Consider the following 52,057-nt stretch of genomic DNA (forward strand, 5'->3'; position numbering starts at 1 on the left):
CGATGCTGCCCGATCAGACTCGGCACTGCGCTCGAATGAAGCCTCGCCGTCACCGTGCTGTGCGCTTGAACTCATCGGGACGTGGCACCCTTCTGCCGATGCACGTTCGTTCTCGAAAGCAGACGCCGCCCGCCATCGCGCGCCGCGCGATAAATTCGATAGCAACCAATTGTAATCATTACATATTCCGACACAAAGAATACTACAATTGCCGCGTCAGCCGGTTACGACCTTCGCGAGCAGGCTATGAAAATGCATACCGGCTTTATCGCGCCAATCAAGAACTGATCTCGTTATCCGGACCAGGCGTTGGATGAAGGCCTTTCACGCGACGCGGCCTTCCGGTCGCCGTCATGGAGATTCCGCCTTCGCGTAGACAAGCTGCGGCGCTTTCGCTTGCCCGCAATCCCCCCGCTGTGATTACTTCCCCCGCCCGGGTGCGGATGCTATCAGGGCCGTCGGTGCACAGGCAGTCGCCCATCGTGCATTGCTCAAACGTTCCACTGCGTGAGCTTGTGTCTTCACCGTCATCGTCGTGGTCCTGAGCGGCCTGGCCTCAGCCCTGAATTCGCGTTTATGAACAACTCTCCCATCGGCCAAAACGAAAGCGTCGACTATCGTCCCGATATCGATGGACTCCGAGCGATTGCAGTCGTTTCGGTCGTCGCGTTCCACGCGTTTCCCGGCCTCGCGCCGGGCGGGTATGTCGGAGTCGACATCTTTTTCGTGATCTCCGGCTTTCTGATCTCCTCGATCATCATGAAAGGTCTGGATCAGAACAGCTTCAGCTTCGCCGACTTCTATGCCCGGCGCATATTGCGGATTTTCCCTGCGCTGATCGTGGTCCTGGGATCGTGCCTGATCTTCGGCTGGTTCACGCTGGTGCCTCACAAATATCAGCAACTCGGTCAGGAGATCGAGGCCGGCACGACCTTCGTGGCAAACATCCTGTTCTGGCGGCAATCGGGATATTTCGACACCGCAGCAGAGGCGAAGCCGCTGCTGCATCTGTGGTCGCTGGGCGTTGAAGAGCAATTTTATATCGTTTGGCCGCTGGTACTTTACCTGTGCGCTCGCGCGCGCATGAAGCAGTTGCCGGTCATCGTCGCCATCATGGTCGTTTCATTCGCGGCGAATTGCTACGCGGTCAGGATCGAGGCGGCCGACGCCTTCTACCTGCCGCACGCCCGATTTTGGGAGCTACTGGCCGGGGCAGTTCTCGCCTGGTTCAAACTTTCGGGCGCGACACGGGTCAAATCCGCCATCGACCAGTCCTTTCAGGCTCGCACCGGCCGCACGATCTCGCTCGCCGACCTGGAATCCGTCATTGGATTATGCCTGATCGCGATTGCTCTCTACCGTCTGAACAAGGACAGTCTCTTTCCCGGCTGGCGCGCATTATTGCCGGTGGGAGGTGCGTTCCTGCTGATTTCGGCCGGCCAGCAGGCGTGGCTCAACCGAAATGTCCTTTCAAATCGCGCGATCGTCTTCATCGGTCTGATCAGCTATCCGCTTTATCTTTGGCACTGGCCCGTCCTGTATTTCATCCGAACGAACGTGCTCGTTCCCTCCACGGCCCAACTTGTCGGCGCCATGGCATTGAGCGTTCTTCTTGCATGGCTCACGTATGTCGTCGTTGAGCTTCCGCTCAGGCGCAGCAAATCTCGCTGGCGTTCCCTCAGCCTATCGGCGACGGCGACTGCCGCAATCATGGCAGCGGTGCTCGGCGCCGGCTTTGCAGCCAATATCACCAACGGGCTTCCGCAACGAAACCTGGACAACGTTGCGAGCGTGCTGCAGTACCGGAAATACAACTACTGGATCGACTACAGGAACGACCACTGCCTGCTGTTCGGCAAGGAGCAGATTTTCTCGCCGATTTGTGTCGAGGCAGACAAGATCGCTGCCGGCGCTCCGGTGCTGGCCATCTGGGGCGACTCCCATGGCGCCCATCTTTACCGCGGGATCAAGGACAACCCGGCAAGCGACAGGTTCGCCATCGCTCAATTCACGTCGAGTTCCTGTCCGCCCGTCTTTGATTTCGACAAGGTTGGCGTTCCGCTCTGCCGTCCGATCAACGACTCGATCCGAAAGGAATTTGGGGAGATCAAACCCAAAGTCGTCGTGCTAGCTCATGACTGGCCGCAATCGGAGAAAGAGGACGCGCTCGACCGACTTGCCGGGACGGTGGAAATCCTGAGGAACATGGGGGTTGAAAGAATTGTCCTGATAGGCCCGGTGCCGCATTGGGAGGGAACGCTGCCCGATGTGCTGTCACGCTATGTCGGTGAGCACCATTCGGCGACGTTGCCCGGCCGCATGACCTTCGGAGTGGTCCACCACATGGAGGATATCGATCGCGATATGGCCGGGCGGGCCGCCACCCTCGGGATCGAGTACATTTCGCCAATCAAGCAGCTGTGCAATACGGATGGTTGCCTGACCATGGTGCCGGACGCACCCGATATTCCAATGGCGTGGGATGCCGCGCACTTCACCCGCGAAGGTTCGCGCTATTTCGTCAATCTCGTTGCCGAGAAGCTGTTTGCCCTGCCCCGGCTTGGCAGCACCGCACCGGCAAATACGCTGACCCGCTAGGTCGAGCTATCCGCGGTCTCGGCTCTGGCAAGCATCGCCTTCGCTTTCTCGAGCTGTTGCTCCAACACGTCGCGGTGCTCGGCCTGAACGCCGGCCGCGACCCTGCGCGCCCATCGCTCGGGCAGGAATTCGTTGAGCAGGATCATTGTCCATCGCAGGGCATAGAGCGGCAGGCAGACGCGCAGTCGCACGTCGAAACCGCGTTCTGCGCCGAACAGGCCGACCATGCCCTGGCGGAATTGCCGCGCAAGATCGGGCGACAAATTCATGCCGGGATGCAACATGAAATCGCATGTCAGCTTCACCGGGTCATCCCAGCCGAAATATTCGAAATCCAGGAACACGAGACGCCCATCCGGCCGCTGCAATGCGTTGTGAAAACCGAAATCGGACGGACTAAGGCAACGGGCGGACGAATCGAGCGGTGCGTCGAAATCCACATGCTCTCCACGGCACAGTTCCTTCGCACGCTCCACCGTACGAACGGCAGTTCCGGCAAATCGGACGGCGAGAAAAGCATCGAGATGTGCGTGCGAAGCCGCGGCGTCCTTCAGCACCGCAAACCGCCGCTCCACCTGCGCAACAATATCTGCGGGACTGAAGCAGGCCTCGGACGCGGTCGGCATCATGGCAGCGGTTTGGTGGCCGGAAAGCTTAAGCAGTTCGCCCACGAATGCTATCGCCGCCTCGACCGTGGACGCATTTGCCACGGGGGACTGTCCGTCGATCCAGTCATACAGTGCGAACCCTGACATGGGATCAGAGGCCAGCGGCGCCGGTACCTGCGTCGCACCGGCCTGTCGCATGAACTGAAGGGCCCTGAACTCCGTAGCCAGCCGGTCGCGCGGATCGGATGCTTGCCGGGGATATTGCTTGAGCGCAAAGCGCGCGCCGTCGACCGCGGTGATCCGGAACAATCGGTTGTTGCCGCCGGCTCGCACCGGCTCGATCGATCGTATCGGAGCCCCGATCAGATCGACCGCGATCCGCGTGGTCTCGTCGAGTATGTTGGCCGCGGCGGCTTCCGGTTCGCCAAGGACATGCCGCGTGATATCAGCCCAGGTCGCCTTGGCGATGATCGCACCGCTGCCGACGGGCGCGTTCCCAGACGTGAACAGAACCCGGCTGACGTCGCCTGGAAATGCCGGATCTACGAACACTTCCTCGAGGTCGTCTATGAAAACGGTGCAACCGAGCATCCCGATGCGCGCGATCTTCTCGGCGCGCGTGTCTGCGAAGAAGACGTTTGGGCGCACGAGTCCGCTGCGGTCCTGCTCGAAGAAGCCCCGCGCCTCCATCCAGCGCAAGGCGCCCTCGCGCAGGTCGGCTCGCGTCTCGTCATAGTTCGCAAATCGGGTCTTGTGGCTGACGATGAACAGGCTGAGTCCGCGCCGATGAGCCGCCTCGAAGAACTCCATCACGCCGGGAAACGGTACGGCCTCGTGCATGCGCGGCCCGTAGACCTCACCTTGCAGGACCTGCCACTTGATTTCGCCGTGATCGAGCTTGCGGACCGAGTCGCGCAGCTGCTTCTTGGTGCCCTCGAAATCGGCGGCAACCCAGCCTCGCCCGCGCGCGGCCTCTACGAAAACCGCGTCGTAATTCGCGATAGTGTTGTCGAAATCGACTCCGATCCGCACGAAACCCGCCTACTTCAGCTGTGACCCACCCGGGGCGCTCCGAGGCCCGACTCGGCTGGACGCCGGCCGTATCGCGTCAACCAGGCCACCGATCGTCCCCGCAGAAAATATGTCATGTCGACCTCTCCGAGGGCGGCATTTATCCGGGAATAAGGTTCGACGAGCACTTTGTCGATTCCTAAGTTTCAGCCGTTCCAGGCCGTTTTTGCAGAGCCCCGTTCGCAGTTTCCGGCGCCGGCCACGCCAGGCGGGACGTCCGGCAAACGGAGCGGAGGCCCATTCCGGTTTCTTCGCGTAGGGCCCTTCCAGTCGGCTTGCGATATCAGCTATAATTCGGCGCAGCACGCGGGAGTTGTTTTGCATGATCGACACGGCGTTCGTTTCGGCCGAAGAGCAGTCGTTAACCAACCGGTTCATCGACGAGGGGTTCATCACGACCCCGGCGGATGACCGCGCCGGGCTTGATCGGATTCAGCGGCGGGCCGCGGAACTCGCGGCGGATTTCCTGCGCCTGCCCCATTCCAACGATCCGCAGGATCTACTGGACAACATTCATACGCGGGTCAGCGTCGCCGAGCTCAACGCACTCCGAATGCACGTGATCACCGGTCTCAATGCGGAGCCGTGGCTGCGCCCGACCTATTTCCGCCTGGCGCGCTCGACGATCGAGACCATCGTCGGCAACGAGCTCTGCATGCAGCGCCGGGTCAATCTCAGCATCCAGCTCCCCGGCGACGACTCCTCCCTGCTCGCCACACATTCCGACGTCTGGTCGGGCGACTCGCCGTTCGAGGTCGTGGTATGGGTGCCCCTGGTCAATGTCCACCGGACCAAAGCGATGTACCTGCTGTCGCCGTCCCTGAACGGCGAGATGCAGGACCGGATGGCGAGCCTGCGCAGCGCTGAGGAGCTGTACAAGACGATCAAGCCGCACGCGACCTTCATCGAGATCCCCTACGGTCACGTGATGCTGTTCAACCAGACCCTGATGCACGGCAATCGCGTCAACGAGGAATCCAGCACGCGCTGGAGCATGAACTGCCGCTTCAAGAGCATCATGTCGCCCTACGCGGACAAGCGCTTCGGCGAGTTCTTCGAACCGATCCTGCTGCGCCCGGCGACACGGGTCGGAATGCAATACAAGCTGCCGGGAGGCTTCCATGGCTGAGCAAGCCGGCCATCGCGGCTATATCGGCGCCCGGCCGCTGAACGGCAGCCGCACTCCGCAGCACGTCCAGAACATCGTGATCCGCGACTACGCGAAGCGGAAGAACCTGCAATATCTGCTCAGCGCCACCGAGCATATCATGCCCGGCAGCTACATGGTGCTCGAGGACATCCTGGACGAGTTGCCGCGGCTGCGCGGCCTGATCCTCTACAGCATCTTCATGCTGCCGCCCGACGAAGCGCGGCGACGGGAGATCTACGACCGCGTGCTGCGCGAGGGCTGCGACCTGCACGCAGCCGTCGAGGAGATCACGCTTTCGTCGCGGGACGGCATTCAGGCCGTCGAGGACATCCTGCTGGTCAACAAATTCGCGACCATCCTCTGACAATGTCGCGAACAGCCTGTGGCGACCATGGCTTCATCTTCTTCGAGTGAAACGACCGAGCTGCGCCGGACGACGTCGCTACGCGCGCAGAATCCGGAAGTCTACTATTCCAATGACGCCATCGTCACTGCGGACGACGCGACGATCAGCGAGCTGAAACGCATCGCCGCAGGCAATCCGCGTTTGCGCAGCCGGCTATGCACGCATCCGGATCCATCGTCCGGCCTTCATGAGATGCTGATCGTGCATCATCGCGAGGCCTATGTTCGACCCCACATGCACCTGGGCAAGCCGGAGTCGTTTTATGTAATGGAAGGAACCGCGCAGGCGGTAATCTTCGAAGACGATGGCCGCATTCGCGACGTGTTCGAGATGGCGCCCTACGGACAAGGCTCCCTCTGCTACTACCGGATGCCCGAAAAGGTGTTCCATTCGCTTCTGATCACCTCGGAATGGCTGGTGTTTCACGAAACCACCGCTGGCCCGTTCGATCCGTCTCGCACGGCCTTTCCCGACTGGGCCCCTGATGGCAGCGATGCCTCAGAGGTCCACGAATACGTGGCGAGGATCGCCATGCTTGCCGCCGGGCATCGAGCCGGGCAAGGCAAGGTTCTGCGAGCGTGAGCGTCTTTGCCGGTTTCGATGATTTTCGCATGAAGACTGCCTCGAAAGCAGCAGCTCACCGTTCCTGGAGACGGCCAGGCATTGCCTATGTCTACCTGGCAATGGCACTGGCGATCGCCGCGAGCGTGCCTGCGCTGTTCGCGCGCCAGGTCTTCGGCGACGACTGGACCGTCTACTACATCTATTGGACCCAAGGCGCAGTCGGTCTTGCGCGCCTGCTATGGGAGGCAGCCCATGCCGGCTTTGCCATCCCCATGACCGTGTCTGTTGCGCTTTTGCCCGACATGCCCGATCTCGCCGCGCGGCTCGCCGGACTGGGTTGCCATATCGTGAACGGCATATTGCTTTACGCCGTTCTCTCACGATCACCGCATACAAGGCGGATCAGGGACCTCGTCACGGCGCTGTTCCTGCTCAGCCCATTCTATGCAATTCGCCTGACGCAAAACGCGGTCTATGACTTCTTTCTCCTGTTCTATTTGCTGTCCTACGAGTTGAGCTACTCGAAGGTCCGGGCGCTCCGATGGACGGCGCCGTTCAGCCTGCTCTTCGCATTGTCCCTCGAGACACTGATCGCCCTCGAGCCGCTCCGCATCGTGCTGGCGCGGTCCCCGACCGAACGTTGGACGCAGACGCTCGCACGTCTTGTTCCGTTCTGGCTGGCCATCGCGGTCATGATCGTGCTGCGGCTGACAATTCTGGGAAAGAGCGGTCACTACGCCGGGCAGTATGGTTTCACGCCTGACATTGCCGTCATCAGCCAGGCACTGGCTACCCATCTGCTGGCCTTCCCGCGCGGCCTCGCCTACGCATACTCCCAAGGCTTCAAGCTTCTCGGCCGCCCCGTTTCGACCATGCTGACATTCGCAGCGATCGCCGTATTCGTCCTGTTCTCATCAGGCGCACTGCGGACGTCCTGGATGCTCAAGAGCCGCGCCTCGACCGGAAGCCTGCTGCTTTTGCTGCTGTTGGGAGCCGCAATGGCCGTCCTCGGCGCCATTCCCTACGCGCTTGCCGGGCTCTATGGCGACATGGGACGGGGCGAATCGAGACTGCTCTTTCCATCGCAATTCGGCATGTTGATCCTGATGGCCGCCATCATGCAGATGATTCCGACACCCCGTCTTCGTACGGCGGCCGCTGGTGGCGTGATCACAATTTTCGCACTTTCGTTGGTGCACGATTCCAAATGGCTGCTGTACGACGGGCTGGTCACCGGTGACATGCAGCGGCAAGTCCGTGCAGCCTTGCTGGCGGATCCCGAGCCCAAGGTCGTGAAGCTCCTGATCTCGGACAGTTACGGCATTCCATTCCGCGCGCGGTGCCTTGCGGCAAATGACATGAATGTCGCACAAGCGACGCTGCGTGACGAAGGTCGAGGACGATCGTTTGTCTACACCGACTTTTGCGGGGATCTTACTTCAGGGGCCGCCTCGCGCGGCCGCTGCTCGATTTCCTACCTCGAATTCTTTCCTTGCCCACAACGCCAGGAGACCTGGCGTTATCGCGCCGCGCCCGCGATTCCGCCGCTCAATGACATGAGCTTGTTCGAGATCCTGAGGGAGGTCCTCGAGGATGCTCCTTCAGCCACCGGAGGCCGTGGGGAGCTCATGCAATTGAAGGATGGCGAGCCGACGCCCCTGGCGAGAGCGGAGTATCGGCCGCCGTGCCAACGGCCTGGCGTCCGTGGGGCGGCTTGGCTCCTAGCCCTGCCGTCACCCGCATGCGATGAAGCATCTCCGGGAGTTCAGTAGAACGTCCAGATCGAACCTGGACCCGGGCCCGGCAACTTAAGAATTGTGACGCAGCCTGCGGCGCTATATAGGCTTCAGCGACGCCGCGTGTGTTTTGGCGCCGATGTTCGCCCGTCATTCCGCAAAGAGCCCGAACAGTGACCGACTCTTGCCGCCTCAGCCCTTCGACCGATCCGTGGCCGGTCATTGACCTCTCGAGCGAATTCGGTCGGCGCGCGACAGCCACAGGGGCGCAGCATGGCTGAGGACAAGCTTTTCAACTATTACGAACGTCAAAACATCCTGCCGACGTTCGCGAATTTCAAGTCACCCGGCGAACTCGATGCCTATGCCCGTGCGCGCCGCGAGCTGTTTTCGGACAAGCTGGTGTTGCCGCCACGCCTGTTCCGTGACGCCGAGGTCCTCGAGTTCGGTCCGGATTCCGGCGAGAACGCCCTGGTGTTTGCCGGCTGGGGCGCAAACATGACGCTCGCCGAACCGAACCGGCAGGCCCACGCGCGGATTCAGGCCTATTTCTCGCATTTCGGGCAGACCGCCCGCCTTCGCGAGCTGGCATCGTCAGATGTCGAAGGATTTGGGAGCGATCGCCGCTTCGACGTGGTCGATGCCGAAGGCTTCATCTACACGATCCAGCCGAGCGCGACCTGGCTTCGCATTTTCCATCGCCTGCTCAATCCGGACGGATATGCCATCGTTTCGTATTACGAGCGCTACGGCGGCTTCTTCGAACTCGCGCTCAAGGCCATCCATGCGGCCGGCAAGGCCCTGTCGGAACGTCCAGCGCTGGAAACGGCGAAGCTGCTGTACGAGGCGAAATGGAACAGCATTCCGCACACCCGCAGCTTCGAATCCTGGCTGATGGACGTGCTCGAAAATCCCTTCGTCCGACGCCGGTATTTCCTCGATGCCGTGGAATTGTGCACGTCGGCGCATGAACTGGGGTTCGACATCCATTCGGCATGGCCGTCGTACCACGACAATGTTGACGTCTACTGGCACAGGAAGGTCCTGTCCTCCGACGAAAAGCTGCGTCGCTCCGTGCGCCATCTCGAGCGGAGCCGACTGAGCTTCCTCGGCGGACGAAAGCTCTATCTAGTCGGCAAGTCCGACGCGGTGAGCACGATCACGACCTTGATCGAAGGTCTGCTCGTCGACGTCGACAGGCTGATCGACGACCCCTTCGGAGACAGCCTTCCCCGTGTGATCTCGAGCCTCGCCGAATTGCGCGACACAGCGCGCGCGACCGAGATCTTCGCTGACGAAGCTGCCGACATCGCAGCAATCAACGCGACGCTCGACAGTTTCCATCGCATCTTCAGCGCGATCGGACAGCGCGATTTTTCCGCGGTCACGGCCCTCACCCGAACTGAAGCGGCGTTCATCAACACCTGGGGACAGCCGACGCACTTCCTCGTCGTTCGCAAGCGTTTCGAGGAAGAGTAGCAAGTGCGTCCTGGCATTGGCATCATCGGGACCGGCATGGTCGGCCAGATGTGCCATCTTGCCAATTTCGTTGCCAATCCCGCTTGCCGCGTGGTCGCGATCGCCGATCTCCGACCGGATCTCGCTGCCGCGGCGGCGCAAAAATTCGGCGTCACACGAGTCTACGCCACACACCGGGAACTGCTTGCCGACAACGAAATATCCGGCGTGGTCGTGGTGACGAAACGCCGGGCCACGGGCCCGATCGTCCTGGATGCGCTGAACGCCGGACGGCACGTGCTGTCGGAGAAGCCGATGGCCTACACGACGGCCCAGGCAAGCACGCTCGTCGCGGCTGCCCGGCGGCAGAGCCTTGTCTACAGCATCGGCTACATGAAGCGCCACGACGCCGGCGTGGCGCGCGCGCTGGCCGAGCTGGCGCGCATTCGAAGCGAAGGGACGCTCGGACGCATGATCGGCGCGCGAGGCTGGTGCTTCGCCGGTAACACCGGCGGATCGCGCGAGACCTTCGTCATGACCGGCGAAACCCGGCCCGACGGGCTCGAGCTCTGGCAGGACGGTCCGGACTGGATGCCGATCGCGAGGCGGCCGGGCTACGACAACTTTCTGAACGTCTTCAGCCACATCATCAATCTGGCGCGCCATATGCTCGGGCCTTCGCCCGCTGTCGCCGAAAGCAGTGTCGAAGTCTCCGGCGCCGCGCGCCTCACTCTCGACTTCGACGGCGTCGGCTGCGTGCTGGAACTTGCAAATGGATCGGAGGGCGCCTGGCGCGAAGGACTGACGATCAACTTCGAGCGCGGCGCCGTGACCATCGAACTGCCGGCTCCCTTTGCCGGGGAAGAGGCGCAGATCATCCTCGACTGCGATGGTCGTCTCACCCGGCTGCCGCGCGAAAAGAGTTGGGCCTTTCGACGTCAGGCCGATGCATTCGTCTCCGATATCATCGAACGAAAGGCTCCCCTGGCGTCCGGCGAGGATTCGATCGTCGACATTGCACTGGCAGAGGCGGTCTGGAAGCGGCAGGTCACTGGCTAGGCTTCGCGCCTTCGATCGGCAGGATGCCGGCGATCGGCCCAACGTCGATCGTGACCTGCGCGAGTTGATCCAGGAACTGCGATACATCGCAGCGCGCAAGCAGCCGGCAGGCGTAATATCTCCGAGCCAGCACCATGTTCGGCGCGGCGGCGGGGCCAGGCTGCAATGAGATCGTCGCCTGCCGTCCCGACGGATCGAAATGGCGGAACGCGCTTCCGGGCGCCGTGCGCGCCTCTTCCATTTCCCGGAGGATCGACGGCCTCTCCGCACGCAGCGCGAAACCGAAGAAGGGCTGATTGCCCCAAGCGAGCCGGAGGATGCCGCTGACCTCGGCGAGACCGAACGGCACGTGTCGCGACGGGAAATCGACGAAGCCGTCGTCGAGCGCGAAGACCGTCGCAGCCGGCTGGGTCCGGCTGGCGAGAGCGCGCGCCAGGGCCTCCTGCTTCAGTGTCCTCGCCTGCATGAAAATGTAGCCGTTCCACAGCATGCCGATCGACAGCATCGTTCCCAATCCGAACACGACTGCAAAGGCGAGGCCGGGACGGGTCCAACGTTCGGCCGCCCGCTTGAAGGCGAGCAGCGTCAGCGCCGACGGTAGGCCGAACATCAGGAGATGACGGCTCTCATAGAAATGCGATGTCGCAGGCCTCAGGCCGGCGATGAGATAGGGGAGCGACAATGCCAGGAACAGAATTACGGCGAGCGCGAGCGGCAGGGCGTTCAAGCTCCGACAGCCGGTCGGCTCTGTGTCGGAGCGAAGCAGCATCAACGCGATGCCGACGAGGACCGCGGCAAGGATGAAGAGCTTTGGGCTGTCGACCGCCGCGTGAAGGGTGTTGACGACGACGTCGGTGTAGCCGGTGGCAAAAAAGACCCTCCACCCCTGCACCAATTCGCCCAGGTTCGGTAAATGGGCGTTGTAGTGCTGCGCATATACGCCGCTACGCTTGAACCAGACATTGAGCGCGCCCCAATAGACCAGAGGCAGCACGACCAGTTCGGGATAAGCCACGGCGCAGCGCCAGGCCGCGCGCCATGTGCGGCGAACGAAGCCCTGCCCCGCGTCACAGGCCCGCCAAAAGGCAACGAAGAGACCGAACATCAGGAAGGCGTAGAGCACGATCGTCGAGTTCAATGCGAAGCTCAGCAGGAACACGAGCGCACACATCACGCGGAGCAGCAGGGATCGCAAGCCGCCGGCGCCATAGGCGAGACTGAGCAGCCACGCGCCGACGAACGACAGCCCAAAGCTCAGGACGTAGACCGCGTTCGCCTTGCCCGCCCAGAGCTGGTAGCCGGGATAGGTCCAGACGATCAATGCAACGCCGACGGCCTCGGCGCGGTCGAGCAGATTGAGCCGCGTGGCCGTCAGCACCAGGCATGTCGCGCCGAAGAGAATTCCGGCGATCGCCATCGATACCATCGCGACAACCGGAGCGCCCGTCCAATTCGCGAAGGTGTCGTAGCTGTAGAAAATCGGATGGCCGGCACCGGACAGCAGGAAATCGATGTCGATGACGAAATCAGGACGCGGCTTGAGCACCAGCCAGTCGTCCATGAAGAGACCGTCGTTCAGCAGCATAGGCGCGTGCGCAGCCAGCAACACCACGAGGAGGATTGCTATCGGGCGCAACAGCAAGGATTTGCCCGGACGGTGGAGGAAGGTCATCGGGCGTAGATTTCGCACGCTTGCCAGAGCCCCGCAAGGGAGCGAAGCCGGCCTCCCTTGACCGGAAAAATCCGACCACCTATAGACTTTTCAGTCTGGATCGGCCTGAGAGGCAACCGGGGCGATTTTCCGCAAATGAACATGCTTCCGGGTCCCACGCAGATCGCTGCGATTTGTCTCAGTGCCGCGCTTCCGCTGCTTTTGATGTGCTATGCGCGGATCATTCGCGGATCTGGCCGTCGCTTTCGGCTGGGATGCGTGAGCGTGGTCGTTCTCTTTGTCATCGCCTGCATCGCGATTCCGGGTCAACGAAATCTTGACGACGTGCTCGGCGGTCTCTTCCTGCTGGCGACGGCAATCATGCTTTGCTACGTTCTGTTCAGCCTGCTGGCCTGGGGTTTCACGCTGACGCTGCTCACGTCACTGGTCCAGGCCGGGCGCCCCCTCACCTCGGAGCAATGGGCCGCGGCCTACATGCAGGGCGGCGACATCGGGACCTTCGCGCACAATCGACTGAAGCTCCTGACCGGTTCGGGACTGGTGATGACGACCGATGACAAGCTGGCGCCGACGGCCAAGGGGTTGGCGGTGACTTATCTCGTCAAGCTGGTTCGCTTGTCGACCGGCCTTGGGTGAATTTTCGATGTCCTTTGCTGTCGGGTTCATCGCCGCCATCGCCTTCGCCCTGCTGGCACCAGTCCTGCAATTCATGGCCCGCGCTTTCGCGTGGTCGATTGCGCCGGTGATCCTGCTCGCAATCGGTGCAATCGTCTCACATGGTTTCGGCGTCGTACTCGGCGTTTTGATCGTCCCGCAATTCCGGTATTGGGACGCCGCCTCGATTTTCGCGTTTTGCGTCATGGGCTATGTTTTCGCCTTTGGGGCGGTGTACAAGTCGGTTTCGCTGGAGATCCTGCTGAGCCTCGTCGACCGGCCGGAGCGGACCGCCCCGCTATCCGAGGTCGTCGAACGCCAGGTTCCACATCTGTTCCAGGGACGAGCTAAGATTCTTGTCGATGGCGGGCTGGTCGAACAGGTCGACTCGCGCTTTGCCGCGACTGCGGCCGGCCGGAACATGGCAGGCCGCATCGGTCGTTTGCGCCGATTCTTCGGCATTGGAGACACGGGCCTCTACGACTTTATCGATTAGTTGCCTTGAGGACACGCCCCCGCCCAATTGTGACAGTTCCGCAGACCGGTGTGTCGGCGCGATGTTGTTCGGTCGGCGCGGATGACTTAGAGTTGCATCCGGTTTCAACCGTACAGAGTGGCCGGAAACGGCAGTATCCGATGACATCTCCCAAGGCCGCCAAAAAGCTGACCATCGTCATTCCGGCATTGAACGAGCAGGACAAGATCGCCGACACCATCGACGGCGTCTTGCCGCTGGCCCGCGAGCTGCTCGACGATTTCGAGATCTTCCTGATCGACGATGGCAGCGATGACGCGACCGGCGCGATCATGGACGACTACGCGACCAGGGATTCGCGGATCATCGTGCGGCATCACGCGGAACGGCGCGGCGTCGGCGCTGGCTTCAAATACGCGCTGTCCCATGCGAAGTTCGATGCCATCACGCTGATCCCCGGCGATCACGCCTTTCAGGACGAAGGCATCGCCAGGATGTTCAAGGCGGCGGGCGCCGCCGACATTGTGATCACCTACCGCGACAATCAATCGGACCGTTCCGTCAATCGCTCGATCCAGTCGCATTCGCTGCGGTTCATCCTCAATTGCCTGTTCGGCTTCTGGTTGTCCGACTACCACAGCATGATCATCTACCCCGTGAAATGGCTGCGCCAGATCGCGGTGGACGTCGACGGCTACGGCTACCAGATCTGCTCCCTGATCTCGCTGCTCCAGCTCGGCCTCACCCACGTCCAGGTGCCCGTGAGCCTGAATGCGGAGCTGAAGGGATCATCGCGCGCGCTGCGTCCGCACACCTATCTGCAGCTCGGCCAGACCATCCTTTCGCTGCTTCGCCGCGTGCCGATCCGCAACATTGATCTCAGCCAGGTGCCTTCGGACGCCGGGCGGACCGCTGCTCGCTGAGCGGCGGTCGAAGACCGCGCGCGCGACCATCGGGTCGCGACAGGTCTGTCTCAGGCCTTGAGGGCCTATCTCCGGGATTCAAGACGCGAGACCTTGTCCAGCCCGCCAGCAACTAATCTAACTATTTGATTTCGCTGGCAGGAGTGGCAGGGCTCGAACCTGCGACCCCCGGTTTTGGAGACCGGTGCTCTACCAATTGAGCTACACTCCTACGAACCTGCGTTGCCGCGGCTCAGGGCCGCTTTCAAGCACAGGGGGCGACCGGATTGCAAGGGAGAAGCGCACCGGCGCCGCTTGTTCACACCGCGACTTCTGGGCGAAGGTTGGTCTCCAACGACAAGAACAACCCGGGAGCCCCCATGACCGCCCAAGCTGCCACGACAGCCCCCTCCACAGCCCAGACTCCGCCTTTGCCGGAAGCCCGCCCCGAAACGCTCGGGCTGTCGCGTCCCCGCCTCCAGGCCATGTCGGACGCTTTCAAGCGCGAAATCGACAAGGGAACCGTTCCCGGCGTCACCGTGCTGGTGGCGCGGCGGGGCCAGGTCGGCTGGTTCGAGGCGCTCGGCAGGCAGAACCCGGCGGCCCCGGCACCGATGGCGCAAGATTCGATCTTCCGGATCTTCTCGATGACCAAGCCGATCGTCTCGGTTGGCATCATGGCGCTGGTCGAGGACGGTTACCTCCTCCTGAACGACCCTGTGGCCAAATTCATCCCGGAGTTCGGCGATCAAAAGGTCGGCGTGGTCAGCGGCGGCAAGCTGGAACTGGTTCCGCCCAAGCGGGCGATGACGGTGCAGGACCTGCTCCGCCACACCTCGGGCCTCACCTATGAGCACCAGGGCGATGGCCCCGTGCACAAGATCTACCAGGACTCGCGGGTACGCAGCCGCAAGATCACCAATGCCGAGCACGCCGCGATGGTGGCGAGCTTCCCGCTGGTCTGCCATCCCGGTGACGAGTTCAACTACAGCCGCTCCACCGATATCCTCGGCCGCATCATCGAGGTCGCCAGCGGCAAATCACTCGGCGCGTTCCTGACCGAGCGCGTGCTTGCCCCGCTCCGAATGGCCGAGACCGGCTTTGCCACGAGCGAGGCCAATGCCGGTCGGCTGGCCGAGCCGTTCGCGGCCGATCCCTGGACCGGCGACAAGGTCGCGCTGTTCAACATGCTCGAGCAGCCTGTGATGGAGTCCGGCGGCGGCGGTCTCGTCTCGACCACGATGGACTATGCCCGCTTCGCGCTGATGCTGCGCAATGGCGGCACGCTCGACGGCAACAGGATCATCGGCCGCAAGACGCTGGAGCTGATGGCCTCCGATCACCTCGGGCCGCACGTCGTGACCAACGGCACGCTGCTGTCGCCCGGGCACGGCTTCGGCCTCGGCTTCGCCGTGCGCCGCGAGGCCGGCATCGCGCCCTTCCCCGGCAGCGTCGGCCAGTATTTCTGGAGCGGCATTGCCGGAACGTTCTTCTGGATCGATCCGAAGGAGGATCTGTTCGCGGTGTTCATGAGCCAGGGCCCGGGCCAGCGCGACTACACGCGGACGCTGGTGCGGGATCTGGTCTACGCGGCGGTTGAGTAGCCTTTTCAGGCACGCGCCAACACGGCAGGCTCCGCAACAGACGGCGCGGAGCCAACCTGGCCTTGTGCCATGGAGACGACGATTTGCGCCGCCTCGCGCAGCGAGGTGGCAAACAGATCGGCCTTCGCCGTCTCACGCAGCTCGTCGATGTTTGCGACGTCCTCCGCCCAGCATCCAACCATGATGGACGCATGCGGCAGCTTGCGGCGAAGCCGGCGCACCGCGTAGCGCAGATGCGCCGGGCTCGTGATGCCGACATAGCCCAGACAGACCAAGGCCACGCCTGACGTCTCGAGACGGAAGATGCTGGCGGTGGACAAGGCCTCCGGTCCTTCGACACGGCTGCCGACGCCATGCGCGCGGCACAGCTGCGCGAGCATGATCGCACCGGCCTCGTCGAGCATGGTACGGCCGCCAATGCAGAGCACGGCATTTTCGCCGCGAAATGGCTCCGCAAGTTTGGCTGCATCGAGCACGGGGATGTCCGGTCGGTCACTGGCCGGGGCGACGGTTTCGACGGCATCGGCTGCTTCGGCATCCTCGGTGCGCTCACTCCCGACGGGACGGCCGTCATCCAGGTCGGAGAGATCGTCGACAAATTCAACCACGGTATCGCGGATGCGTGCGAGCCGGATCTGGTCCAGGGCAGCGCGGTCGAGGTCCGATTGGGCCAGTTGCATACCCTTGAGCGCGACTTCATCGTAATAGGCCGCGAGCGACCGCTCCTTGAGAAATTGCTCGGCCTTTTCGGCCGCTTCGGTCGGGTCCCCGGCCAGCATGCGCTGATAAAAGATCTCCGGAGGCGACAGCGCCGGGCGATCGCCGAACATGACGTCCAGAAAGGACAGCCTTTCGACGTGGCGGCCCAGGACGACCAGACAGACGGTGAGCGGCGTGGCGAGGACCAGCCCGATCGGTCCCCACAGCGCCGTCCAGAACGTTGCCGAGACGACGACAGCCACGGGCGAAAGCCCCGTGGTGTGACCGTACAACAGAGGTTCGACGACCTGCCCGACCAGCGGTTCGATGACGAAGAAAAGCGCCGCCGTCCAGGCCAACATCCACCAGCCCGGATCGACCGCCACCGCGAGCGCAAGTGGAAACGCCGCAGCTATGATCGAGCCGATATAAGGCACAAAGCGAAGCACGGCCGCGAGAATGCCCCACAGCGCTGCGCTGGGAATCCCGATCAGCCACAGGCCGGTTCCAATCAACACGCCGAAACCCGTATTAAGCATGAGCTGATTGAGGAAAAGCCGGCTCAAGCGAGCCGCTGCGTCGTCGAGTGCCGCGGTCGTCCGTTGCAGATCGTGTGAGCCGGCTAGCCTGATCAGGCGGTTTCGAAGATCTTCGCGCTGAATCAGGATGAAGATCACGAAGATGACGATGATGCCTGTCGTCGCCAGCGGCGACACCAGGGGCGCGATCAGCGAGCGCAGGCTCTCCAGCGCGCCGGGATCAGGCTGCAGCACCTCCACTGGGACGGGCTTGACGCCGGGGTGAGCCGGCGTGCCGGAGGTCAGCGGGTTGGCCGGCGCGACCGACTTGGGCTTGTCCAGCTCCTTGCCCAGGTCCTGAAGCATCTCGGCGGCACGCTCGAGCGTGGAACTGCCCCCTGCGACGCCGCGCACCGACTGGATCTTGGACAGAATCGTGACTTGGTACTTCGGCAGATCGCCAGCCAAGCCGTTCAGCTGCGTGGCGATCACGCTTCCCAAGGCGAAAATGATGGCGAAGGCAAACAGCACGACACCGACGACAGCCAGCGCACGCGGGGCATGGAGACGCTGCACCAACCTGACGGGTGCTGCAAGAACGAAGCTCAGCAGAATGGCGAGCGCGACAGGAACGAAGATTTCCCGCCCGAGATAGAGCCCCGCGACGATAATGACGCTCAGGATCGCCGCGCCCACCGTGACAACCATTGCGGAGACGTCGTCGGCGGATTGCGGCTTGATCACCGTGGGGATCATCTGTCTCGCTTTTCGCCCTCGCCCACCCTACCGGTTGACGATGAATGCGAGGGCTAACGAGCCGGAAAGTGGTTGGTTCCTCGCCGGATCGGCTCGGCCAACCGTCTTCCCTCCTGCGCGAGGCCCTCAGCTGATCGTCGCGCCGCCGTCGATCACCATGGTCTGGCCGGTCATGAAGTCCCCGGCCGCGGATCCCAGGAACACGGCGGCACCGGCGATCTCGTCGGGAATGCCGATGCGCAACAGCGGTGAGCGCGCGGTCGACGCCTTCAAATTCTCCGGATTGTCCCACAGCGCTTTCGCAAAATCGGTCTTGATCAGGCCGGGCGCGATGCAGTTCACGCGGATGTTGTGCTTGCCGTATTCGCAGGCGAGGTTGCGCGCGAGCTGCATGTCGGCGGCCTTCGAGATTGCGTAGGCGCCGAGGATGGTCGAGCCCTTGAGACCGCCGATCGAGGACACGATGATGACCGAGCCATCCTTGCGCTCGATCATCTGCGGCACCACCATCGAGATCAGCCAGTTGTTGGCGACGATGTTGTTGTCCAGGATCTTCCTGAACTGATCGTCGGAGATGCCCGCGAGCGGACCGTAATACGGGTTCGAGGCGGCGTTGCAGACTAGCACGTCGATCTTGCCGAAGGCGCGGTTGCTTTCGTCGACCAAATTTTGCAGATTTTCCTTGGACGAGATGTTGGCGGCGACCGCGACCGCCGTGCCCTTGCCGAACTTGCCGTTGATGCCCTTGGCGACTTCCTCGCAGACGTCGGCCTTGCGCGAGGAGATCACGACCTTGGCGCCGTGCTCGGCCATGCGCTCGGCGATCGCAAGCCCGATGCCGCGCGTCGATCCGGTGATGACGGCGACTTTCCCCTTCATGTCGAACAAGGTCATGTTTCTCTCCCAGAGTGCGTTATGATTGGTTCGAAGCTTACGCCGCGTCCGCGCGAGCGGATAATGACTTAGGCAAGTTTTGGCCTCAGGCGAGCTTCTTGACTTCCGGACCCGCCAGCTGATGCATTGCCGCGTGCGCATCGTCCGCGATCCACGGCTGCTGGTTCACCATCGGCAGCCGCCAGACCGTGCGCTCGGGGCTTGCGAAATGATCGAGCCGCGTGATCGAGCAATTGTCGATGTCGAACGACAGCGCCTTCTCCAGCTGCCCCTCGAGCGCGAGCCCGAGCGCCGCCTTGATGGTGCCGCCATGGGCGACCGCGATCACGTCCTGGCCGGCTGCCTCGGCATTGATCCGCTCGATGGTGCGGCGCGTGCGGTTGTAGAGGTCCATGAAGCTTTCCCCGCCGGGCGCGGGCTCGTTGATGTCGGCGAACCAGCTCGAGCCGACGGGGCGGCTTGCGATGAACTGGGCGCGGTTCATGCCCTGCCAGCGCCCGAGGTTCTGCTCGGCAAGGTCTGCTTCCCACTTCATCGACGCAGGCCGGGGAAAGCCGGCCGCCCAGATCGCTTCGGCGGTCTGATGCGTACGCATCAGATTGCTCGAATACCAGACTGCCTTGCGTGGCAGCACCTTGGCAACAGCATTGAACACGTAGGTGTCGCTGGTGTCGCAGGCGAGATCGCTCTGGCCGTAGATGTTGCCGCCGTCGTTGCGCACCGGCGCGTGACGGACCCACCACCAGCGTGTCGTGACCACATTGGGCTTGTCTGCGCCTGCCATCGAACCCCTTCCATCCCGTGTGATGTCGCTGTACGTCAGGTGTGAACGTGTCTCAAGACACTTTACCGTTTGAAATCTTGTTTGAAATTCCGTCGCGCGGCAAGCGTCGCGCGAGGCACAAAAGGGAGAAACGCATGGGCCGCCTGCAAGGCAAATCCGTCATCATCACCGGCGCCGGCAGCGGCATCGGTCGCGCCGCCGCCCTGCTGTTCACCCGGGAAGGCGCCAAGCTGATCGCGGTCGATCGCACCGAGGCGGTGAAGGAGACCGTCGACGAGGTGAAGAAGGCCGGCGGCGTCGCGGAAGCCATGATGGCGGACGCGGGCTCCGAACAGGACGTCATCGCCGTGATCGACAGGGCGGTGCAGGCGCACGGCCGCCTCGACGTGATCTGGGCGAATGCCGGCGTCAGCGGCGGTCTCGTCCCGCTCGGCGAGCAGACCGTGGAGCAGTGGCAGGAGGTTTTGCGGATCAATCTGATCGGACCGTTCCTCGCGGTGAAGCATGCCATGCCGCACATGGTGAAGCAGCAGTCCGGCGCGATCGTGCTCACCGCGTCCGTCGCCGGTCTCAAGGCCGGCGCCAGCGGTCATCCCTATGCCGCGAGCAAGGCCGGCGTCATCAGCCTGGTGCAGACCACGGCGTATTCGCTCACCGGCACCGGCGTGCGCATCAACGCGGTCTGCCCGGGCCTGATCGAGACCGGCATGACCAAGCCGATCTTCGACCGCGCCAAGGAGCGCGGCACCTCCGACAAGATCGGCCAGCTCAATCCGCTCAAGCGCCCCGGCCAACCGCACGAACTCGCCGCGATGGGATTGTTCCTGGCCAGCGACGAAGCCTCGTATGTGAACGGCCAGGCGTTCCCGGTGGACGGCGGCCTGACGGCGTCGATGCCGTATACGGGCAAGCCGGTTTAGCACACAGTGTCGTCACGGCCTTCGCCGGGACGACGGCGGAGAGATAGCGAGCCGGCTGCATCAACCTCGTCATTGCGAGCAATGATGGAGTGTGGGGGACGCCGTCGCTTTTCTCATTTCGTATTTTCAATTGCAGACACGCCTTCGCATCCTCGCGGCCTGTTCGCCCGAGCTTTGCTTCGTCGCCTTCCCCCCAAATGAAAGAGGGCGCAGGGAAGACCGGGTGCCGGCTGGCACCCGCGGTCCACTGTGCGAAGGTTGCGCTACAAGAAGCTGCACAGCGGCATACAGGTGTAGCCAGGACATCCCGGCCTTCCCTGCGCAGTGGGTTTACGGCTTATGTCGTGATCTCCCCGGGGAGCGTTGCGCTATTGCCCCCGTCGCCTTGCAGATGGCTGACGCGTGCGTCCGGTTGGACGACATGCATCACCACAAGACTTGGCGCACAGACCCCGGGCGCCAGGACCACACGATTTTGCCGTACGCCGATCACACCGGTCGTGTGCGCGAGGCGCCTTGCTCACGGTTGCCCGCCCTGCAAAACCCTTCGCGCCGATGTCATCTGCGTCCACCGCCGCCCGGCCCGCGTTCGTGACGATCGCGATACGCCCCTCTTCCTTGGGCCGGGTTGAGGCGACACATACGCCCTTTCCGAATTTCGGTAAAGTGGAATATTTTTCGCCGTGAGCGTTGACCGATCCATGGCGTGTTTTGCCCGTCGGGCAACGCAAGGGATTGTAGCCCGGATGAGCGAAGCGACATCCGGGATTCGCGGCACGAGCGGTCCCGGGTATCGCTCCGCTCACCCGGGCTACTGGTCTCTGGGCCTATGTTGATTTGCCCGCCCGGCCCTCACGTTGGTATGGTTCCTGCAAGCACTGGGCCTCCATCCCCTGACAGAACGAGACAATGCAGAGCTCAAGACCCGACCGGATTCGAAAACTCCTCGCCGACCTCGTCGCCTTCGACACCGTCAGCGATCGCACCAACCTGCCGCTGATTGCACACATCGAGAGCTATCTCGCCGGGTTCGGCATCAAGGGCGAGCGCTTTGTGGACGCAACCGGGCAAAAGGCTTCGCTGTGGGTCACGATCGGCCCCGCGGACCGCCCGGGCCTGGTGCTGTCGGGCCATACCGACGTCGTACCTGTGGTGGGTCAGGACTGGAGCCACGATCCGTTCAAGCTGGTCGAGCGCGACGGCAAGCTCTACGGCCGCGGCACCACCGACATGAAGGGCTTTGTCGCGGTGTGCCTTGCCATGGTGCCGGAAATGGTCGAGGCCAAGCTCACGACGCCGATCCATCTCGCCATCTCCTATGACGAGGAGATCGGCTGCGTCGGCGTTCGGCCGATGCTCGGCGAGGTCGCGAAAAAACGGATCAAACCGCTCGGCGCCTTCATCGGCGAGCCGACCGAGATGAAGGTCATCATCGGCCACAAGGGCAAGCACGGCGTGCGCGCGACCTTTCACGGGCTCGCCCGCCACTCCTCGATTGCGCCCGACGGCGTCAACGCGATCGAATACGCGGCCGAGCTGATCGTCGAGATCCGCCACCGCGCCGTGGCGCTTGCGGCCATGCGCGCAACCGACAGCCTCTACGACGTTCCGCACTCGACGCTGCTCACCAGCATCGTGCATGGCGGCGCCGCACTGAACATCGTGCCCGATACCTGCACGGTGGATTTCGAATGCCGCGGCATCGGCATCACCGAGTCGCGGGAGGTGACGGATGCGATCGTCGCCTGGGCGAAGGCCGAGCTGGAGCCGGCGATGAAGGCGAGAAGCCCCGAGTGCGGCATCGATTTCGAGGAAATCCTCGACTACCCCGCGCTCGACACCGCGGCCGATGCCACGATCGTCACGCTGGCCAAGAGCCTTGCCGGACGCAACGACCACGCCAAGGTCGCCTTCGGCACCGAGGCGAGCCTGTTTGCCAGCATGGCCGATGTGCCATCAGTGGTGATCGGCCCGGGCTCGATCGCGCAGGCGCATACGCCGGATGAGTTCGTGGAGATGGCGGAGCTGGAGAAATGCGCGGGGTTTGTGGAGAGGCTGATTGCGCATTGTGTGAAGGGTTAGTTGGCAACCGGTAAGCCCATGGCAGTGAAAGTCCGACCGCAACTAAGATCACTCTTCAGTCCGGACGCTGATCCGATTGAACAATTCATGCCGGACGGACCGTTCGGGATTTTGGTCATGGCGATGATTGGACCTGCGGACAGCTTGGGTGAAGAGTCGTTCGACTTCATGCTCTGCACTCCCGATTGGTTCGCTTCGCATATGAAGAGCAACATCGTCGAAGGAAGGCACTACCTCTTCGTCAAGGATTTCAACTACGAGCAACTAAAAACTTTTATCGAAGACTATTGCGCCAAATGCTCGGCGAACTCATGGTCTGAGGTTGCCGAGAGGCTGGCTCGCCTCGGGAAATGGGAGTTTGAGGACTACACGGAATACAAGCCGCCCCCAGCAGCGTGGTGAAGGAGGCGCGGCAGGGTGTGAGCATCCGCAGTGTCTGAACGGGCGGCTGTCCCGGGTATCGCTGAGCTCACCCGGGCTACGACGTTAAACCGCGCCCGCCTTTTGCGCGTATTCCCATGACGCCTTCGACAGCGGCACGGTGCGCTTGGCTGATTCCAGCGCCTTGGCGTTCGCCGCGGTGCCGTCACGGACGCGGCCGGCGATGCCTTGGGTGATGCCGGCGAGGCGGAACAGATTGTAGGCGAAGTACCAGTTCAGATCGGGCACCGTCATCTTGGTAACGTTGCAATAGATCTGCGCCGCTTCTTCCACGCTCGGAATGTTGAGCGTCTTGAGGTCGGCACCGTCGAGGCCCGGCATGACCCACTGCATCAGCAGATAGGTGAAGTCGGCCATGGGATCGCCGAGCGTCGACAGCTCCCAGTCCAGCACGGCCAGCACGCGCGGTTCCGTCGGATGGAAAATCATGTTGTCGAGGCGATAGTCGCCGTGCACCACGGAGACGCGGGCCTGCTCCGGCACCGTGCGCGGCAGCCATTCGGCGACCTTCTCGAACTCGGGAATGTGCTGGGTCTCGGACGCCCGATATTGCTTGGTCCAGCGGTCGATCTGGCGCGCGAAATAATTGCCGGGCTTGCCGAACTCGCCGAGGCCGATCGCCGTGGGGTCGTACATGTGGAGTTTCGCCAGCGTCTCGATCTTGCTGGTGAAGATCTTGCGGCGATCTTCCGGAGTCTGGCTCGGCAACGTCGGATCCCAGAACACCCGGCCCTCCTCCATCGACATGATGTAGAAGGCAGCGCCGATGACACCGTCGTCCTGGCACAGCGCATAAGCATGCGCGACCGGGAAACCCTGCTTGCCGAGCGCTGCGATCACGCGATATTCGCGATCGACCGCGTGCGCCGAGGGCAGCAATTTGCCGAACGGCTTCCTGCGCATCACGTAGGAACGCTTCGGCGTGTTCAGCCGGTAGGTCGGATTGGACTGGCCGCCCTTGAACTGGAGCACGACCAGCGGCCCCTCGAAGCCTTCGACGTTGTCGCGCATCCAGGCTTCGAGCCGTATCTCGTCGATACGATGCCGCTCCTCGACCGGCTTGGTGCCGGAGAATTCTTCGTCTTTCCTGACGCCGTCAGCCACGGTGACGCTCCCTCTTCAGTCCTGACCATTTCAGGTCGAGCATGATCCTAATCGGTAACCGCTGACGCACTTGCGTCAAGCGGTCATTGCGAATGGGATCATGCCCTGTCGTTTCTTCATGTCGGGAGCGCCGCCGGGCTCTCCCTCCCAAAGATTCCGTTCCGATAAATCGGAACGGAATCCCTGGATTCTTGTCTTCACGCGTTTTCTAGCGCGAACCGGTGTCCACTTCGCTTGAAAACGCTCTTAGTGCTTGGGAGAGTTGGCATACTTCCGAACTTCGAGCCTGGCAATGGCGCGATTGTGCACCTCGTCCGGACCGTCGGCGAGCCGCAGCGTGCGGATGCCGGCGTAGTCCTTGGCCAGACCCGCTTCGTCCGAGACGCCCGCGCCGCCGAAGGCCTGGATCGCCTCGTCGATGATCTTCAGCGCCATGTTGGGCGCTGCGACCTTGATCATGGCGATCTCGGCCTGCGCGGTCTTGTTGCCGACCTTGTCCATCATGTCGGCGGCCTTGAGGCACAGCAGACGCGTCATCTCGATGTTGGTACGGGCCTCGCCGATGCGCTGCTCCCACACAGAGTGCTCGACGATCTTCTTGCCAAAGGCGGTGCGCGACATCAGGCGCTTGACCATCTTCTCCAGCGCCTCCTCGGCCTTGCCGATGGTGCGCATGCAGTGATGGATGCGGCCGGGACCGAGGCGGCCCTGCGCGATCTCGAAGCCGCGGCCCTCGCCGAGCAGGATGTTCTCCTTCGGCACGCGCACGTTCTCGAGCAGCACCTGGGCGTGGCCGTGCGGCGCGTCGTCGAAGCCGAACACGGGCAGCATCTTCTCGACCTTGATGCCGGGGGTATCAAGTGGAACCAGGATCTGCGACTGCTGCTGATGCTTGGCCGCCTTGAAATCGGTCTTGCCCATCAGGATCGCGATCTTGCAGCGGGGATCGCCGACGCCGGACGACCACCATTTGCGGCCGTTGATGACGTAGTGATCGCCGTCGCGCACGATGCTGGTCTCGATATTGGTCGCGTCCGACGAGGCGACAGCGGGTTCCGTCATCAGGAAGGCCGAGCGGATCTCGCCGTCCATCAGCGGCCGCAGCCATTTGCGCTTCTGCTCCTTGGAGCCGTAGCGCATGAACACTTCCATGTTGCCGGTATCGGGCGCGGAACAGTTGAAGACTTCCGAGGCCCAGGAGATGTGGCCCATCTGCTCCGACAGCAGCGCGTATTCGAGATTGGTCAGTCCCGCACCGCGGAATTCATCATCCTCATGCTCGTTCGGCGGCATGAACATGTTCCAGAGACCTTCGGCCTTGGCCTTCTTCTTCAGGACTTCCAGCACCGGGATGACCTTCCAGCGCTCGCCGCTGTGATCCTGCTCGTTATAGATCGGCACCGCCGGACGCACGTGCTTGGTCATGAACGACTGCACGCGGTCGAGCCATTCCTTCTGCTTGGGCGACAGATCGAAATCCATGGGACGCTCCTCGGTCTCTCTTTGAAAGCCTGCTTTGCGCCGGACTGTCCTCCCGCCCCGCGCGCCCCGCAAGCGTGAATGCGCAAGCTGGCGAGCTTCCGGGAACCGACCGCGTGTTGCGAACGAGTCCCGATTGCGGATTGACTTTTCCCGGCCTTCAAACGATGGTTTCATACAAGTGTTTGAAATGCAACTCCCTCCCTGAGGGGCACCCATGGCCAGCGATCATACCCGGACGTCCATTCTCGCCGCCGCCGAACGGCTCTACGCCGATCGCGGGTTCGGCGACGTGACGCTGCGCGACATCGTCGCGGAGGCCAATGTCAATCTGGCTGCGGTGAACTATCATTTCGGCTCGAAGGACGAACTGATCGCGGAATTATTTGTCACACGCTCGATCGCCACCAATCGCGAGCGACTGCGCGAGTTGAAGGCGGCGGAAGAAGAAGGCGGCGGCCGTGCGCCGATCGAGGTGATCCTGCATGCGCTGGTCGGCCCGACGCTGCGCGGCTGCCTCGGCCCCGAGAACCAGCGCTCGACCGCGGCGCGCTTCATGATCCGCGCCTCGATCGAATCCGTGCCGCCGATCCGCCGGATCAAGAACCGCGAGATCGACCATTTGCGCAAGTTCGCCGGCGCGATGCGCCGCGCCCTGCCCGACCGCAGCGACGTCGATATCTACTGGGGCCTGAATTTCGCGCTCGCCATGGCGCACCACACCATCCGCGAGAGCGAACGGCTGACGAAACTGTCGGAAGGCAAATGCGATCTCGACGACGTCGAGGACGTGGTCGCCCGCGTGGTCAGCGTGGCGACGATGGCGCTGACGGCGCCACGGACGGAGGCTAAGGCGCCGGCGCGCGCGCTCGCGAGAGACGCGCGCTAGCCCCTCACATCATCGCGATGCAGTCGATCTCGACATCGAAGGGGCCGAACCATTCCGGCGTGCAGACGAATATCCTCGCCGGCGGATCTAGCGGGAAATAGCGCGCATAGACCGTGTTGAACGCGGCGAAGTGTTTCGTCGAGGTGCAGTAGACGTTGCACTTCATGACGTTGTCCAGCGAAGCACCGGCCGCCCGAAGGCACAGCTTCAACTGCTCCATGACGATCTCGCTCTGCCGCTCGATCGGCATCTCCTTGAGCTCGCCCGTCTCCGGGTCGAACGGCGGCAGCCCGGCGACGAAGATCATGCTGCCGGCGCGCGTGACCGGCGAGGTCGGCGCCTTCCAGCGGTCGAGAAACGTCGAGATCGGTTCGACGCGGAGCGCTTCGCGTTTCATGGCGGCCACCTTCGGTTCGAGCGGGACTGACGGCTGACTACATCATCCTGCAGCCGTCATGTTTCGCTTCTGATCGAAGTGTAGTCGTGGAAGCGCTTTACGCTCCCTGCGGCATCTCCTCGGCCTCTTCCTTGGCGAGCAGCAGCAGCATCTCGATGCCCATCTCGCCTTCCTGCGGCGAGCGGATGAACTTTATTTCGTCCGCGCTTTGCCGCAGTGCGGCAATGATGGCCACGGCCTGATTGGCCGTTGCCGCCTCGGTCGCCAGAATGGCCTTCTGGTTCTTGGCTTGAAACCCGATCGTGTACGACATTCGCTCTCTCCCGACCCAATGAAGAGATCGAATCTGAGTCGCGCGCGAAGCGAAAGCCTGTGTGTTTACGGACCGGGTTTATCTGGGGATTGCGCGCAAGCCTCGCGCAAGGCCGCGCGAGCGTCACACTGCTGCCATCAACGCTTATGCCAGCCCGAGCATCGCACGCGCGTCGGCGGCAGTCGCAACGCTCGCACCCATGCTCTTCAGGATGCCTGCCGCATGGGCGACCAGCTCGGCATTGGTCTGCGCCAGCACACCCTTCGACATATAGAGATTGTCCTCCATGCCGACGCGGACATGGCCGCCGAGCAGATACGCCTGCGCCACCATCGGGAATTCGGCGCGGCCGATGCCGAAGCCGGACCAGATCGCGCCCGGCGGCAGCAGGCTGCGGGCATAGAACATCGTCTCGGGCGTCGCGGAGAAGCCGTACTTCACCCCCAGGACCAGCGAGAACAGCCCCGGGCCCTTCAGCGTGCCGTCGGCGAACAGGTCGCGCGCCAGGTGGCAGTCGCCGGAATCGAACAGCTCGATCTCCGGCAGCACGCCGGCCGCCGTCATCCGGCCGGCCATGATGCGGACGTTGCGCGGAGTGTTGATCACGACCTCGCCGCCGGAATTCATGGTGTTGAGATCGAGCGTGCAGATGTCGGGCTTGAGCAGCTCGATATGCTCCACGCGCTTTTCGGGTTGCAGCAGCGTGGTGCCCGGGCCGGCGATGCGGGGGTCCTCGAGCGAAGGCACGAAGCGACCGCCGGGGCCGGTGGTGAGATTGATGACGAGGCTGGTGTTGCGGGCGCGGATCTTCGCCATCACCTCGCGGTAGAGATCGATCTCCATCGAAGGCCTCCCCGTGGCGGGATCGCGCACGTGGATGTGGACAATGGCAGCGCCTGCTTCGCCGGCTTCCAGCGCCGAGGTCGCGATCTGCTCGGGCGTGATGGGCAGATATGGCGACTGCTCGGGCTTGGTCAGATTGCCCGTGATCGCGCAGGTGATGATGGTTTTGCCGGTCATGCGATCAGATGATCCCCTGCTTCTTCAGGTCCTCGATCTTCCCCGCATCATAGCCGAGCTTGTCGCCGAGTACCTCCTGCGTATGCTCTCCGAGCAGCGGCGGGGCACGATAGGTCTCGATCGGGGTTTCCGAGAGGGTCAGCGCGTTGCGGATCAGCGAGAGATCGGGCTCGAAGGGATGGTTGACCTTCACCCGCATGCCGCGAGACTGGACGTGCGGATCGGAAAACACCTGCTCGAAATTGTTGATCGGACCAGAGGGCACGCCGGCCTCCTCCAGCTTGTCCAGCCAATAGGATACCTTCTGCTTCAGGAACAGGCCGGCGAAGATCGCCATGATCTCCCTGCCGTGGACGACGCGGTCGTTGTTCTTGACGAAGCGCTTGTCGCTGGCGAGCTCGGGCTCGCCGAGCACGGCGCAGGTGCGCTGGAACTGGCCGTCATTGCCCACCACCAGCATCAGCTCGCCGTCGGTGCAGCGGAACACGCCGGCCGGCATGCCGCCATTGCCCCAGGTGCCGCGGCGCGGTGGGGTCTTGCCGTTGACGAGGTAGATCTGCAGCCAGTGCGACAATGACGCGATGACCGTGTCGAACAGGCAGACGTCGATGTGCTGTCCGACACCCCCATTGACGTCGCGATGGTAGAGCGCCGAGAGAATTCCGATCGAGGTGTTCATGCCGGTCATGTAGTCGACGATCGACGGTCCGACCTTCATCGGGCCCTCGCCGGGCTCGCCGTCGATATGGCCGGTGACGCTCATCAGGCCGCCCATGGCCTGCAGGATGGCGTCATAGCCGGCGCGCGGCGCGTAGGGGCCGGTCTGGCCGAAGCCGGTCACCGAGCAGTAGATGATGCCGGGATTGATCGCCTTGATCGTCTCGTAGTCGAGGCCGTAGCGCTTGAGATCGCCGACCTTGTAGTTCTCCATGAAGACGTCGACGTCCTTGGCGAGCTCGCGGATGATCGCCTGCCCCTCGGGCTTGGCGATGTTGACGGTGACGGACTTCTTGTTGCGGTTGGCGCAAAGGTAGAACGAATTGTTGTTGTTCGCCTTGCCCTCGGGGTCGGTGAGGTAAGGCGGCCCGAAGGCGCGCGCGTCGTCGCCGGTGCCCGGCCGCTCGATCTTGATCACCTCCGCACCTAAGTCGCCCAGCATCTGGGCCGACAGCGGCCCGGCAAGCACGCGGGTGAGGTCAAGGATCTTGATGCCTGAAAGCGGCAGGGCCGACATGTCGATTTCCTCCGGGAACGGGATATTGGCGCGGCGGCCTTCAGCCGTGGCTGCGCTCCCTGCGGATACACTATTTTGGTGCCCTGAGCACTGCACTCCGGGCATACGGCTATCCCCGCCCCGGCAGCCCGGATAGGCGGCGGAGTGAATTTCCGCAGCTCGAATATTCTCAGGTCGCGGCCGCAGCGGCGACTTGCGGGCGCCGGCGGCCGAGCAGGACCAGGATCAGCACCGTCGCGCAGGAGCAGACGAAGGTGAGCCCCAGCGCGCCGCGGCTCCCGAACTGGGTGAGCAGACCGACGAGCAGCGGCGGTGAGAGCGCGGATGCCAGATTGAGCGGCAGCGCGATCATCGACATCGCCTTGGCGAACTCGGCCTGGTCGTAGAACACGAGCGGGATCGTCGCCCGCGCCACCGCCATCGCGCCGCTGCCGGCGCCATAGAGCAGGACGAAGACCGCGACCGCCCAGGTCGCGCCTTCGTTCGTCATCAGGAGCATCATGGCCACCGGCAATGCCGTGCCCGCGACGAGCCCGGTCGTGATCCCGTCCCATCGTCCGCCGCCGAGGAGATCCAGCCCGCGGGCGCTGACCTGGATCACGCCCAGCATCGAGCCGAACGCAAGCGCCTGCGCCGGCGCCAGACCTTCCGCCCGGAGCAGCTCGATCATGATGGCGCCGATGCCGAAATTGACGAAGGCATTGAGCGTGATCGCGCAGACCACGAGGCCGAAGGTGCTCCTTGGGATCGCGGGCGGCGGCGACGCCTTGACCGGCGCACCACCATGATCCTTTGCAATTTTCCGGCGCGGCGCGAAGAACGTGTAGAGCGGAAGGCTGATGACGAGCAGCATCGCCGCATAGACGAGGCAGGTCCCCCGCCAGCCGAAATAACCGCTTAGAAAGGAGGTGGTCGGCCAGAAGATGCTGCTGGAGAGACCCGTCACCAGCATGAGCGCGCCGATGGCATTCTTGGCCTGCCGCCCGGCGACTTCGTTGAGCATGATATAGGCGCCGGTCGACAGCGTGGCGCTGCCGCCCATGCCGAGAATGACCCAGGCCACAAAATAGAGCATCGGCTCGCGCGCGAAATACAGGACGACGTAGCCCGGCACGGCAACAACCGTGCCCGCCATCATCACCTTGCGTGCACCGTGCCGCGCAAAGGCCCTGGCGAGCCAGGGCGCGCACAGCCCCATCGTGACGTAAAGCACCGAGCTGCCCGCGAACACCATCGGCAGGCTCATGCCGAGATCGGCCGCAAGGTCGCGGCCGACAACGGCCGGAAGGCCGATCGTGCCCCATCCGATCAGTTGGGTGATCGCCAGCACCAGCAGGACGCCGACGAGCCTGCCGTCAGATTTCAGAAACCGCATTCCAAACGTCGCCTGCCCGGAAGGCGCGGATCACGCCTGTCAGCATGTCTTAGCCTGAGACTCGGCCAGCGGGAATATAGGTTCCGAGTAGCATAGCAGCGCTGCCCGCAGAGCGGCCCTGCCGAACCAGCAGCAAGCAGGGTCGATATTCTCGCCTAGCTGCCGAGCGCGCTCTCGCCCGCCTCACGGCCGGGTACGCTGACATGGACCTCATGTCCCTCGCGAAGGGCCAGGGATGCCGCGGCGACCGCCGATTCGAACGCGGCTTCCTTGGTGGCGTATCTACTCTTGACGTCGCCGTCGTGCAGCACGCCCCATGCGTCCTGCACCGGCACGATGGCATATTGAGCAAGGCCCATTGTTCAACTCCTCCCGTTCTCAGGTCTATCGCTCCGTGAGCTGCGGATGCGCCGCCGTCACGCGCCACACGGTGTTGCCGCTGTCGTCGGCGACCAGCAGCGCGCCGGTCTTGTCGATGGCGACGCCGACGGGCCGCCCGCGCGCCTGGTTGTCATCGTTGAGGAAGCCGGTGACGACGTCCTGCGGCGGGCCGCTCGGCTTGCCGTCCGTGAACGGCACGAACACGACCTTGTAGCCGTTCAAGACCTGCCTGTTCCAACTGCCGTGCTCGCCGACGAAGGCACCGCCCCGATAGGCGGCCGGCAGGCTCGTGCCGGTGTTGAAAACCATCCCAAGCGGCGCGACATGCGAGCTCAGCGCATAGTCCGGCACGATTGCCTTGGCGACGAGGTCAGGCCGCTGCGGCATGACGCGAGGATCGACGTGCTGGCCGTAATAGCTGTAGGGCCAGCCGTAAAACCCGCCGTCCTTCACCGAGGTCATGTAATCGGGGACGAGATCGGGACCGAGCTCGTCGCGCTCGTTCACCACCGTCCAAAGCGCGCCCGTCTGCGGCTCGAAGCTGAAGCCGTTGGGATTGCGCAGGCCACTCGCAAACATGCGCCAGCGGCCGCTTTCACGGTCGACCTCGAGGATGGCGGCGCGATTGTGCTCGGCCTCCATGCCGTTCTCGGTGATGTTGCTGTTGGAGCCGACGCCGGCATAGAGCCTTGAACCGTCGGGGCTCGCGACCAGGCTCTTGGTCCAGTGATGGTCGATCGGCCCGCCCGGCAACTGGGTCAGCACCGTGCCCGGCGCGGTGATTTTCGTATCCCCCTCGGCGTACGGATATTTCACGATCGCATCGGTGTTGGCGACATAGAGGTCGTTGCCGACCAGCGCGACGCCGAAGGGCGAGTTGAGATGGTCGAGGAAGACGCTTTTCGTGTCCGGCACGCCGTCGCCGTTGCTGTCGCGCAGCAGCGTAATGCGGTTGCTCTCGCCGGTGTCGCCGCCCGACGTCGCCCAGGACTCGATGTAACCCATCACGATTTCCTTGGGCCGCTTGATCGGGGCGCCCTTCGGCGCCTTCGATTCCACGACCAGCACGTCACCGTTGGGAAGCACGTAGAGGAATCGCGGATGCTGCAAACCGGTCGCGAAGGCCTTGGCCTGCAAGCCCTGCGCGACGGCCGGCGTCTCGTCCTTCTTCCAGCCGACGATGCGGGCGATGTGCATCGGCGGCAGGAGGTATTGCTGGATGTCAGGGAGCGTCGGGTTGGCGCCGGTTTGCGCCTTGGGATCGCCGCTGCCGTCGTTGCATGCGGCCAGACACAGCAGCGAAGAGCACAACAATGCGCGAGCGATTGGAGATTTCATCGCGCAACTCCGACGCCGTGGCGATACACCATGGCCCAGCCGAGCCAGCCGGTGACCGGCACGATCAATACGGTGACCGCTGAAAGAATGAGCCCGGTCGGCCACACCGAGGTCCAGGCGTCGCGCGTGTGGATCAACGTATTGACGATCGCAAGGATCAGCGCCACCGCATTTCCGACCAGGTGGGGCCAGGCCGGCGCCTGCGCCCGCACCAGACGGTTGCCGAGGAAATCGGTCAGGCCGGCGATGGCCGCCAGCACGCCGAAGATGACGCCGACGACCAGAAGCCAGGCGGAAAAATCCGCCCACATGATCTCGGCGCTGACGACATAGGAGATGTCGGTGAGCAGGGCCCCGACGAAGCACGCGATCGGTATCGACACCAGCATCGGATGAATCGGATGACCCGCGATCTGCGCGGTGGTGCGCACGCGCACGTCTTCCTGCACGGTTGGCCTCGTGTGTCTTTCGCCCTGCCCGACGGCCAACTCGTGCTGGCGGTGATGGTTCCTACGCGGAGACCGGCATGCCGGCCTGATACGCCGCATATGCGCGCTTCAAGCCGTCCTCGAGCGAGGTCGTCGCGTGCCAGCCGAGTCTGGCGAGGCGGCTGACGTCGAGTAGCTTGCGCGGCGTGCCGTCAGGACGCGAGGCGTCGAAGGCGATCTCGCCGCTGTAACCGACGACGGCGGCCACGACGCGTGCGAACTCGGCGATGGTGATGTCCTCGCCGGTGCCGATGTTGACCAGCTCCGCGCTCGAATAGGTCTTCATCAGGTGGACGCAAGCATCCGCCATGTCGTCGACATAAAGGAACTCGCGCCGCGGCGTGCCAGTGCCCCAGACCACGACGCTCTTCGCGCCCGAAACTTTCGCCTCGTGGAAGCGGCGGATCAGGGCGGCGACCACGTGGCTCAGCTCGGGGTGATAATTGTCGCCGGGGCCGTAGAGATTGGTCGGCATCACGCTGATGAAGTCGCTGCCATATTGGGCCCGATAGGCCTCCGCCATCTTGATGCCGGCGATCTTGGCGATCGCATAGGGCTCGTTGGTCGGCTCCAGCGGACCGGTCAACACGGAATCCTCGCGCAGCGGCTGAGGCGCCAGCTTCGGGTAGATGCAGGACGAGCCGAGGAACATCAGCTTCTCGGCGCCGTTTTGATGCGCGGCCTGGATCACATTGGCCGCGATCGCGATGTTGTCGTAGATGAACTCGGCGCGCAGCGTGTTGTTGGCGACGATGCCGCCGACCTTGGCCGCGGCGAGGAACACCACCTGCGGCCGCGTCCTCGCAAACCAGTCGAACACGGCGGCCTGGTTGCAGAGATCGACCTCGCGCCGGTCCACCGTGACGAGCCTGACGTCCTCCCGCGCCAGCCGGCGCGCAAGGGCGCTGCCGACCATGCCGCGATGGCCGGCGACGTAGACGGACTTGCCCTTGAGCTCAAACGCTGCGTTTGCCACTGCCGGCGTCCCGCTTTGCCTCGGCCAGATCGCTCGCCATCATCTCCTCGACGAGCTGGGCGAAGGTGCGCTTCGGCTTCCAGCCGAGAACCTGATGCGCCTTGCTGGCGTCGCCGACGAGAAGATCGACCTCGGTTGGCCGGAAATAGGTCGGATCGATCTTCACCACCGTCTTGCCGCTGGCCTCATCGACGCCGGTCTCCTCGACGCCCACTCCGCGCCAGGCGATGCGGCGGCCGACATGGGCGAACGACAGCTCGACCATCTCCCGAACCGAACGGGTCTCGCCGGTGGCGAGCACGAAATCGTCGGGCTTGTCGGCTTGCAGGATCTTGTGCATGCCCTCGACATAGTCGCGCGCATGGCCCCAGTCGCGCTTGGCCTCGAGATTGCCGAGATAGAGCGTCTGTTCGAGGCCGACCTCGATGCGGGCGACGCCACGGGTGATCTTGCGGGTGACGAACGTCTCGCCGCGGATCGGGCTCTCGTGGTTGAACAGGATGCCGTTGCTGGCGAACATGCCGTAGGCTTCGCGGTAGTTCACCGTGATCCAGTAGCCGTAGAGTTTTGCGACGCCGTAGGGCGAGCGCGGATAGAACGGCGTCGTCTCCTTCTGCGGGATCTCCTGCACCAGGCCGTAGAGTTCGGAGGTCGAGGCCTGGTAGAACCGCGTCTCCTTCTCCATGCCGAGGATGCGGACCGCTTCCAGCAGCCGCAGCACGCCGACGGCGTCGGCGTTCGCGGTGTATTCCGGGCTCTCGAAGCTGACGGCGACGTGGCTCTGGGCGGCGAGATTGTAGATCTCGGTCGGGCGGATCTGCTGCACCAGGCGGATCAGATTGGTCGAATCCGTCATGTCGCCGTAGTGCATCAGGAACGGCACGTTGCCGGCATGCGGATCTTGGTAGAGATGATCGACCCGCGCGGTGTTGAATGAGGACGAGCGCCGCTTGATGCCGTGCACGACATAGCCGAGCGACAGCAGATATTCGGCGAGATAGGCGCCGTCCTGCCCGGTAATGCCGGTGATCAGAGCGATCCGCTCAGCCATATGTGCACCTGCTCCTAACTGTATCCCAAGAGGACAGCGGCGTTCCGTTCCAGCCGCCGTCCTTCTCTGACATATCGACCGTCGGGGTCAACCCAATACGGCGATGCAACGCCAGGAGACGTCCGCCTCGAGGTCCGCCCAGCCGAAGCCCTTCCGGCCTACAAACCGGCACGAGGTTTTTGTGCATAAGTCGCGGCCCCAGGGGCCCGGAACCTCGCTGGCGAAGCCTGTTGCACGTACCATCTTAGGTAGATTTTTGAGCTTTGCCCTGCCGGCGTTCGCCATTTTCGAGGAGGGATCCTTGTTCGATTTCGCGCAAGCTGCCGTGGCGCAAATTGGAAGCCGCTGCCGCGCTTCTGATTCCCTGAATGGGATACTCGCAATTCTGTTCGCTTCTGCCCTGCTGGCTGCCCCCTGCCTTGCCCAGCAGGCAGGCGATCCCGCCAGTCCGGCGGCGGAGACGAAAGCCGTCCAGTCCGCTGCCAAGGATGGGACTGCCAACCCGAAAAAAGCCAACGTGAAGGACGCTGCCGCGGCGCGGACGGAAATTTCCGACTGCGCCGGCGGCGAGATTTTCCAGGCGCTCGCCAATACGGCCAACAGCGCTGCGATCATCTACAACAGCAATCTCGTGCCCGCCGGAAGCAATGTCGAATTCGGGATCGCGAGCTCTCTCGATCCGGAGGCGCATTATTTCGCGGTCTTCCTGGAGAACAAGGAAGTCCCGCGGGACGAGGTCAGGCACGGCGCCCGCGCGCGAAGAGCGGGCGAAACCGACGACCTCGTCGTGAAGCGCTTGCTGAAGTCCGGCGACACGATCGTTTCGATCGACGTTCCCAATGATGTCGCGGGATGGTGGACCCGGCGGAACCTCTACATCTACCAGTGCGACAGCACGCGAAGGCCGCTCAACGTTTCCTACCTGCCGGTCTATCTCAGCCCCTACTCCCTGAGCATCGGGCTGGCACTCGCGATCGTGCTCGCCGCCTATTTTCTCTCCGCGAAGGCCTTTGCGCGTTTGAGCGGGACGTCGTTGAAAGGCGTTCAAGCCTGGAACCCAATCCGGATCACGGCCGGCTCCGACAATCGCGGCAGTCTCTCGGCCTTCCAGGTATTCTTCTTCACGATCCTGGTTTTTGCGATGCTCGCCTATATCCTGCTTCGCACGGGCGTGCTCTCCGACCTGTCAACCACGATCCTGCAATTGCTCGGCATCGCAGGCATCGGGGCCGCGGCCGCCAAGGGAGCGGAGTCCTCAAAGATAGCGCTCGAGCCCACAAATCAGGCCTGGCTCATGAACAAGGGCTGGTTCGACAAGGACTCGACCCGCGCCACACCGGAGCCGAGCTTCTACGACCTTATCTCGAGCGACGGCGGTTTCGACGTTTACCGCTTTCAGAGCCTGATATTCACAGGCGCGGTAGGGCTCGCACTTTTCGCCGGCGGCGTGTTTCAGCTTGCGTCCTTCACGGTACCGCAGAACATCCTCGGTATTTTGGGTCTCAGCCAGGTGGTGTATATCGCAGGGAAGCTCGTGACCTCGAACAACGCAACGCAGTTGAACGCGGTCGTCACCGATCTGCGCAACGCCGAAACCGCTTATCGCGAAGCCGCTCAGGCCACCAGCGATACCCAGGAGGCAAGAGACAAGGTCGCCCGTGCGAGAGCCGCCTTCGTCGACAAGGCGGGAGGGGCGGCAAAGCTTTTCACCGACGTCACCAACCGTCCTGTCGACGCTGCCAAGCTCCAGCCGTCACCGGGACCGGCTTGATCTCCGGGTTCGGGAGTCGGGACTCATCAATCGATGGGGGCTGGAGCCGGTGAAGCGCCCGGTTCGAAATGGCGATCGTCCTCTGATTCAGCGAGAATGAGGATCCGCTGAATTTCCGTCACCCTCGTCTCGGCGGAGCTTCCTGATGAATGCCGCGATGGCATCATAAGCTTGCAGCAATGGTGGGGTCAGAGAAAAGAAGGAGCCGAGCGCGATTGCAATGATGGCGTGCCGAAGCGAAAAACCCTCATCCGCCTCCACCAGCCGGCTGTTGGGATTGATCAATGCCGGCGACAGGTCGCTCTGTCCGCTCTCAGCATTAGACCTCCGCGGCTTTCGCGGCGGGATCATGATCACGACGAAGAGAGCATTAATCAGCAGCCAAATGCCGAGGATAATGAACAGGGTGCGCATCGGAAATCCAAAAAAATACAATTGGAAAAATCAGTCACGTCGCTTCTAGGTATGTTCGTTCACGCTTCCGTCACAATCATCCAGGTACTCGTGACAAGCTAGTTGATGGCCGGCCTATCGAGTTGCCTTCCCGACTCCAAGTTCAAGATCTGGGTGTGCGCTATCTTGTGTCTTGCGGTAAGTCCGAGAGCAATCGTTTGATCTCGGCTCCATCCGGGTTCGCCGCGCGCCCGCCGCTCTCGATAATCGATCAACCAGACAGTTTCTTCATGGGTGAGGCCCGCGAAGACGTCACGCCGCTCGGAATCAGTCTCTATTTCGCTCAGGTAGGTGACGTGTGTCCGCAGCTTCTCTGCCGTCATGTTGGTTTCTTCGCTTGCCGATTTGCTATGATTGCGGTCTTCGCAGGGGAATGACCTGTCCCGAGCTCACCGGCTCTGGAGGTTCGGGTGAAGTTGATTCCGGTCTTTTTCCGGCCTTGAACCTCGTCCAGCGAAGCTTGGTCGTGTAGCCGTAGAGCACGTTGAGCCAGGTCTCAGACAGCGTCGCGCTCGTGAAAGGCAGTTCGGGCATGTTCCAGTCTGCGTCGTCCTCGATGCCAGGATCCATAGGCACCGGAACCGCCGACCCGGCCCATACGATGCCGCCCCCAGGAAGTTGGACATATTCGCAGAGATCCCCGTCCGTCCAGTCCTGGACCAAAAGGGCAAGACCTCTGGGATGATCGGCGAAGAAAAAGCCGACGATCTGGTGAGTGTCGATTGAGCGGACGAGATAAGCGGGCATTGGCAATCCAAAAATTGTAGATTGCCTCTTTTTCCCGAACTTGCCAAGCCCCCCGCCCGCTGGGATTTGAGCTTACTTGCCCGATGATTTGTTCAGGTCGTAGCTCGTGGCAGCTCGAAAGAAGGGTCTTCCCAACAGGGGTCCGATTGACGTTGTTCCTGTTTTTCCCGAGTTCTCAACCGAACGGTTGATGTTTTGCAGTGCGGAGCAGGTACATTCGGCGTGATTCACCAATCGAGCGGTTTTGGTTTGACCGCGGTCAACGAAAGCGCAGACTCGAAAGACCGGGATTTTGCATCACCCTCCCGGGGCTGGAGCAGCGCCGTCCGCCGTTACATTTCAAGCGGACGGCGCTGTTGGATACATACGGATTGCCCCCGGAGCAGCAAACGACACGGGACAACGGCGGTTTGCCGTCGGCTGGTCATGAAGTAGGGTCGACTATCCGTCTTCAGGGTGAAGCGCAGCCTTCATGCTCCGCAGCCTGGCTATTCTCCACATGATTTGTTCCACCAGGCCCGTATCGAAATCGGACAGCTGAACGACGAGTCCCTTGAATCTCTGAATCTTCCTATCGAAGATCGAGCAACGCTCACACATCGTATGCAATGGCCCTGGCAAAAAGGCTGCTCCCGATACTCACACGGGCAAAGCGTATCGAACCAAAATTAACGCTCGCAGCATGTGGCGTAAAGGACGCACTCCGACGCATCACGATTGCGCGGCCCGCGGCCGCGTCCCGACCAGCAGGGCGCTTCCGTCAAAGTGCGGACGGCGGCGATCTTTTCGGGTCGACATAAAGGTCTATAATGAATTTTTTAATCGACAGGTATTGCCTTGCCATCATCCATTGAACTGATCGTTGCTTCTCTGGTGGAATTGAAGGACCGGCCGGGGCTGGCAGAACTGCGAGAGCATCGGTGCCAGTTGCTCGAGCAACTCCGCACCGTATCCGGTATTGATCCGACCCGGACCATCGAGCGGATTGAGGTAGACATTCGGACGATTGATGAGGGGCTCGAGCAACTCAAGCCCCCGCCAGGAACGTTGCCCGACAACGACTGGCGCTGACTCAGATCTGCGCCTTCAAAAGCAGCCTTGTCTGCCGCTCCATTTGAAGCGCGAGCTGTTTGCGCTCAAACTTGAGGGCGGCTTGTTCGTCGAGCGTGATGTGCCCTTCTCGCTCGAGAACGTTGATCAGAAAAACCTGGTCTTCAATATGCCTTTGGCGCTTTTGGATATCTTCCATGAGGCCTTCGAGCTCGGTTCGGAGGTCTGTATCCATAGTTGATGCCCTTCAATCGCATGCTGAAATGCATTCACTATGTGTCCGAGACCTTAAGCAAGGTTTGCCGTTCGAATTGCTAGTATCGGCCACCATAAATAATGTAAATAAAAAGCGCGTGCCGTTAACTCCGGAAGCGTGTTGCCCGAGGTACTATGAGGATGATCCCCGGCCGGACCGTTCGGTAGGCCGCCCGTCTGCCCTGGCGCCCAAACATCGAAACGCTCAGAGGTTGCGTTGATGGCCGGCGACCGAGAAGGCAGGCCGTACATTCCGACCTTCCGGCCATTGACGCGCCCCGGGATCCGAATCGACGACAGCAGGATCATGCTGGCTGACCTGATGCGGTCCTCAGCGCCCGGCGCCGACGCGCGCGTCGAAGTCCTCGGCAAAGCTCCCTGGACTACCCCTGCCCCGGTTCGCGGACCCTCATGCACTTCGCCTTATCGGAAGAGGCGATACCTGAGGTTGCCACATCGCAGCACAGCAATAATCCAATTCAGCAGTAAAATCAGATTGCTAAGGAGCAGAAAATGCGCAGACTTTGTGCGGCGCGGCAAACGCCCCGGTGTCGAGGATTGGGAAAGGGCTAAGCTGCCTCAGTTGCACGCCTATTGGGCGCGAAAGTCGAAGCCTTGAGCGATTACTGCAAGCTGTGTCTGAAATGTCATAGGTAAGATCACAGCATTTTGCTAACTCTTCCCGGTCAATACTATTTGTTAAATGCCTTTTATGGTGGGGACGATGAAGCCGGCGTATTTTGCCTTCGCAACGATCATCCTGGCGGCCGCCCCGGCACAAGCGGAGCAGTTCTCAATCAATGACGCCCTGCGTCAGGCGATGCAGACCAACCCGGGTGTGGGTGAGGCATCGGCAAACCGTCGTGCAACCGAGAGCGAACTCCGCCAGACCCAGAGTACGCTCTTACCGCAAGTGCGGATTGACGCCAGCTATGGGCCGGAAAAGTTCGACCAGCCCCCTGGCTTTGTAGCTCCAAGCATTGCGGTCCCGACGACGGGATCGGGGCCGTGGCGGAACGGGAGCCAGGAATCGGTCGTCGTCCGGCAGCTTCTTTTTGATGGTTTCACCTCGATCCACGAGGTGTGGCGCCAAAATGCGCGCGTGAACGCCGCCGCAGCACGCGTCAAGGAACGAACCGAGCTCATCGCCCTTGATGCCGCCGAGGCTTACGTTGACGTCGTGCGGTACATGCGTTTGGTCGGTCTGGCCGAGCAGAACGTTGCCAATCATGACAAGATCTTCTCGAACGTAAACTCGCGGTTTTCGGGCGGACGGGCCGGCGAAGGCGACCTTGAGCAGTCAAGGGAACGCGTCGAAAGTGCCCGCGCGGCCTTGGCCGAGTTTCGCCGTAGCCTCGAGGATGCACGGGCAAAGTTCCGCAAGGTCGTTGGCGTAGAGCCCTACAATGTGCGCTTCCCCGGCCCGTTGCGGGGGCTTCCGGCCAGCCGGGATGAAGCACTCGCGGTCACGCTGCGGTTCAACTCCACGATTGCGGCGGCTCAATCGGATGCCGATGCCGCCAAGCATGCCTTCAAGTCCACGGACGGTCTGTTCACCCCCAAATTCTATCTTGAGGGTCGGGCGACGCATTACGACAACTCCTTCCCCTACGTTGCGGCCGCCGGCTCGCCCGCCGTTACCCATGAGGACTACAGCGGCAAAGTCGTGATGTCCTGGGACATCTTCCGCGGCGGACAGGATGCCTGGAATCGCTCGGAAAAGGCCGAACGGTTCACGGAAGCCACGGCACGGCACGCCCGCTTGCAGCGGGACGCATATGAGTCCATCGACAAGGCCTGGAACGCTCGCACGATAACACAGACCCGCATTTCGGCGCTGACCGGCCAGCTGGAGGCGGATCGCAAAACCATCGCCGCGTTCCAGAAGGAGTATGAGCTGGGCCAACGCTCGCTCATCGACCTTCTGAATGCCCAAAACCAGTTCTTCAATGCGCAGGTTTCGCTGACGTCGGCGCGAGCAGTCGTGGTGTTTGCCGATTATCAGTTGCTCGCCGCGACTGGAACGCTGATCGAATATCTAAAGGCTCCTCCCCCGGTCGACGCGGCTCCAACCGATCTCAACCTGTTCGGCCTGCCGGATTACAAGGCGCCCACGTTCCGCTGGACGCTTCCGCAGAGCGGTTCTGAGCCGCTGCGGGTTGCTGTCCCGGCGCCGACGGCCGCGCCGGTTCGACTGTCATATGCTGCGACCGAGCCCACCACGTCGGGTTTCGGCGATCGCTGGTCGGGCGAGCCCGACAAGACCGCCGCCTCGGCCAAGGTCGCTGGCGTGTCCGCCTGGTTTGCACAGCGTGCAGGCTCCAGTGGGCCGATCGTGCTCGATGGCTCGACGGGCCAGCGCAGCTCATATGCCCCGACCGAGAAGCCCCATTGGCTCCTGACCGCATTCTCGCCAACTGCAAAGTAGCGACATCGGTCGACCGACCAACTAAAAGCCCGCACAGATGTGCGGGCTTTCTTAGTTCCGGGCCTGCCCCCGATAACGCACGGATAGCTTTCCTGCCTGCGATCGTTAATCCTTAATCGCGCCCGTCCAAATAAGTAAATGAATTAACTGGCAGTTTGTCGTATTCTGCGACGACTTTGCCAAGCTCGTTTCATCGCTTTTCATTTAAGGCTTATCAGCTTGTTGTTTCGTCAAACAAAGAAGTCCTCGGCAGAAGGCGCACGCCCGCATAACATCGGCGAAGAGTCCACGGCATCGGTTCGGGCCGAGAAGGTCGAAGCGAAACAAGGCGATCCCTTGCTGGACTCGCTGATCTTCCTGGCCGGGCATCACGGCAGAGCCGTGACCCGCGATGGCTTGCTCGGCGGCCTGCCGATCCTCGATGGACGCCTGACGGTTTCTCTCTATGAGCGGGCGGCGCGCCGTGCCGGCCTGGAGACTGAGGCCACCAAACGCAAGCTGCTGGACATCCCCTCTCTCGTTCTTCCCGTCGTGCTGATCATGAAGAACGGAGCGACGCTGATCTTGCTGAGCATTGACGAGGGCAAGCGTACCGCCAGGGTGATTGACCCAAGCGACCGGCCGTATGTGCCGCAGATATTGACGTTGGACGTCATCGCCGCCGGTTATACGGGGTATGCTTTTCTGGTCCGGGCGGCCGCCGAGTCGGACGCGCGAGCCGTCGCGGCCGGCAGCCTTCCCCGGCAGCACTGGTTCTGGTCCGTCGTAAAGGCCCATTGGCGCAACTACGGGCATATCGCGCTGGCGGCCCTGCTGATCAATGTTCTGGCCCTGGCCATGCCGCTCTTCACAATGAGCGTCTATGACCGGGTCATCCCGAACGGAGCTATCCCCTCGCTCATTGCTCTTTCGATCGGCATGGGCCTCGCAATCGTCTTTGATCTGATCCTGCGGATGGTCCGGAGCAAGATGATCGACGTGACGGGCAAGACGATCGATGTCGTCCTTGCAGCCAACATTTTCGAGCATGTTATGGCTGTGAAGTTGTCGCAACGGCCGACATCCGTCGGCATTATTGCCAACCAGCTTCGGGATTTCGATTCCGTTCGCGAATTCTTCACCTCGGGCAGCGTGGTCTCGGCAACCGATCTGCTCTTTGCCATCCTGTTTGTAGCGGTTCTCTTCGTGGTCGCGGGACCCTTGGCTTGGGTGCCGTTGCTGATGCTGCCGGTCATGATCTTAATTGGACTGGTCTTACAACGCCCGCTCAATCGGGCGATGAAACGCTTGCAAGCCGAGTCGGCAGCTCGCCACGGCGTGCTCGTCGAATCGCTCGCCGGTCTGGAAACTGTGCGCGCGTCCGGCGGTGAAGCACGGATGCAGACGGCTTGGGAGCGTTCGGTTGCAGCGACAGCAAGGTCCGGCGAGGCCGTACACTTCTGGTCATCCCTGGCGCTGACCGCGGCCAACTCGGCACAGATGCTGACAAGTCTGCTCCTGGTCGTAATTGGCGTATTCCTGATCCAGAACGGCACCCTGACAGTCGGTGCGCTGGTCGCAGCCAACATGCTCGCCGGCCGCGTTTTGGCGCCGATTGCAGGCATCGCGTCCGTGATCACCCGTGGCACCCAAACTTTTTCGTCGCTCAAATCCATCGACCGAATCATGAGCTTGGAACGGGAACGTTCACCGGAACGGACCTATGTCGCCAGAAAAATCGAGCGAGGCACCATCAGTTTCGAAAACGTCTCCTTCACTTACCCCAATGCTCCCGGAAAGGCGCTGGAGAAGGTCACATTCAAGATTCAGAGCGGTGAGCGCGTTGGAATCATTGGTCGAGTTGGTTCGGGGAAGACGACTGTCGGGCGACTTTTGCTCTCGTTCTACGAGGCGCAAGATGGCCGCATCCTGATCGATAGCGTCGACTCGCGCCAGTATGATCCCGCCGACTTGCGCGCCGGCATCGGCTTTGCCATGCAGGACACCGATCTGTTCTTCGGGAAGCTGCGCGACAACATAACCTTGGGCTATCCGGCCGCGACGGACGAAGAAGTGCTTGCGGCTTCGCGCCTGGCCGGAGTGGAAAGCTTCATCGCAGGTCACCCCATGGGCTACGACATGCCCATAGCAGAGGGCGGACGCAGCCTGTCGGGCGGTCAAAAGCAAGCCATCGGCTTGGCGCGCGTCTTGATCCGCAAACCCAAGATCCTGTTTCTGGACGAGCCAACCGCCCATTTCGACGTCCGCAGCGAAAGCGAGTTCCTCGAACGACTCAAGACGCTCGATAATGCGCAAATGACCATCATCATCTCCACTCATCGTCTTTCACTGCTGTCGATGGTCGATCGCCTGCTGCTGTTCGACAACGGGCGGCTGGTCGCCGATGGACCGCGCGACCACGTCTTGAGCTTGTTGCAAGGAAAGGCTCCGTCGACCGAGTCTGTCGCCAATCCCAGAGTGGTTCAACCCGTCCCCCCGGCGCAGAAATCCAATGTCAGCTGATTTCACTTACGCCAACGACATCCGTGCAGCCGTCAAGCTGAGGACGCCGAAAACCTCGCGAATGTTGCTGTGGGCCTTCTTCGGCCTGTTTGCGACATTCCTGACGTGGGCTCATTTCGCTGTGCTCGAAGAGGTCAAGCGCGGCAATGGCAAGGTCGTTCCCTCGCGGCAAATTCAGGTTGTCCAGTCGCTGGAAGGCGGGATCGTCGGCGACATTCTCGTCCAGGAAGGCGCCACGGTTCAGCAAGGCCAGTCGTTGATGCGGATCGAGGACACCAAGTTCGCGTCCGAATTCGGCGAGATACGGGAACGCCGCGCCGCGATGGCGGCCCGCGTTGCGCGCCTGGATGCCGAAGCGAGGGGGCGCAACGAGATCGTATTTCCGGACCAGATCGAGGGGGTTGTACCTGCGACCGTGGCGACGGAACGAAGCGTGTTCAAGGCCCGCGCGCAGAAGATCGCGCAAGACATCGACGTTCTCACCCAGCAGATCACGAGGCTGAGCCAATCGTCCGCGCTGCTCGATCGCGAGCTGACGCTGACCCGGAAGCTGTACGAACAGAAGGTCGTCCCCGAGATCGAGATGCTCCGGCTGGAGCGTCAGTCCGCGGAGGTCAGGGGTCAGATGGCCGAAGCCAAATCGAAGATCGCGACCACGATCTCGACATTTCGCGCGCAAGCCGACGAGGACCTCGCCAAGTCCAGGGGCGATCTCGCCGTCCTCGACGAGAATATCAAGTCGGCGCAGGACAGGGTTCGCAGGACGGATCTGCGTTCGCCGGTTCGCGGCATCGTCAATAAACTGAACGTAACCACGATCGGTGCCGTCGTTCAGCCCGGTGCGAACCTCATGGACATCGTTCCGCTCGACGATACCTTGCTGGTCGAAGGCAAGATCAGGCCGCAGGATATTGCCTTCATCCGCCCGGGCCAGGATGCCGTCGTCAAGATATCCGCCTATGACTCCTCGGTTTACGGCCATCTGGCCGGCAAGGTCGAGCGGATCAGCGCTGACACGATCCTCGACGACAAGAGCGAGTCGGCGCAGCGACCGGAGACCTACTACCGGGTGATGGTTCGAACCGACAAGAACCATTTGGGCACTGAAGAGGCTCCGCTCCCGATCATCCCGGGCATGATCTCGACGGTCGAGATCCTGACCGGCAAGAAGAGCGTTCTGGATTATATCCTGAAGCCGGCTCGCACCTTGCGGGATGAGGCTTTGCGCGAGCACTAGGCCGGGCGGCGCTCGCCTTGCTTAATGCGTCCTTAACCCGCGCCTGCAAGCTTTAGCGTTGCTGGAGGTGCGCGTTCATCGCGCCGGCTCATTCCTGGCCCCCCTTCCCCGGCTTTAACCCGACTTAAGCGCGCCCGAGCGCACGCTGGCTCCCGATAAACAGGTCGGGATGACGATCAGGCGCGCAAAGACGCCGGCGACGTCCCGAAATATGGGGACGGTCAATGAAGTCGCGTTTTGGACAGCGGCGGCAGGACTTTCTGGCGCTCGCAGCAGCCATGGTGGTCTCGCTCAACGGTTTTTCGACCTCGGCCGCGCTCGCCGCCGATGTCGGGCCGGCCGATTCGACTGAAATCGCGCCATCCGGCGCGGACACCATTCAGGCTCCCGCGACGTTCTTCACGATCAACGCGGTGCTGGCAAAGCTGGACCGCGAGCGCGGCCGGGGACCAAATGCCGTGCGCCTGGCGGCGCTGACGCCGCCCTCCCCCACGGCGACGGACGCTCAACCTGAAGCGGCCCCTCTTTCAGGCATTGCCCCGCTCGGCAATGAACCGTTCGGCCTCTTCACCTTCCGGGCGCCTGACAGCGAGGTCTGGCGCAAATGGCGTGCGGTCGAAGGAGAGATCGCCCGCGAGCAAGCCGTGCTCGAGCGCTGCAGGTCCGAGGCCGCGAGCTGCCCGCCTAACGCCGCGCAGTTCCTCAGGCTTGTCGGTGCAGTCAAGGCAAAGTCCGGGCGCGCCCGGCTCGAGGAAGCCAATCTGGGTGTCAACACCGCGATCCGCTATGTCAGCGATCTCGCCCAATATCGTGAGCTCGACCGCTGGAGCTCGCCACTGGCGAGCTTTGCGACGGGCAAAGGCGATTGCGAAGACTACGCGATCGCCAAATACGCCGCGTTGCGCGAAGCCGGTTTCCCGGACGCCGACATGCGCCTGCTCCTCGTCCGTGACCGGACCGTGCGGCAGGACCACGCGGTGCTTGCGGCTCGTCTCGACGGCCGCTGGCTGATCCTGGACAACCGGTGGGCGGGCTTGCGGGAGGACAACGGCGAGCTGAATTTCGCCCCGCTGTTCGCGATCAATCACGACGGCGTGCATCTGTTCGCCAAGCCTTATGCGAAGGCTCAGCCGCTCACGGCCGAAGCTGCGCCGGCGGCGGCGGGATCGGGATGGGCGGGCTCGGGGCCGGCGGACACCGGTGGCGGCGGGTCACTGAGCACGCTCCCGCTACTTCTTTGAGATAAAGCAAAACCGCCGGCGAGAGGCTCGCCGGCGGTTTGGTATCTGCCTGACCGCTTCCTTACGCCACGTGGACGGCGTTAGCTGCGGGAATGCCCGTGCTGATGTGAGCAAGATCGATCGCGTGAGCCGCTGTGTTGTTGTCCGAGTAGTACAGCTCATTCGTGGTGGTATTGAAGAAGAAGTTCGTACCATTAAAGGCGCTATCGTGGGTCTGATCGTTTGCACCTGTTACAGCCGAATTGAACGTGACCGTCTGGGCCGTATTGATGGTCAGGTTCAGGCCTGCAAGGTCGACCACGATCGAGTCACCGGCATTAAAGTCCGAGATCGTGTCATGACCGCCACCGGAGGCCTGCAGCACGAAGATATCGTTGCCGCCGTTGCCTTTCATGGTGTCGTCAGCAGTGCTGCTCTGCAGGACCTCGTTCCCCGATGTGCCGGTCATGATGTTGCCCGCAATCTGCACATCCAGGGTCGTCGCACCGGTCGTATCGCCGTCAGCATCGACATTCGTGACGTTGAACTGCAGATCGGCAGCCTGAGTTGTCGTCGTCGTCGTAATTAGCCCGATATCGGAGATCTTGACGACGTCGTTGTCCACCGTGCCGGAACTGAAGGCCTCCGTTCCCGTGCTGGCACCGGTAGCGCCAGTACCAACAGCACCGTTGAAATTGACTCCGCTGCCGCTCAAGCTCTCCGTCGAAGTGATCACCTGAGCACCGTCGATCTGCCAGTTTCCCGCGCCGAGGCTGGGCAGATAGTCGTTGCTCTGGATGATGATGGCGCCATCGTTGTTGTCGAGGGTGATGCCAAATCCCGACGGCGGCGGGCTTGAGTGGGTGAAGACATCGGCGGTGTCGACGACAAGCAAGAGATGCGTTGTTGCACCGTCATCGGCTGTGCCCGCAATGCCGTCTGTCCCCACGTCGATCAGCTTCAGGTTTACGATGATATCCTCGCTGTTGAAGCCGTCGAACTTGAGGAACATCGTCGAGGCCGACGTAATGTCCGTGTGGTTCAGGAAGCCTTGCGGGTTGGAGGCGAAGAAGTTGAAATCGAGGAGTTCCCCCTTCTGGATGGTATCGCCGGCCACACCGTTGGAGCCTCCGGAGACCGAGACCCACGTATCACCTGCGGCGGCAAGACTCTCCCCCTGAGTGAAGACGCCATTTCCTCCAGCCGTCAGGGGGGCACCGTCATCGCCGGTGAACTGAACCCAGAAATTCGGGCTCAACTCGGTCACCATGACCGCAGGCTGCGTGTTGTCTGTCGTGCTCGAGTTGGGCTGATACCCCGTGAACGAGAGCCCCTGCGACGTTTCGAGCGTCGTGAAGCTGCTGATCGGGCTGTCCAGCAAGATATTGTATGTGCCATTGACCTTGTCGAAGGTCAGCGTTCCCGTATCGGTCGTCAGCGTGCTGGACGACGGATCCGCCTGATAGTCGAACGTGATATGGAAAACCGCACTCGTTGAAGTCTCGGAGGTCCAAGTCACAGACTGGTTGGAAATGGCGTTCGAGCCGACGGTGCCCGTCAGCGTGATCGGTGCAAAGTCGGAATGGGTCGAATCGTAGATCGTATGGGCATCGGTACCGATATTGTACTGATAGATGCCCGTACCGCCGGTATGCCCGGCCCCATTCGCGGAATTCGCATAGACGAGGTTCGTCTCGGCAACAAGTGTCGGTCCGCTGTCCTGGATCGTGAACACGCCCGTACCGAGATTGATCGCGGCCGACGCTTGGTCGGAATCCCCATCGGTGATGGTCTGGATCACCTGAAGCAAGTTGGCAGACAACAGTGTCAGGGTTGCCGGATCGTCCGGGTTCGTCGGATCCGGATTCCAGATATTGTTGACCTGCACGAACGTCACGACACCAGTCGACTCGTTGATGGTGATCGTGAAGTAAGTCGTTCCGTTAGCGGTGCCAGTAATCGTATCGCCCGACTGGTTCAGGACGATCTGCGTGCCTTGGCCGATGCCGTCACCATCATTGCCGATACCGGAGGCAGGTTTGACGTCGGTGGGGTCCAGCGCATACAGGCCGGACGCGACATCGATACCGGTCAATTTCAGGGTGTAGAGCGTGGTGCCGGGACCATCCGCACCGTAGCTGCCACCCACGAAATTGTCGGCGAAATTCGCTGTGACGCTGGCCAGACCGTTCGGCGCGGTGTGGACCGATGTATCGGTCCCTACCGGACGGGTCTCGTCCAGTACCAGCGTATCCGTCGACCCAGTCACCGTGCCGGTCTTCGGGCCGTCATCGTCGAAGCTGATCTTGCCCGACACGTCGACCGGCGTGCTCGCCTGGTCGCCGTCGCCGTCCGTGATCGTCACCGTCACCGCCAGCGAGTTCGCGTTCAGCGACACCCCGTCGTCCGGCGTGTTGCTCGCGCTGTCCTGGTGCAGCGACAGATACTGCTCGACCGTCACCGCGCCCGTCGTGCCGTTGATCGAGATCGCAAACGCCGCCTGGGTGGCGAAGCTGCCCGCCTGCACCACGCCCACGATCACGCTGCCGTCGCCGTTGACGTCGACGAGGCTGATCGTCGAGCCGTCGGTCACGAACAGACCAGACGCCGCATTCGTCACCGTCAGCTTGTAGGCCGTCGACCCGGAAGTCGCCGGGCCGTCCGCGCCGAACTGCGGCGTCGCCGTCACCAGCGCGACGTCCACCGCATGCGCGATATAGCCCGTGCCCGTCACATCCGGATCGTCGCCCTTGACGATCGCCCCGGTGTTGATGGTCGCCGCCGTGCTCGTCGGCGGGGAGCCCGCATCCGTGTTGCCCTCGTCCAGCGCCGCCGTCGCACCCGACACCACCGCCGTCACCTTCGGGCCGTCATCCAGGAACGTTACCCGCGGGCCGAGGTCGATGCTCGCGGTTGCCGTGTCACCGTCATTGTCGGTGATCGTTCCCGTCAGCGTCACCGCGCCGCTGGCAAGGTTGATGCCTTCGTTGCCGTCCGGATTCGTGCCGTCGGCTTCCTTCACCGCGCGGTCGTCCGTGAACGTCACCACGCCATTGCTGTCGACCGACAGCGTGAACACCAGCAGATCGCTCGCCGCGGTGTGGCCCTCCACGGTCGTGCCGTTCATCACCAGCACGACAGCTTCGCTGGTCTGCGCGTCCACCAGGCCGCTCGTCCCGGAGGGATCGATCGACAGCGCAAAGCTGATCGGGTGCTGCGGATCCGGCACACCGTCCGCGCCGGTCACCGACTGGAAAAAGCCGCCGAACGACGCGCTCGCCGTGTTGTTGCCATTGTGAATCGAGCCGTCGATGCCGTTGGTCGCAATCGTCAGGTTGCTCTCGTCGACGACCAAGTTCGGAAGCGCTCGCTCCTCACCCTCCAGGACGACCTGAATCGACGGACCATCGTCCTGCAATGTCAGATGCGGGCCAACATCAACGCTCGCGCTCGTGCTCTGATTGTTGTTGTCCGTCACCGTGGCCGTCAAGGAGATAAGGCCGGCGGGCACATGCGTGCCCTCGCTAATGTCGCCGTCCTCGCCCGTGCCTTCGTGCACCGAGCGCAGATCCGTCAGCGTCAGCTTTCCGGTGGCATCGACGGACACCGTGAAATCCTGCGGCCCATTGACCGCTGCAGCCGCATCCTTGCCTTCGCGGCCGACCACGACTCCGTTCTCCAGGAACAGAAACACGTGATTTCCGGTCTGGGAATCGATCAGTCCGGTATCCACACCCGGCGCACTGATCGACAGGCCAAAGGTCAGCGACTGCTGGCCGCCCGGCACATTGAGCGTGACGGGCAGAAGGCCCGAAACCGTCGTATTCGCCAGGTTAGGCGTGGAGCCGTCGATGACGTTGGTTCCCGCGGTCAGGAAGCTCTCGTCCACCACCAGTTCGGGCAGCGTGCCCAGCGCAATCGTCGGAGCCGGCGGAGTTGGCGTCTGCGGGATAAAGCCGGTGGGGAAATTAACCTGGAACCCCGGCAGCTCCTCCTGGGGAGCCAAATCGTTGGTGGGCACGAGCGGCAGAGGATCGACCGTAAACGGGCTGAAGTTCGCACCGCTCGCCTGCGCGTTGTTCTGCCCCAACGAGTCTCCGGCTGCGGGGAGAACGGCCGAAGCCGCGGAGGGGTCATTGATGATCGGGAAGGCGCTGGCGAATTCGGCAACGGTCAAGTCACGACCCGGCGCGACCTCGATGGTCAGATTGCCGAGTTGATCGTGCCGGGAGTCGAAGAACGGCTCGACCGTTACGGTAGAGTGATTGTCGAAAAGAATGATCAGCTTTTCGCCGATATGGACGAGCGTGATCTTCTCATTCGCAATTGCCGAAAAATCGACCTGGACTTTTTGATCATAGCCCAGGTTCAAAACCACAGCCTGATCGGCGAAGGGCTTGGTCAGTTTGAAGATGCGCGGCGGCGAGGCGTTGTTTGAATTTCCGGCGCCGGTAGCCTGGGCAACCTGAAACTGCGCATTCATGAAATCTCTCCGCCAAAAGGTCGTGAAGTGAAAAATTGAAGGCAAATTTACTTCGAAGTGTGTCTTTAAGCTATTGTTAACCCCCTCGGGGGTCAAGAAAACTATTTGGTTAATCAATACTTTCGATCAGTATGTGGTAAAGAAACCGCGCGGCCGCGATATGTCGCAAAACGGGCCAGATGCCCGCCGTTTTCGCGCATGTCGCTCCAGGCCTGGAGGGCGGCAGCTGGAGCAAAAGATGAGGAAATTACTCGTAACCGCCTTGCTGGCCGGATCTTTCGGATTGCAGGCCGCCGCTGCTCAGAACCAGCCGGTACCGGATGCCCGGACGGTCGAACGCACGGTCAAGGCATTGCCAAACAAGGACACGCAGATCGGGCTTTACATTAACGTCAGACCCGATTGCAGCTCCGGCCCCCTGCCAACCATTCGATTGGCAACCTCCCCCGTGTCGGGAAAGGTCGTCGTGAAGCCCGGCAAGGTAAAGGCAACCAACTACAAGGCCTGCCTGGCGCTGGAAGTGCCGGCTTACGTGGCCTTCTACAAGTCCCCTCCGGACTTCGTAGGCGACGATACGCTGACCATTGAGGTCAAATATCCTGGCGGGCGGATCGAGCTGCAAAAAATTACAATCAATGTCGCCGGGCCGGGCGGTCAGAAGATCTAGCGGCGCGCCGGCGTCACGCGGCCGTCGTTGACCGCGCTGATATCTAGGTTCTGTACCTATAATCATTGAGCGTTTGCGTTTGTTGTGATTCAAGGTCCCAGGAGGACCTTGATCATGGCCCGGTACGATGTTTCGGAGACCGAGTGGC

General features: G+C 62.3%; 46 protein-coding genes and 1 tRNA gene (1 of these 47 only partly in view). 23 read left to right on the forward strand and 24 right to left on the reverse strand.

The window, feature by feature from the left end:
• Window positions 1-75 carry the 5' end (the start) of a hypothetical protein gene (locus tag JQ572_RS31235; RefSeq protein WP_211386673.1) on the reverse strand. 2,085 nt of this gene lie to the left of the window's left edge, so only the first 75 of its 2,160 coding nucleotides appear in the window; its start codon is at window positions 73-75; the stop codon falls past the left edge of the window.
• Between the two features lie 501 nt (window positions 76-576).
• Between JQ572_RS31235 and JQ572_RS31240 the strand changes: the two genes are divergently transcribed.
• Window positions 577-2,598, forward strand: a complete 2,022-nt coding sequence (locus tag JQ572_RS31240) for an acyltransferase family protein (protein ID WP_211386674.1) — start codon at window positions 577-579, stop codon at window positions 2,596-2,598.
• On the opposite strand, the gene JQ572_RS31245 is transcribed toward JQ572_RS31240, so the two are convergent.
• Entirely contained in the window at window positions 2,595-3,896 is a 1,302-nt protein-coding gene (locus tag JQ572_RS31245) for a phosphotransferase family protein (protein ID WP_349643120.1), read from the reverse strand. The two genes, JQ572_RS31240 and JQ572_RS31245, sit on opposite strands and share 4 nt — an antisense overlap.
• A gap of 96 nt (window positions 3,897-3,992) precedes the next feature.
• Here JQ572_RS31245 and JQ572_RS31250 point away from each other — a divergent pair, with 96 nt between their 5' ends.
• The 7 genes from JQ572_RS31250 (at window position 3,993) to JQ572_RS31280 (ending at window position 10,650) form a co-directional block, all read left to right on the forward strand.
• On the forward strand, window positions 3,993-4,262 hold the full coding sequence (locus JQ572_RS31250; RefSeq protein WP_211386676.1) for a hypothetical protein: 270 nt from the start codon (window positions 3,993-3,995) through the stop codon (window positions 4,260-4,262).
• Between the two features lie 337 nt (window positions 4,263-4,599).
• A complete protein-coding gene (locus tag JQ572_RS31255; protein ID WP_211386677.1) occupies window positions 4,600-5,406 on the forward strand; it encodes a sporadic carbohydrate cluster 2OG-Fe(II) oxygenase in 807 nt (268 codons plus the stop codon).
• Entirely contained in the window at window positions 5,399-5,791 is a 393-nt protein-coding gene (locus tag JQ572_RS31260) for an LIC12192 family sporadic carbohydrate cluster protein (protein WP_211386678.1), read from the forward strand. Before JQ572_RS31255 ends, JQ572_RS31260 begins: the two co-directional genes overlap by 8 nt.
• A gap of 27 nt (window positions 5,792-5,818) precedes the next feature.
• Entirely contained in the window at window positions 5,819-6,415 is a 597-nt protein-coding gene (locus JQ572_RS31265; RefSeq protein WP_211386720.1) for a WbuC family cupin fold metalloprotein, read from the forward strand.
• On the forward strand, window positions 6,412-8,169 hold the full coding sequence (locus JQ572_RS31270) for a hypothetical protein (RefSeq protein WP_211386679.1): 1,758 nt from the start codon (window positions 6,412-6,414) through the stop codon (window positions 8,167-8,169). The genes JQ572_RS31265 and JQ572_RS31270 overlap by 4 nt, the downstream gene beginning before the upstream one ends.
• Window positions 8,170-8,406: 237 nt before the next feature.
• Complete coding sequence (locus tag JQ572_RS31275) at window positions 8,407-9,612, forward strand: class I SAM-dependent methyltransferase (protein WP_211386680.1); 1,206 nt, start codon at window positions 8,407-8,409, stop codon at window positions 9,610-9,612.
• A gap of 3 nt (window positions 9,613-9,615) precedes the next feature.
• Window positions 9,616-10,650 carry a Gfo/Idh/MocA family protein gene (locus tag JQ572_RS31280; RefSeq protein WP_211386681.1) on the forward strand — a complete coding sequence of 345 codons (1,035 nt, stop codon included), beginning with the start codon at window positions 9,616-9,618 and terminating at the stop codon, window positions 10,648-10,650.
• Here the strand turns inward: JQ572_RS31280 and JQ572_RS31285 are convergent.
• The gene (locus JQ572_RS31285; RefSeq protein WP_249129552.1) at window positions 10,640-12,235 is read right to left on the reverse strand and encodes a hypothetical protein; all 1,596 of its coding nucleotides are present in this window, start codon (window positions 12,233-12,235) and stop codon (window positions 10,640-10,642) included. The two genes, JQ572_RS31280 and JQ572_RS31285, sit on opposite strands and share 11 nt — an antisense overlap.
• Before the next feature lie 144 nt (window positions 12,236-12,379).
• Here JQ572_RS31285 and JQ572_RS31290 point away from each other — a divergent pair, with 144 nt between their 5' ends.
• The 3 genes from JQ572_RS31290 to JQ572_RS31300 all read left to right on the forward strand — a co-directional run bounded on the left by JQ572_RS31290 (window position 12,380) and on the right by JQ572_RS31300 (window position 14,374).
• A complete protein-coding gene (locus JQ572_RS31290) occupies window positions 12,380-12,958 on the forward strand; it encodes a hypothetical protein (RefSeq protein ID WP_249129554.1) in 579 nt (192 codons plus the stop codon).
• Between the two features lie 7 nt (window positions 12,959-12,965).
• A complete protein-coding gene (locus JQ572_RS31295; RefSeq protein WP_211386682.1) occupies window positions 12,966-13,472 on the forward strand; it encodes a hypothetical protein in 507 nt (168 codons plus the stop codon).
• Window positions 13,473-13,612: 140 nt separating this feature from the next.
• On the forward strand, window positions 13,613-14,374 hold the full coding sequence (locus tag JQ572_RS31300; protein WP_211386683.1) for a glycosyltransferase family 2 protein: 762 nt from the start codon (window positions 13,613-13,615) through the stop codon (window positions 14,372-14,374).
• 135 nt (window positions 14,375-14,509) lie between these two features.
• Here JQ572_RS31300 and JQ572_RS31305 read toward each other — a convergent pair.
• Window positions 14,510-14,585 (reverse strand) — tRNA-Trp (locus JQ572_RS31305).
• 148 nt (window positions 14,586-14,733) lie between these two features.
• Between JQ572_RS31305 and JQ572_RS31310 the strand changes: the two genes are divergently transcribed.
• Window positions 14,734-15,957, forward strand: a complete 1,224-nt coding sequence (locus tag JQ572_RS31310) for a serine hydrolase domain-containing protein (protein WP_211386684.1) — start codon at window positions 14,734-14,736, stop codon at window positions 15,955-15,957.
• A 5-nt stretch (window positions 15,958-15,962) separates the two neighbouring features.
• Here JQ572_RS31310 and JQ572_RS31315 read toward each other — a convergent pair whose 3' ends face one another.
• The 3 genes from JQ572_RS31315 to JQ572_RS31325 form a co-directional block, all read right to left on the reverse strand.
• Window positions 15,963-17,930 (reverse strand): AI-2E family transporter, encoded by a 1,968-nt coding sequence (locus JQ572_RS31315; protein WP_211386685.1) that lies wholly within the window; start codon window positions 17,928-17,930, stop codon window positions 15,963-15,965.
• Window positions 17,931-18,056: 126 nt separating this feature from the next.
• Window positions 18,057-18,824, reverse strand: coding sequence for an SDR family NAD(P)-dependent oxidoreductase (locus tag JQ572_RS31320; protein WP_211386686.1), 768 nt, complete (start codon window positions 18,822-18,824; stop codon window positions 18,057-18,059).
• An 85-nt stretch (window positions 18,825-18,909) separates the two neighbouring features.
• The gene (locus JQ572_RS31325) at window positions 18,910-19,608 is read right to left on the reverse strand and encodes a histidine phosphatase family protein (RefSeq protein ID WP_211386687.1); all 699 of its coding nucleotides are present in this window, start codon (window positions 19,606-19,608) and stop codon (window positions 18,910-18,912) included.
• Between the two features lie 134 nt (window positions 19,609-19,742).
• On the opposite strand from JQ572_RS31325, the gene JQ572_RS31330 reads away from it, so the two are divergent.
• The 3 genes from JQ572_RS31330 to JQ572_RS31340 all read left to right on the forward strand — a co-directional run bounded on the left by JQ572_RS31330 (window position 19,743) and on the right by JQ572_RS31340 (window position 23,012).
• A complete protein-coding gene (locus tag JQ572_RS31330) occupies window positions 19,743-20,528 on the forward strand; it encodes an SDR family NAD(P)-dependent oxidoreductase (RefSeq protein ID WP_211386688.1) in 786 nt (261 codons plus the stop codon).
• Between the two features lie 909 nt (window positions 20,529-21,437).
• Window positions 21,438-22,610, forward strand: a complete 1,173-nt coding sequence (argE, locus tag JQ572_RS31335) for an acetylornithine deacetylase (RefSeq protein WP_211386689.1) — start codon at window positions 21,438-21,440, stop codon at window positions 22,608-22,610.
• Between the two features lie 18 nt (window positions 22,611-22,628).
• Entirely contained in the window at window positions 22,629-23,012 is a 384-nt protein-coding gene (locus JQ572_RS31340; protein ID WP_211386690.1) for an immunity 8 family protein, read from the forward strand.
• An 84-nt stretch (window positions 23,013-23,096) separates the two neighbouring features.
• On the opposite strand, the gene JQ572_RS31345 is transcribed toward JQ572_RS31340, so the two are convergent.
• The gene (locus tag JQ572_RS31345; protein ID WP_211386691.1) at window positions 23,097-24,155 is read right to left on the reverse strand and encodes a phosphotransferase family protein; all 1,059 of its coding nucleotides are present in this window, start codon (window positions 24,153-24,155) and stop codon (window positions 23,097-23,099) included.
• Between the two features lie 246 nt (window positions 24,156-24,401).
• A complete protein-coding gene (locus tag JQ572_RS31350) occupies window positions 24,402-25,637 on the reverse strand; it encodes an acyl-CoA dehydrogenase family protein (RefSeq protein WP_211386692.1) in 1,236 nt (411 codons plus the stop codon).
• Window positions 25,638-25,851: 214 nt separating this feature from the next.
• Between JQ572_RS31350 and JQ572_RS31355 the strand changes: the two genes are divergently transcribed.
• Window positions 25,852-26,523: a TetR/AcrR family transcriptional regulator gene (locus JQ572_RS31355; RefSeq protein ID WP_211386693.1), complete on the forward strand. Its 672-nt coding sequence runs from the start codon at window positions 25,852-25,854 to the stop codon at window positions 26,521-26,523.
• Between the two features lie 4 nt (window positions 26,524-26,527).
• On the opposite strand, the gene JQ572_RS31360 is transcribed toward JQ572_RS31355, so the two are convergent.
• The 10 genes from JQ572_RS31360 to gmd form a co-directional block, all read right to left on the reverse strand.
• Entirely contained in the window at window positions 26,528-26,920 is a 393-nt protein-coding gene (locus tag JQ572_RS31360) for a RidA family protein (RefSeq protein ID WP_211386694.1), read from the reverse strand.
• Between the two features lie 97 nt (window positions 26,921-27,017).
• Window positions 27,018-27,233 carry a hypothetical protein gene (locus tag JQ572_RS31365; protein ID WP_211386695.1) on the reverse strand — a complete coding sequence of 72 codons (216 nt, stop codon included), beginning with the start codon at window positions 27,231-27,233 and terminating at the stop codon, window positions 27,018-27,020.
• A gap of 144 nt (window positions 27,234-27,377) precedes the next feature.
• The gene (locus JQ572_RS31370) at window positions 27,378-28,253 is read right to left on the reverse strand and encodes a beta-keto acid cleavage family enzyme (RefSeq protein WP_211386696.1); all 876 of its coding nucleotides are present in this window, start codon (window positions 28,251-28,253) and stop codon (window positions 27,378-27,380) included.
• Between the two features lie 4 nt (window positions 28,254-28,257).
• On the reverse strand, window positions 28,258-29,487 hold the full coding sequence (locus JQ572_RS31375; protein WP_211386697.1) for a CaiB/BaiF CoA transferase family protein: 1,230 nt from the start codon (window positions 29,485-29,487) through the stop codon (window positions 28,258-28,260).
• Window positions 29,488-29,656: 169 nt separating this feature from the next.
• On the reverse strand, window positions 29,657-30,862 hold the full coding sequence (locus tag JQ572_RS31380) for an MFS transporter (RefSeq protein ID WP_211386698.1): 1,206 nt from the start codon (window positions 30,860-30,862) through the stop codon (window positions 29,657-29,659).
• Window positions 30,863-31,017: 155 nt separating this feature from the next.
• Window positions 31,018-31,221, reverse strand: coding sequence for a hypothetical protein (locus JQ572_RS31385; protein WP_211386699.1), 204 nt, complete (start codon window positions 31,219-31,221; stop codon window positions 31,018-31,020).
• A 25-nt stretch (window positions 31,222-31,246) separates the two neighbouring features.
• On the reverse strand, window positions 31,247-32,581 hold the full coding sequence (locus JQ572_RS31390; protein ID WP_211386700.1) for a PQQ-dependent sugar dehydrogenase: 1,335 nt from the start codon (window positions 32,579-32,581) through the stop codon (window positions 31,247-31,249).
• Window positions 32,578-33,030 (reverse strand): DUF2231 domain-containing protein, encoded by a 453-nt coding sequence (locus JQ572_RS31395; RefSeq protein ID WP_211386701.1) that lies wholly within the window; start codon window positions 33,028-33,030, stop codon window positions 32,578-32,580. The genes JQ572_RS31390 and JQ572_RS31395 overlap by 4 nt, the downstream gene beginning before the upstream one ends.
• A gap of 61 nt (window positions 33,031-33,091) precedes the next feature.
• A complete protein-coding gene (gene fcl / locus JQ572_RS31400) occupies window positions 33,092-34,045 on the reverse strand; it encodes a GDP-L-fucose synthase (protein WP_211386702.1) in 954 nt (317 codons plus the stop codon).
• Window positions 34,026-35,096, reverse strand: coding sequence for a GDP-mannose 4,6-dehydratase (gene gmd / locus JQ572_RS31405; protein WP_211386703.1), 1,071 nt, complete (start codon window positions 35,094-35,096; stop codon window positions 34,026-34,028). Before gmd ends, fcl begins: the two co-directional genes overlap by 20 nt.
• Window positions 35,097-35,613: 517 nt before the next feature.
• On the opposite strand from gmd, the gene JQ572_RS31410 reads away from it, so the two are divergent.
• Entirely contained in the window at window positions 35,614-36,867 is a 1,254-nt protein-coding gene (locus JQ572_RS31410; protein WP_211386704.1) for a hypothetical protein, read from the forward strand.
• Between the two features lie 87 nt (window positions 36,868-36,954).
• Here JQ572_RS31410 and JQ572_RS31415 read toward each other — a convergent pair whose 3' ends face one another.
• From JQ572_RS31415 to JQ572_RS31425, 3 genes are all read right to left on the reverse strand, one after another.
• On the reverse strand, window positions 36,955-37,281 hold the full coding sequence (locus JQ572_RS31415) for a hypothetical protein (protein WP_211386705.1): 327 nt from the start codon (window positions 37,279-37,281) through the stop codon (window positions 36,955-36,957).
• Window positions 37,282-37,379: 98 nt separating this feature from the next.
• Window positions 37,380-37,643, reverse strand: a complete 264-nt coding sequence (locus JQ572_RS31420) for a hypothetical protein (protein WP_211386706.1) — start codon at window positions 37,641-37,643, stop codon at window positions 37,380-37,382.
• A 25-nt stretch (window positions 37,644-37,668) separates the two neighbouring features.
• Entirely contained in the window at window positions 37,669-38,067 is a 399-nt protein-coding gene (locus JQ572_RS31425) for a hypothetical protein (protein WP_211386707.1), read from the reverse strand.
• An 837-nt stretch (window positions 38,068-38,904) separates the two neighbouring features.
• Between JQ572_RS31425 and JQ572_RS31430 the strand changes: the two genes are divergently transcribed.
• Window positions 38,905-39,138 (forward strand): hypothetical protein, encoded by a 234-nt coding sequence (locus tag JQ572_RS31430; RefSeq protein ID WP_211386708.1) that lies wholly within the window; start codon window positions 38,905-38,907, stop codon window positions 39,136-39,138.
• A gap of 1 nt (window position 39,139) precedes the next feature.
• Here the strand turns inward: JQ572_RS31430 and JQ572_RS31435 are convergent, their stop codons facing one another.
• Window positions 39,140-39,316 carry a hypothetical protein gene (locus JQ572_RS31435; protein ID WP_211386709.1) on the reverse strand — a complete coding sequence of 59 codons (177 nt, stop codon included), beginning with the start codon at window positions 39,314-39,316 and terminating at the stop codon, window positions 39,140-39,142.
• A gap of 780 nt (window positions 39,317-40,096) precedes the next feature.
• On the opposite strand from JQ572_RS31435, the gene JQ572_RS31440 reads away from it, so the two are divergent.
• The 4 genes from JQ572_RS31440 to JQ572_RS31455 all read left to right on the forward strand — a co-directional run bounded on the left by JQ572_RS31440 (window position 40,097) and on the right by JQ572_RS31455 (window position 46,780).
• The gene (locus JQ572_RS31440) at window positions 40,097-41,800 is read left to right on the forward strand and encodes a TolC family outer membrane protein (RefSeq protein ID WP_211386710.1); all 1,704 of its coding nucleotides are present in this window, start codon (window positions 40,097-40,099) and stop codon (window positions 41,798-41,800) included.
• 222 nt (window positions 41,801-42,022) lie between these two features.
• Window positions 42,023-44,302, forward strand: coding sequence for a type I secretion system permease/ATPase (locus tag JQ572_RS31445; RefSeq protein WP_372703284.1), 2,280 nt, complete (start codon window positions 42,023-42,025; stop codon window positions 44,300-44,302).
• The gene (locus JQ572_RS31450; RefSeq protein ID WP_211386711.1) at window positions 44,292-45,539 is read left to right on the forward strand and encodes an HlyD family type I secretion periplasmic adaptor subunit; all 1,248 of its coding nucleotides are present in this window, start codon (window positions 44,292-44,294) and stop codon (window positions 45,537-45,539) included. The genes JQ572_RS31445 and JQ572_RS31450 overlap by 11 nt, the downstream gene beginning before the upstream one ends.
• Window positions 45,540-45,763: 224 nt before the next feature.
• A complete protein-coding gene (locus JQ572_RS31455; RefSeq protein ID WP_249129556.1) occupies window positions 45,764-46,780 on the forward strand; it encodes a transglutaminase-like cysteine peptidase in 1,017 nt (338 codons plus the stop codon).
• Window positions 46,781-46,841: 61 nt separating this feature from the next.
• Here JQ572_RS31455 and JQ572_RS31460 read toward each other — a convergent pair whose 3' ends face one another.
• Window positions 46,842-51,242, reverse strand: a complete 4,401-nt coding sequence (locus tag JQ572_RS31460; RefSeq protein ID WP_211386712.1) for a DUF5801 repeats-in-toxin domain-containing protein — start codon at window positions 51,240-51,242, stop codon at window positions 46,842-46,844.
• Window positions 51,243-51,480: 238 nt separating this feature from the next.
• On the opposite strand from JQ572_RS31460, the gene JQ572_RS31465 reads away from it, so the two are divergent.
• The gene (locus tag JQ572_RS31465) at window positions 51,481-51,909 is read left to right on the forward strand and encodes a hypothetical protein (RefSeq protein WP_249129558.1); all 429 of its coding nucleotides are present in this window, start codon (window positions 51,481-51,483) and stop codon (window positions 51,907-51,909) included.
• Window positions 51,910-52,057 lie beyond the last annotated feature (148 nt).

Origin of the sequence: Bradyrhizobium sp. SZCCT0153, assembly GCF_018129995.1 — a bacterium.
Taxonomy (GTDB): Bacteria; Pseudomonadota; Alphaproteobacteria; order Rhizobiales; family Xanthobacteraceae; genus Bradyrhizobium; species Bradyrhizobium japonicum_G.

What these genes read in the sequence shown, in the direction of transcription:
- JQ572_RS31240 (WP_211386674.1), top strand. Translation starts at nt 577, where the DNA reads ATGAACAACTCTCCCATCGGCCAAAACGAAAGCGTCGACTATCGTCCC.
- JQ572_RS31245 (WP_349643120.1), bottom strand. Translation starts at nt 3,896, where the DNA reads ATGGAGGCGCGGGGCTTCTTCGAGCAGGACCGCAGCGGACTCGTGCGC.
- JQ572_RS31250 (WP_211386676.1), top strand. Translation starts at nt 3,993, where the DNA reads ATGAGCCGCCTCGAAGAACTCCATCACGCCGGGAAACGGTACGGCCTC.
- JQ572_RS31255 (WP_211386677.1), top strand. Translation starts at nt 4,600, where the DNA reads ATGATCGACACGGCGTTCGTTTCGGCCGAAGAGCAGTCGTTAACCAAC.
- JQ572_RS31260 (WP_211386678.1), top strand. Translation starts at nt 5,399, where the DNA reads ATGGCTGAGCAAGCCGGCCATCGCGGCTATATCGGCGCCCGGCCGCTG.
- JQ572_RS31265 (WP_211386720.1), top strand. Translation starts at nt 5,819, where the DNA reads ATGGCTTCATCTTCTTCGAGTGAAACGACCGAGCTGCGCCGGACGACG.
- JQ572_RS31275 (WP_211386680.1), top strand. Translation starts at nt 8,407, where the DNA reads ATGGCTGAGGACAAGCTTTTCAACTATTACGAACGTCAAAACATCCTG.
- JQ572_RS31285 (WP_249129552.1), bottom strand. Translation starts at nt 12,235, where the DNA reads ATGCTGCTGAACGACGGTCTCTTCATGGACGACTGGCTGGTGCTCAAG.
- JQ572_RS31295 (WP_211386682.1), top strand. Translation starts at nt 12,966, where the DNA reads ATGTCCTTTGCTGTCGGGTTCATCGCCGCCATCGCCTTCGCCCTGCTG.
- JQ572_RS31300 (WP_211386683.1), top strand. Translation starts at nt 13,613, where the DNA reads ATGACATCTCCCAAGGCCGCCAAAAAGCTGACCATCGTCATTCCGGCA.
- JQ572_RS31310 (WP_211386684.1), top strand. Translation starts at nt 14,734, where the DNA reads ATGACCGCCCAAGCTGCCACGACAGCCCCCTCCACAGCCCAGACTCCG.
- JQ572_RS31315 (WP_211386685.1), bottom strand. Translation starts at nt 17,930, where the DNA reads ATGATCCCCACGGTGATCAAGCCGCAATCCGCCGACGACGTCTCCGCA.
- JQ572_RS31320 (WP_211386686.1), bottom strand. Translation starts at nt 18,824, where the DNA reads ATGACCTTGTTCGACATGAAGGGGAAAGTCGCCGTCATCACCGGATCG.
- JQ572_RS31325 (WP_211386687.1), bottom strand. Translation starts at nt 19,608, where the DNA reads ATGGCAGGCGCAGACAAGCCCAATGTGGTCACGACACGCTGGTGGTGG.
- JQ572_RS31330 (WP_211386688.1), top strand. Translation starts at nt 19,743, where the DNA reads ATGGGCCGCCTGCAAGGCAAATCCGTCATCATCACCGGCGCCGGCAGC.
- argE (WP_211386689.1), top strand. Translation starts at nt 21,438, where the DNA reads ATGCAGAGCTCAAGACCCGACCGGATTCGAAAACTCCTCGCCGACCTC.
- JQ572_RS31340 (WP_211386690.1), top strand. Translation starts at nt 22,629, where the DNA reads ATGGCAGTGAAAGTCCGACCGCAACTAAGATCACTCTTCAGTCCGGAC.
- JQ572_RS31350 (WP_211386692.1), bottom strand. Translation starts at nt 25,637, where the DNA reads ATGGATTTCGATCTGTCGCCCAAGCAGAAGGAATGGCTCGACCGCGTG.
- JQ572_RS31355 (WP_211386693.1), top strand. Translation starts at nt 25,852, where the DNA reads ATGGCCAGCGATCATACCCGGACGTCCATTCTCGCCGCCGCCGAACGG.
- JQ572_RS31360 (WP_211386694.1), bottom strand. Translation starts at nt 26,920, where the DNA reads ATGAAACGCGAAGCGCTCCGCGTCGAACCGATCTCGACGTTTCTCGAC.
- JQ572_RS31365 (WP_211386695.1), bottom strand. Translation starts at nt 27,233, where the DNA reads ATGTCGTACACGATCGGGTTTCAAGCCAAGAACCAGAAGGCCATTCTG.
- JQ572_RS31370 (WP_211386696.1), bottom strand. Translation starts at nt 28,253, where the DNA reads ATGACCGGCAAAACCATCATCACCTGCGCGATCACGGGCAATCTGACC.
- JQ572_RS31375 (WP_211386697.1), bottom strand. Translation starts at nt 29,487, where the DNA reads ATGTCGGCCCTGCCGCTTTCAGGCATCAAGATCCTTGACCTCACCCGC.
- JQ572_RS31380 (WP_211386698.1), bottom strand. Translation starts at nt 30,862, where the DNA reads ATGCGGTTTCTGAAATCTGACGGCAGGCTCGTCGGCGTCCTGCTGGTG.
- JQ572_RS31385 (WP_211386699.1), bottom strand. Translation starts at nt 31,221, where the DNA reads ATGGGCCTTGCTCAATATGCCATCGTGCCGGTGCAGGACGCATGGGGC.
- JQ572_RS31390 (WP_211386700.1), bottom strand. Translation starts at nt 32,581, where the DNA reads ATGAAATCTCCAATCGCTCGCGCATTGTTGTGCTCTTCGCTGCTGTGT.
- gmd (WP_211386703.1), bottom strand. Translation starts at nt 35,096, where the DNA reads ATGGCTGAGCGGATCGCTCTGATCACCGGCATTACCGGGCAGGACGGC.
- JQ572_RS31415 (WP_211386705.1), bottom strand. Translation starts at nt 37,281, where the DNA reads ATGCGCACCCTGTTCATTATCCTCGGCATTTGGCTGCTGATTAATGCT.
- JQ572_RS31420 (WP_211386706.1), bottom strand. Translation starts at nt 37,643, where the DNA reads ATGACGGCAGAGAAGCTGCGGACACACGTCACCTACCTGAGCGAAATA.
- JQ572_RS31425 (WP_211386707.1), bottom strand. Translation starts at nt 38,067, where the DNA reads ATGCCCGCTTATCTCGTCCGCTCAATCGACACTCACCAGATCGTCGGC.
- JQ572_RS31435 (WP_211386709.1), bottom strand. Translation starts at nt 39,316, where the DNA reads ATGGAAGATATCCAAAAGCGCCAAAGGCATATTGAAGACCAGGTTTTT.
- JQ572_RS31440 (WP_211386710.1), top strand. Translation starts at nt 40,097, where the DNA reads ATGAAGCCGGCGTATTTTGCCTTCGCAACGATCATCCTGGCGGCCGCC.
- JQ572_RS31450 (WP_211386711.1), top strand. Translation starts at nt 44,292, where the DNA reads ATGTCAGCTGATTTCACTTACGCCAACGACATCCGTGCAGCCGTCAAG.
- JQ572_RS31455 (WP_249129556.1), top strand. Translation starts at nt 45,764, where the DNA reads ATGAAGTCGCGTTTTGGACAGCGGCGGCAGGACTTTCTGGCGCTCGCA.
- JQ572_RS31460 (WP_211386712.1), bottom strand. Translation starts at nt 51,242, where the DNA reads ATGAATGCGCAGTTTCAGGTTGCCCAGGCTACCGGCGCCGGAAATTCA.
- JQ572_RS31465 (WP_249129558.1), top strand. Translation starts at nt 51,481, where the DNA reads ATGAGGAAATTACTCGTAACCGCCTTGCTGGCCGGATCTTTCGGATTG.